37 protein-coding genes are annotated in these 45633 nt (G+C 70.3%); 24 read left to right on the top strand and 13 right to left on the bottom strand.

What is annotated here, in order from left to right; all coding sequences use genetic code 11:
• Positions 1-59: 59 nt before the first annotated feature.
• Entirely contained in the window at positions 60-815 is a 756-nt protein-coding gene (locus ACTB72_RS07540) for an IclR family transcriptional regulator (RefSeq protein ID WP_463036368.1), read from the bottom strand.
• A 279-nt stretch (positions 816-1094) separates the two neighbouring features.
• Between ACTB72_RS07540 and ACTB72_RS07535 the strand changes: the two genes are divergently transcribed.
• Positions 1095-4376, top strand: a complete 3282-nt coding sequence (locus tag ACTB72_RS07535) for a carboxyl transferase domain-containing protein (protein ID WP_463036367.1) — start codon at positions 1095-1097, stop codon at positions 4374-4376.
• A gap of 116 nt (positions 4377-4492) precedes the next feature.
• Here the strand turns inward: ACTB72_RS07535 and ACTB72_RS07530 are convergent, their stop codons facing one another.
• The gene (locus tag ACTB72_RS07530; RefSeq protein ID WP_463036366.1) at positions 4493-5236 is read right to left on the bottom strand and encodes a tyrosine-protein phosphatase; all 744 of its coding nucleotides are present in this window, start codon (positions 5234-5236) and stop codon (positions 4493-4495) included.
• A 307-nt stretch (positions 5237-5543) separates the two neighbouring features.
• Between ACTB72_RS07530 and ACTB72_RS07525 the strand changes: the two genes are divergently transcribed.
• The 3 genes from ACTB72_RS07525 (at position 5544) to ACTB72_RS07515 (ending at position 8029) form a co-directional block, all read left to right on the top strand.
• Positions 5544-6338, top strand: a complete 795-nt coding sequence (locus tag ACTB72_RS07525; protein ID WP_463036365.1) for a GntR family transcriptional regulator — start codon at positions 5544-5546, stop codon at positions 6336-6338.
• 221 nt (positions 6339-6559) lie between these two features.
• Complete coding sequence (locus ACTB72_RS07520; protein ID WP_463036364.1) at positions 6560-7261, top strand: fumarylacetoacetate hydrolase family protein; 702 nt, start codon at positions 6560-6562, stop codon at positions 7259-7261.
• A gap of 231 nt (positions 7262-7492) precedes the next feature.
• Positions 7493-8029, top strand: coding sequence for a MarR family winged helix-turn-helix transcriptional regulator (locus ACTB72_RS07515; protein WP_463036363.1), 537 nt, complete (start codon positions 7493-7495; stop codon positions 8027-8029).
• Between the two features lie 30 nt (positions 8030-8059).
• Here the strand turns inward: ACTB72_RS07515 and ACTB72_RS07510 are convergent, their stop codons facing one another.
• Complete coding sequence (locus ACTB72_RS07510; protein ID WP_463036362.1) at positions 8060-9028, bottom strand: LysR family transcriptional regulator; 969 nt, start codon at positions 9026-9028, stop codon at positions 8060-8062.
• Positions 9029-9181: 153 nt separating this feature from the next.
• On the opposite strand from ACTB72_RS07510, the gene ACTB72_RS07505 reads away from it, so the two are divergent.
• From ACTB72_RS07505 to ACTB72_RS07485, 5 genes are all read left to right on the top strand, one after another.
• Positions 9182-10798, top strand: coding sequence for an ABC transporter substrate-binding protein (locus tag ACTB72_RS07505; RefSeq protein WP_463036361.1), 1617 nt, complete (start codon positions 9182-9184; stop codon positions 10796-10798).
• Positions 10799-10802: 4 nt separating this feature from the next.
• On the top strand, positions 10803-11828 hold the full coding sequence (locus ACTB72_RS07500) for an ABC transporter permease (RefSeq protein ID WP_463036360.1): 1026 nt from the start codon (positions 10803-10805) through the stop codon (positions 11826-11828).
• Positions 11825-12712 carry an ABC transporter permease gene (locus ACTB72_RS07495; protein WP_463036359.1) on the top strand — a complete coding sequence of 296 codons (888 nt, stop codon included), beginning with the start codon at positions 11825-11827 and terminating at the stop codon, positions 12710-12712. The genes ACTB72_RS07500 and ACTB72_RS07495 overlap by 4 nt, the downstream gene beginning before the upstream one ends.
• Positions 12712-14259, top strand: a complete 1548-nt coding sequence (locus ACTB72_RS07490) for a dipeptide ABC transporter ATP-binding protein (protein ID WP_463036358.1) — start codon at positions 12712-12714, stop codon at positions 14257-14259. The genes ACTB72_RS07495 and ACTB72_RS07490 overlap by 1 nt, the downstream gene beginning before the upstream one ends.
• 208 nt (positions 14260-14467) lie before the next feature.
• A complete protein-coding gene (locus ACTB72_RS07485; RefSeq protein WP_463036357.1) occupies positions 14468-14773 on the top strand; it encodes a hypothetical protein in 306 nt (101 codons plus the stop codon).
• Positions 14774-14779: 6 nt separating this feature from the next.
• On the opposite strand, the gene ACTB72_RS07480 is transcribed toward ACTB72_RS07485, so the two are convergent.
• The gene (locus ACTB72_RS07480) at positions 14780-16012 is read right to left on the bottom strand and encodes a CaiB/BaiF CoA transferase family protein (RefSeq protein ID WP_463036356.1); all 1233 of its coding nucleotides are present in this window, start codon (positions 16010-16012) and stop codon (positions 14780-14782) included.
• A 283-nt stretch (positions 16013-16295) separates the two neighbouring features.
• Between ACTB72_RS07480 and ACTB72_RS07475 the strand changes: the two genes are divergently transcribed.
• The 10 genes from ACTB72_RS07475 (at position 16296) to ACTB72_RS07430 (ending at position 26559) form a co-directional block, all read left to right on the top strand.
• Entirely contained in the window at positions 16296-16811 is a 516-nt protein-coding gene (locus ACTB72_RS07475; protein WP_463036355.1) for a MarR family winged helix-turn-helix transcriptional regulator, read from the top strand.
• A gap of 105 nt (positions 16812-16916) precedes the next feature.
• Entirely contained in the window at positions 16917-17519 is a 603-nt protein-coding gene (locus ACTB72_RS07470) for a carbonic anhydrase (RefSeq protein WP_463036354.1), read from the top strand.
• Between the two features lie 258 nt (positions 17520-17777).
• The gene (locus ACTB72_RS07465; protein WP_463036353.1) at positions 17778-19163 is read left to right on the top strand and encodes an aminotransferase; all 1386 of its coding nucleotides are present in this window, start codon (positions 17778-17780) and stop codon (positions 19161-19163) included.
• A gap of 346 nt (positions 19164-19509) precedes the next feature.
• Entirely contained in the window at positions 19510-21072 is a 1563-nt protein-coding gene (locus ACTB72_RS07460; RefSeq protein WP_463036352.1) for an ABC transporter substrate-binding protein, read from the top strand.
• A gap of 164 nt (positions 21073-21236) precedes the next feature.
• Positions 21237-22190 (top strand): ABC transporter permease, encoded by a 954-nt coding sequence (locus ACTB72_RS07455; protein ID WP_463036351.1) that lies wholly within the window; start codon positions 21237-21239, stop codon positions 22188-22190.
• Positions 22183-23094, top strand: coding sequence for an ABC transporter permease (locus ACTB72_RS07450; RefSeq protein ID WP_463036350.1), 912 nt, complete (start codon positions 22183-22185; stop codon positions 23092-23094). The genes ACTB72_RS07455 and ACTB72_RS07450 overlap by 8 nt, the downstream gene beginning before the upstream one ends.
• A 14-nt stretch (positions 23095-23108) precedes the next feature.
• Positions 23109-24092 carry an ABC transporter ATP-binding protein gene (locus ACTB72_RS07445; RefSeq protein ID WP_463036349.1) on the top strand — a complete coding sequence of 328 codons (984 nt, stop codon included), beginning with the start codon at positions 23109-23111 and terminating at the stop codon, positions 24090-24092.
• Positions 24089-25090 carry an ABC transporter ATP-binding protein gene (locus ACTB72_RS07440; RefSeq protein ID WP_463036348.1) on the top strand — a complete coding sequence of 334 codons (1002 nt, stop codon included), beginning with the start codon at positions 24089-24091 and terminating at the stop codon, positions 25088-25090. The genes ACTB72_RS07445 and ACTB72_RS07440 overlap by 4 nt, the downstream gene beginning before the upstream one ends.
• Before the next feature lie 103 nt (positions 25091-25193).
• Positions 25194-25823, top strand: coding sequence for an exopolysaccharide biosynthesis protein (locus tag ACTB72_RS07435; protein WP_463036347.1), 630 nt, complete (start codon positions 25194-25196; stop codon positions 25821-25823).
• 100 nt (positions 25824-25923) lie between these two features.
• A complete protein-coding gene (locus tag ACTB72_RS07430; RefSeq protein WP_463036346.1) occupies positions 25924-26559 on the top strand; it encodes an exopolysaccharide biosynthesis protein in 636 nt (211 codons plus the stop codon).
• On the opposite strand, the gene ACTB72_RS07425 is transcribed toward ACTB72_RS07430, so the two are convergent.
• Positions 26556-28205 (bottom strand): flavin-containing monooxygenase, encoded by a 1650-nt coding sequence (locus ACTB72_RS07425; protein WP_463036345.1) that lies wholly within the window; start codon positions 28203-28205, stop codon positions 26556-26558. The genes ACTB72_RS07430 and ACTB72_RS07425 overlap by 4 nt on opposite strands.
• Before the next feature lie 252 nt (positions 28206-28457).
• Here ACTB72_RS07425 and ACTB72_RS07420 point away from each other — a divergent pair, with 252 nt between their 5' ends.
• Entirely contained in the window at positions 28458-29381 is a 924-nt protein-coding gene (locus ACTB72_RS07420; protein WP_463036344.1) for an alpha/beta hydrolase, read from the top strand.
• A gap of 74 nt (positions 29382-29455) precedes the next feature.
• Here the strand turns inward: ACTB72_RS07420 and ACTB72_RS07415 are convergent, their stop codons facing one another.
• The 3 genes from ACTB72_RS07415 to ACTB72_RS07405 are packed head-to-tail and all read right to left on the bottom strand — an operon-like array spanning position 29456 to position 32687.
• Positions 29456-30334: an SDR family oxidoreductase gene (locus ACTB72_RS07415; RefSeq protein WP_463036343.1), complete on the bottom strand. Its 879-nt coding sequence runs from the start codon at positions 30332-30334 to the stop codon at positions 29456-29458.
• Between the two features lie 8 nt (positions 30335-30342).
• On the bottom strand, positions 30343-31137 hold the full coding sequence (locus ACTB72_RS07410) for an SDR family NAD(P)-dependent oxidoreductase (protein WP_463036342.1): 795 nt from the start codon (positions 31135-31137) through the stop codon (positions 30343-30345).
• The gene (locus ACTB72_RS07405) at positions 31134-32687 is read right to left on the bottom strand and encodes an acyl-CoA synthetase (protein ID WP_463036341.1); all 1554 of its coding nucleotides are present in this window, start codon (positions 32685-32687) and stop codon (positions 31134-31136) included. Before ACTB72_RS07405 ends, ACTB72_RS07410 begins: the two co-directional genes overlap by 4 nt.
• Before the next feature lie 515 nt (positions 32688-33202).
• Between ACTB72_RS07405 and ACTB72_RS07400 the strand changes: the two genes are divergently transcribed.
• The 4 genes from ACTB72_RS07400 to ACTB72_RS07385 all read left to right on the top strand — a co-directional run bounded on the left by ACTB72_RS07400 (position 33203) and on the right by ACTB72_RS07385 (position 38941).
• On the top strand, positions 33203-34411 hold the full coding sequence (locus ACTB72_RS07400) for an acetyl-CoA C-acetyltransferase (protein WP_463036340.1): 1209 nt from the start codon (positions 33203-33205) through the stop codon (positions 34409-34411).
• Between the two features lie 3 nt (positions 34412-34414).
• Entirely contained in the window at positions 34415-36559 is a 2145-nt protein-coding gene (locus tag ACTB72_RS07395) for a 3-hydroxyacyl-CoA dehydrogenase NAD-binding domain-containing protein (RefSeq protein ID WP_463036339.1), read from the top strand.
• A gap of 97 nt (positions 36560-36656) precedes the next feature.
• Positions 36657-37814: an acyl-CoA dehydrogenase family protein gene (locus ACTB72_RS07390; protein ID WP_463036338.1), complete on the top strand. Its 1158-nt coding sequence runs from the start codon at positions 36657-36659 to the stop codon at positions 37812-37814.
• A complete protein-coding gene (locus ACTB72_RS07385; RefSeq protein WP_463036337.1) occupies positions 37814-38941 on the top strand; it encodes a CaiB/BaiF CoA transferase family protein in 1128 nt (375 codons plus the stop codon). Before ACTB72_RS07390 ends, ACTB72_RS07385 begins: the two co-directional genes overlap by 1 nt.
• A gap of 78 nt (positions 38942-39019) precedes the next feature.
• Here the strand turns inward: ACTB72_RS07385 and ACTB72_RS07380 are convergent, their stop codons facing one another.
• From ACTB72_RS07380 to ACTB72_RS07360, 5 genes are all read right to left on the bottom strand, one after another.
• On the bottom strand, positions 39020-39910 hold the full coding sequence (locus ACTB72_RS07380; protein WP_463036336.1) for an MBL fold metallo-hydrolase: 891 nt from the start codon (positions 39908-39910) through the stop codon (positions 39020-39022).
• 64 nt (positions 39911-39974) lie between these two features.
• Complete coding sequence (locus tag ACTB72_RS07375) at positions 39975-40787, bottom strand: enoyl-CoA hydratase/isomerase family protein (RefSeq protein WP_463036335.1); 813 nt, start codon at positions 40785-40787, stop codon at positions 39975-39977.
• Between the two features lie 27 nt (positions 40788-40814).
• Positions 40815-42953, bottom strand: coding sequence for an acetate--CoA ligase family protein (locus ACTB72_RS07370; protein ID WP_463036334.1), 2139 nt, complete (start codon positions 42951-42953; stop codon positions 40815-40817).
• A 56-nt stretch (positions 42954-43009) separates the two neighbouring features.
• Entirely contained in the window at positions 43010-44179 is a 1170-nt protein-coding gene (locus ACTB72_RS07365; protein ID WP_463036333.1) for an acyl-CoA dehydrogenase family protein, read from the bottom strand.
• Between the two features lie 14 nt (positions 44180-44193).
• Positions 44194-45285, bottom strand: a complete 1092-nt coding sequence (locus tag ACTB72_RS07360) for an acyl-CoA dehydrogenase family protein (RefSeq protein ID WP_463036332.1) — start codon at positions 45283-45285, stop codon at positions 44194-44196.
• Positions 45286-45633 lie beyond the last annotated feature (348 nt).

The raw sequence follows: 45633 nt of genomic DNA, 5'->3' as shown, positions 1-45633 counted from the left end.
CCGCGCGGCGGGGGAACGGGGCCGCCGGGTCGGGCGGTCTCGGGGCGGCGGGCGGCCAGTCAGCCGCCCAGCGCCGCGGAAAGCCCGGCCGCGGCGGCGACCAGACGGGCGCGCATCGCCTCGACATTCGCCACCGAAAACCGCTCCCGCGGGCCCGACAGCGACAGCGCCCCGATCAGGCGGCGATGCGGACCGAAAACCGGAGCGGCGAGGCCGGCGCAGTCGGGATCGCGCTCGCCCAGCGACAGGGCGTGGCCCTCGGCGCGCACCGCCTCGAAGGCCGGGCCCGACGCCCCCCCGGCCACACCGTCGAAGGCGAGGATCACCCGCCCCGCCGCCCCGCGCTCCAGCGGCAGCAGGTCGCCGGCATGGACCCGGTCGAGGGTCGCGTGGTTGGATTCCCGCCGAAACAGGCAGAGCCGCAGCCTGGCATCCTGGCGGACATGAAAGCTCGGGCTCTCGCACCCCGCCTCGACCAGCGCCGCCATCACCGGCTCCACCAGCTCGGCCAGCGGGTTGCGCCGCTCATAGGCCATGCCCAGCCGCCGCACCGCAGGGCCCAGCGCATAGCGCGCGTCCTGCATCCGCGAGACGTAGCCGTGGCCCTGCAGCGACTCCATCAGACGCAGGATCGTGGATTTGTAGAGGCCGGTGGCGCGGGCGAGGTCGGAGAGGGTCGGCGGCTCCTCGGCCTGCTCGATGGCGGCGAGCACCGACAGCGCCCGGTCGACCGCGGCGACGCCCCTGCCCGCACCATCGCGCTCCGGCGCGGCCGGGCCGTCCGGAGCGGGGGCGGAGGCGGCGTCTGACGGCATGGCTCTATCCTTGGTGCGGGCCTTGTTGCGGGCCTTGTTGCGGGTCCGGTCGACGGGGCGGTCATCCTGCACGTTTCGCGCGGCGATGCATCCCCGCCGCAGCGCCCCCTTGCATGACGAAAGCGACCTTCATGGCGAGAGAGGCCCGGCATTGCGCGAGGGGCGACGCTCGGTTAGCTAAAATAGAACGATCGTTCCGACAAGGAGAATGACGATGGGGATGGAAATGTCCGCGACGACCGGCCGCGCCAACCTGCGCCGGGTCGGGAGGGCCGGCCGATGAGCCGCCCGAGCCGCATCCTGATCGCCAACCGGGGCGAGGTGGCGCTGCGCATCCAGCGCGCGGCGGCGGGATTGGGGATCGCGTCCGCCGCGATATACGCCCCCGACGACGCGGGCGCGCTGCATGTGCGGCTCGCCGACCGCGCCGCCGCCCTGCCCGGGCGGGGGGCTGCGGCCTATCTCGACATCGCCGCCGTGATCGCGGCGGCGCACGAGACCGGCTGCGACGCGGTGCATCCCGGCTACGGGTTCCTCTCCGAAAACCCCGCCTTCGCTTCGGCCTGCGAAGCGGCGGGGCTCGCCTTCATCGGGCCGACGCCCGCCTCGCTGGCGCTTCTCGGCGACAAGGCCCGCGCCCGCGCGCTGGCCGTCGAACACGGCGTGCCGGTGATCCCCGGATCGGGCGTCGCCGACCTCGCCGGGGCCGCCGCTTTCCTCGCCGATCTCGGCCCGGGCGGGGCGGTGATGGTCAAGGCGGTGGCGGGGGGCGGCGGGCGCGGCATGCGCCCGGTGACCCACCCCGCCGCCCTGGCGGGCGCCTTCGCCACCTGCGCGGCCGAGGCCGAGCGCGCCTTCGGCGACGGCCGCCTCTATGTCGAACGCCTGCTGCGCCGCGCCCGCCATATCGAGGCGCAGGTGATCGGCGACGGGACCGGCGCCGCGATCCATCTGGGCGAGCGCGAATGCTCCCTCCAGCGCCGCCGCCAGAAACTGTTGGAGATCGCGCCCTCCCCCTCCATCTCCCCCGCCCAGCGCGCGGAAATCCTCGCCCACGCCCTGACCCTGGCGCGCGCCGCCGCCTATCGGGGCCTCGGCACCTTCGAGTTTCTGGTGGACGAGACCGACGGCGCCGTCTTCTTCATCGAGGCCAATCCCCGCCTGCAGGTCGAGCACACGGTGACCGAGGCGGTGACCGGCCTCGACCTCGTCGAAGCCCAGATCCGGGTGACCGCGGGGGGCGAAAGCCTCGCCGACATCGGCCTGGCCCAGGGCGCCCCCGCCCCCATCGGCTACGCGGTGCAGGTGCGGGTGAACCTCGAGACCATGCAGCCCGACGGGACCGCCCGCCCTTCCTCAGGCCGCCTGACCGCCTATGAGCCGCCGTCGGGCCCCGGCGTGCGGGTCGACGGCGCGGGGTTCGGCGGCTACGCGCCGAGCCCGCATTACGACAGCCTGCTCGCCAAGGTGATCGTGCACGGGCGCGGGGATTTCGCGTCGGTCATCGACCGCGCCTACCGCGCGCTCGGCCAGTTCCGCATCGAGGGCGCGGCGAGCAACATTCCCTTCCTGATGAACCTTCTGCGTCGGCCGGAGGTGCGCGCCAACGCGGTCGACACCGGCTTCGTCGACGCCCATGCCGAGGCCCTGGCGGCGCCCGGAGAAGGCCACCCGATGCTCTTCGCCGACGCCGGGACGGCCGAACCCGACGCTCAATGCCTCGAAGGCCCGCCGGGCACTCGCGCCGTCCCCGCGCCGATGACCGGCGTTCTGGCCGAACTTCCCGTCGCCCCCGGCGCACCCGTCCGCGAAGGCGCGCCGGTGGCGGTGCTGGAGGCGATGAAGATGCAGCATGTCATCCTCGCCCCCTTCTCCGGCGTGCTGCGCGCCGCCGCCGCGCTGGGGGAGACGGTGGCCGAGGGCGCGCCCCTCGCCTTCCTCGAACCCGCCGAAATCGCCGGCGACGGCCCGGCGGCCGAGGCCGAGGCCGATCCCGACCACATCCGCCCCGACCTCGCCGAGGCCAACGCGCGCCGCCGCCAGACCCTGGACGAAGGCCGCCCCGACGCGGTCGCGCGGCGCCACGCCAAGGGCAAGCGCACGGCGCGGGAGAATGTGGCGGATCTGCTCGATCCCGGCAGCTTCGTGGAATACGGCGCGCTGGCAGTGGCGGCGCAGCGCTCGCGTCATCCGGAAGAGAAACTGCGCGAGATCTCGCCGGCCGACGGGCTGGTGGCGGGGGTGGGCGCGGTGAACGGCGCGCTCTTCGACGCCGAAAAGGCGCGCTGCGCGGTGATGGCTTACGACTACACGGTGATGGCGGGCACCCAAGGCAATATCGGGCACCGCAAGACCGACCGGCTGCTGAAGGTGGCGGAGCGGACCAAGCTGCCGGTGGTGGTTTATGCCGAGGGGGGCGGAGGGCGGCCGGGAGATACCGACAACCGGCCGGGGGTGAACCTCGCCAACCCGACCTTCTGGCAGTTCGCGCGGCTCTCGGCTGTGGCGCCGCTGGTCGGCGTGGTCTCGGGGCGGTGCTTCGCAGGGAACGCCGCGGTGCTGGGCTGCTGCGACGTGGTGATCGCCACCAAAGACGCCTCCATCGGCATGGGGGGGCCCGCGATGATCGAAGCCGCCGGCCTCGGCGTGGTGACGCCGGAGGCGGTCGGCCCCCTCTCCGTCCAGTCGCCCAACGGGGTGGTCGACGTGGTGGCGGAGGATGAGGCGGAGGCGACCGCGCTCGCCAAACGCTACCTCGCCTATTTCCAGGGGAATCTGGCGGGGTGGGAGGCGCCGGACGCGCGCCGCCTGCGCCACGTGATCCCCGAGAACCGCCTGCGCGCCTATGATGTGCGCGCGGTGATCGCGGGGATCGCCGACATCGGCTCGGTCATGGAGCTGCGCGAGGGGTTCGGGCGCCAGCTGGCGACGGCGATGATCCGGATCGAGGGCAAGCCCTGGGGCGTGCTCGCCAACGTCCCTGCGCAGGGCGGCGGCGCGGTGGATGCGGAGGAGGCGGACAAGGCCGCGCGATTCCTCCAGCTATGCGACGCGTTCCACGTGCCGATCCTGTCGCTGGTCGACACGCCGGGCTTCATGGTCGGCCCGGCCTCGGAGACGCGGGCGACCGTGCGCCGCTTCTCGCGCATGTTCCTGGTGGGGGCGAGCCTGCAGACCCCGATGTTCACCGTGATCCTGCGCAAGGCCTACGGGCTGGGCGCGATGGCGATGGCGGGGGGGAGTTTTCACGAGAGCAGCCAGATGACGCTGAGCTGGCCCACCGGCGAATTCGGCGCGATGGGGCTGGAGGGCGCGGCGCGGCTGGGGTTCCGCAAGGAGCTCGACGCGATCCCGGATCCCGAGGCGCGCCAGGCCCGCTACGCCGAGATCGTGGGGGCCATGTATGAGGTGGGCAAGGCGGTGAACATCGCGCCCTATCTCTCGGTCGACGACGTGATCGACCCGGCGGATACGCGGGCGCGGCTGGTCTCGGCGCTGCGCGCGATGCCGCGGGCGACCCTGCCGAAGGAGAGCCGGCGGCCGATGATCGACTCGTGGTGAGGGCGGGGTGAGGGCGGGGCGGGGGGGCCGCCCGGCCCGCGCCCCGCTCGTCCGTCGCCCCGGCCCACCCTCGCGTCGCGCCGGCCAGGCGGCGCGCGGGCCGGGTTTGGGAAACCTCAGGCGGCTTCGGTCTTGGCGGCGACGAAAGCGATCATCCCCGCCTCGCCGCCGAGCGCGGTCGAAACGAAGGCCTGGGGCGAGCCATGCTCGGCCGCCAGCGCCTCCCAGGCCGCGTCGAGATAGGCGCCCTCGACCTTGGCCAGCGCGTCGCGAGCGATCTGCGGCAGGGTCGAGACAGAGGCCCCCGCATGCGGCTTCCACAGATCGTTGGACACCAGGTAGTCGGCGACGATGGCCTCGCGCGACGCCTCGAGCGCGGTGAGGATCATCGCCGCGGCGAAGCCGGTGCGGTCCTTGCCGGCCGCGCAGTGCCACACGATCGGGCGGTCGCCGGCCTCGGCGGCGAGCGACAGGAACTCCGCGAAGACATGTCCGTTGTCACGCACGTAATAACGGTAGGTCTCGCGCATCGCCTCGCGCGCGCTCTCCTCGGTCAGCTTGCCGGCGTCGTGCAGGGCGCGGACCCGGTCGCCGGTCTTGGGCTCCACCGGCATCGCCACGCGGCGGCCCTTGATGGCGCCGGGCAGCGTGTAGGGGGCCGCCGCGGCCTCGTCCACGCCGCGGAAGTCGACGACCGCATAGGGGTCGAGCGCCTCCATCGCGGCCAGCGCCGCGGCGGAGTAGTTATGCGGGCTGGCGCAGCGGTAGAACCGCCCTTCGCGCACCCGGCGCCCGCCGGCCAGCGGCAGGAAGCAGAGCGAGCGGAAATTGGGGGCGTCGGGGTGCAGCTGACGGGTCATCGCGGATCCTCCCGGGCGCGGCCTGCGCGCCCTCCCTGTTCTTGCCGATCGGTCAGGTTGCCTTAGCGCAGATCCGCCCTATCTCCCCCGGCGACAGGGCGACGCGGGGGCGCATTTCCGGGAGGGGCGAACGGGGACGCGACGAGGCGGGGGACGGCAGGCGGGGCCACGGCCGGCAGGCCGAGCGCCCGACCCGCCGGCCCCGCCCCGATTCGTCAACAAATGGCGACCACCCTTCCAAGACCCCGCCCCGCGCGCTAGGCTTACGTTCACGTCCGAAACTTTCGCAACCCGACGCCGGAGAGACATGACCGAACCTATCGCGCCCCGTCTCGTCGCCGCCGGCCTCGCCGCTCCCGACGACATGATCCGCGCGTTCTACTGGACCCGCCGCCCCCGGACCCTGCCCGAGCAGATCGCCGACGACGTCTCGCGCCGCATCCTCGCAGGCGAGTTCAAGCCCGGCGCCCGCGTCGGCGAGGTCGAGCTGGCCGACCGTTTCGGCGTTTCCCGCGGGCCGGTGCGCGAGGCGATCCGCGAGCTTGAAAAACGCGGCCTGGTGCAGATCTTCCCCCGTCGCGGCGCCTTCGTCGCCGCCATCGACAACGACATGGTGGCCGATACCTTCAACGTGCGCGCAGCTCTTCTGGGCCTCGCCGCGCGCTATGCGGCGGCGCTGGGCGAGCCCGCCGATTTCGACCAGATCGAAGACCGGGTCATCCGGCTCGAGGCGCTGGCCTGCGACCCCGCCGCCGACCCGCTGACCTGCGCGCTGGCCTCGGCCCGCGTCGGCGCGGCGATCGGGCGGGCGAGCCGCTCGGCGCTGATGAAAACCATGCTGGTCAGCTTCGCGGAGGGCACGCTCTGGGGTCTGATCTGGCGCGAACATCAGGTGGACTACCAGACCTCCGAGCGCCGGCGCGAGGCCGCCGCCGGCTGGCGCCGCGCGCTGGCGCTGATCCGCGCCCGCGACGGCTCTGGCGCCGAGGCCGCGGTGCGCGACCTGCTGCACGACAATCGCGACCAGACCCTGAAGATCTTCGCCATTCCCGACTCCCCCCCCGCCGACCCGCGCCGCCAGGTGCGCTGCATCGAGCGCTGAGGGGCGCGGGGCCCGCCGTTGCGGCCGGCCCCGGCGAGGCGCCGTCGAAGTCGCCGCGCTCATCCGGCAGCGTGGCCCGGCCCCTGTCTGCGGCGAAGCGCACGCTGCGGCAGGGGAGGACAGGCCGTCCGAAAACGGATACACATGCAGCCAATACGTTTCGACCACTCGCCCCCTCGCCCGCCGAAGCGCGCCGCGCAGTTCTCAAGAACAGAGCCCCTATGACCGAATTCGTCCTGCCCCCGGCGCCCCATGCCTCGGTGGCCGTCGCCGGAACCGAGGCCCGCTTCGCGGTGCGCCGCGTGTTCTGCGTCGGGCGCAACTACGCCGCCCATGCGCGCGAAATGGGCAAGGATCCCGACCGCGAACCGCCGTTCTTCTTCACCAAACCGGCCGACGCGGTGTTCGACTCAGGGCTGACCATCCCCTACCCGCCCGCCACCGCCGACCTGCACCATGAGGGCGAGCTGGTCGCGGCGCTGGGGCTGGGGGGCGTGAACATCGCCGAGGACGCGGCGCTCTCCCATGTCTGGGGCTACGCCGCGGGCAACGACCTGACCCGGCGCGACCTGCAGGCCGAGGCCAAGGCCATGGGCCGGCCCTGGGACCTCGCCAAGGGCTTCGACCGCTCCGCGCTCTGCGGCGCGCTGCATCCGGTGTCCGAAGTCGGGCACCCGGAGGCCGGGGCGATCACGCTGTCGGTCAACGGCAGGCTGCGCCAGTCCGGCGACCTGAACGAGATGATCTGGTCGCTGCCCGAAGTGATCTCGATCCTGTCGCGCTCCGTCACGCTGGCGCCGGGCGACCTGATCTACACCGGCACGCCCGCCGGCGTCGGCGCGCTGGTCGCGGGCGACCATTGCGTCACAGAAGTGGTCGGGCTCAGCCCGGCCACCCTGACCTTCGGACCGCCCGCGTCCTGACCAGGCGCCCTGAAAATCCGGTCGCGCCCCCTTTCCGGACCTTCCCGGCGCAGGGCGCGACCGCACGACCCCCAAGCTGATAGTTCGCCAGGGGGTTGATCCCGGCGCTCAGGCGCCGTTACGTCATTATTGTTTCATTCGCGTCGAAGTTGCAGATCCGCGCCCACGGTCGCCCGAAGACCCGGACTTAGAACCGAGAGGCGCGCTTCAGGACACCAGGAGAGCCGACCCATGATGGTTAACGACGATCAGAGCGCGGCCATAGCGAGTTTCGGCGGATCCATTTCCGCCACCGCCATCGGCGCCGAACCGCCCCCCATGTCGATCCCGGACCTGCCGGGCCACCTGCTGCGGCGCTGCCACCAGATCGTGGTGGCGCTGTTTCTCGACGAATGCGCCCAGCATGACCTGACGCCGCTGCAATTCGCGGTGCTGGGGGTGCTGCGCCAGTTCGGGCCGCTCGACCAGGTGTCGCTGGGCGGGCTGGCGGCGCTCGACCGGACCACGGTGGCGGTGGTGCTGCGCAATCTTGAAGAACGGGGCCTCGTGGTCCGCGTCCAGTCGCGCCGCGACCGCCGCGCCAAGATCGTGACCATCACCGAACGCGGGGCCGAACTCGCGGTCCATGCCGAACCCGCCGCGATGCGGGCGCAGCAGAGGGCGCTGGCCCCGCTGGCGCCGGAAGAGGCCGAGGAGTTCGTGCGGATGCTGCGCAAGCTCGCCGAGGGCAACAACGACCACAGCCGGGCGCCGCAGAAACGGCGCTGAGGCGGGGCGGGGAGGCGCCAGAGGGAGGGATCAGCGCGGCGCCTGGCCCGGCGCCTCGCCGATCCCGGCCGGGCCGGGGGCGTCCGCGGGCTCCCCCGTGGCCCCGCCCAGCGCCGCCAGCGCGCCCGCGAGCTGATTCGCGAAGCGGGCCGAAGCCACCGGCAATGACCGCCCGCGCATCTGCCCCAGCAGCAGATGCCCGGCCGGGACGTCGCGCACCGACACCTCGCGCGCCACCACCCCGCCGCCGTCCGTCAGCCTCAGCCCGATCGGGATCTGGAAGGCCACCGCCTGCTCGTGCAGCACGTAGTGGCGCAGGAACTCGAAGGATTCCGACTCGACCGTGGGGTTGAGCGTCAGCGACCGCCCCCGCACCGCCATCTCCAGCAGGTTGCGCACCCCATAGGGCTGCGTCGGCATCGCCTGCGGCCAGGCGAGGCAGTCGCGCAGCCGCAGCTCCTCCTTCGCGGCCAGCGGGTGATCCGCGGCCACCACCGCGTAGACCGGCTGGCGCATGGCGAAGAGCACCTCGAAATCCGCCAGATAGACCGGCTCGAACACCAGCGCGAGGTCGGAGCGGAAGGCGGACAGGTCATGCTCCGCCGCCACCCGGTCGCGCACCCGCACCGAGAACGACACGCCGGGATGGGCGCGGCGGTAGATCGCGATCTGTTCGGGCAGGAAATAGGGCAGCAGGGCCTGCGAACAGGCGATGGAGACATGTCCCCGCCGCGCCCCCGACAGATCCGCCACCTGGCTCTGCACCCGCGCGAGGTCGGAGACCTGGGCGCGGATATGCTGCACCAGCAGCTCGCCGGCCGGGTTGAGGCGCACGCCGCGGGGCAGACGTTCGAAGATCGGGTAGCCGAATTCCTCCTCGAACCCGGTGATCCGCCGGTTAAGGGCGGACGAGGTGATCGCCATATCCTCGGCCGCCTTGCGGATGGAGCCGGCGCGGGCCACCGCCTCGATCAGGCGCAGGGTCTGCAAGTGTCTCATCGGGCGGCCCTTTCACAGAGTGCTGCAAATACCGAACCACGTCTCTGCGAAATGAGCAATTGTCCGACGCACCGCGCCGCCGCACGATCTTCGCAACTGCGGCGCGTCCGACCCGCGCGCCCGAAAGCGATCAGCGGACATGAGGAGCGGACCATGAACATCATTCCCAGCCGACGCGGATTCCTGAAACTGGGCGCCAGCGGCGCGGTGCTCGCCGCCTCGCAGCTGCCGTTTCTGAAATACGCGCAGGCGGCCGGCGAGGAGACGGTGGTGGTGGTGATGGGCCAGACCATCAACTCGCTCGACCTGCACCGCACCGGCACCAACCGCCCCTCCTACCAGGTGGCGGTGAACTGCTACGACCGGCTGGTCAGCTTCGGCACCAAGACCATGCCCGACGGCTCGCTCTCCTACGACTATTCCAGGATCGAGTCGGAGCTGGCCGAGAGCTGGACGGTGTCCGAAGACGGGAAGGTCTACACCTTCAAGATCAAGCCCGAGGCGAAGTTCCAGGACGGCTCCAAGGTCACCGCCCATGACGTGAAATGGTCCTTCGACCGCGCGGTGTCGGTCGGCGGCTTCCCCACCACCCAGATGCAGGCCGGCGGGCTGAAGCGGCCCGACCAGTTCGCCGCGGTGGATGACGCGACCTTCACGGTGACGCTGGACGAGGCCTCGAAGCTCGCTCTGCCCGACCTCGCGGTGCCGGTGCCCTTCGTGCTGAACTCCGCCGTCGCCAAGAGCCACGCCACCAAGGACGACCCCTGGGCGATGGAGTTCGTGCACAAGAACACCATCGGCTCCGGCGCCTTCAAGGTGATCCGCTGGGACCCGGGCCAGCAGCTGGTCTATGAGCGCAACGACGCCTGGACCGGCGGCCCCCTGCCCGGCGCGAAACGGATCGTGCTGCGCGAAGTGCCCTCCCAGTCCACCCGCCGCGCGCTGATCGAGCGGGGCGACGTGCAACTCAGCTACAACATCCCCAACAAGGACGCGGCCGAGCTGGACGCGATGAAGGACGTCGAAGTCTATTCGACCCCCATCGAAAACGCGCTCTACGTCGTGTCGCTGAACTACGATTTCGAGCCGTTCCAGGACCCCGACGTGCGCAAGGCGGTGGCCTACGCCATCCCCTACGAGGAGATCTTCAAGACCGCCGCCTATGGCCGCGGCGTGCCGATGTGGGGCGGCGACGGCGTCGACGGGCCGGCCTGGCCGCAGCCCTCGCCCTATGGATACGACCTCGCCAAGGCCAAGGCGCATATGGAGAAGTCGGGCTATCCCGACGGCTTCGACGTCCCCTTCTCCATCGACCTCAGCCAGTCGGACTGGATGGAGCCGACGGCCCTGCTGATCCAGGAGAACCTGAAGAAGATCGGCATCACCTCGGAAATCGACAAGATCCCCGGCGCCAACTGGCGCACCGCGAGCCTCGTGGAAAAGCGCCTGCCGCTGGCGCTGGAGACCTTCGGCGGCTGGCTGAACTATCCCTGCTATTACTTCTTCTGGGCCTATCTCGACGGGCACCTGTTCAACTCATCGAACTACAAGAACCCGGAGATCGAGCAGCTGGTGGCCGAGACCCTCGACATGCCCACCGACAACCCCGAATACGCCCCGAAGGTCCAGCGGATGTTCGAGATCGCTTTCGAGGACCTGCCCCGCATCCCGCTGTGGCAGCCCGCGCTCAACGTCGCCGCCAACGGGGCCGCGGGCTACGAGTACTGGTTCCACCGCGAGCTCGACGCCCGCAAGCTGAAGAAGGTCTGAGCCGATGGCGAGCCGCATCAGAGCCGTGTCGATGCGGCTCGCGCAGGCGATCCCGGTGATTCTCGGCGTGGTGCTGGTCAGCTTCATCCTGACCCGCGCCCTGCCCGGGGACCCGGCCGCCTATTTCGCCGGCGACGCCGCCACGCCCGAGTCCATCGAGGCGACGCGGGCGAAGCTCGGCCTCGACAAGTCGATGCCCGAGCAGTTCGCGCTCTATCTCTGGGACCTGGCGCGCGGCGACCTCGGCCAGTCGCTCTCCACCGGCCAGCCGGTGCTGGCGGAGCTGGCGAAACGCCTGCCCGCCTCGCTCGAACTCACGCTCTTCGCGCTGGTGATCTCCTGCGGGGTGGCCGTGCCGCTCGGCGTGCTGGCCGCAACCCGTCCGGGGTCGTGGATCGACCATCTCTGCCGGGTGCTGGTGACGGCGGGGGTGAGCCTGCCGACCTTCTTCACAGGGGTCGTGCTGATCTACGTGTTCTATTATCTGACCGGCATCGCGCCCTCGCCGCTCGGCCGGCTGGATTTCATCTATATCGAGCCGCCGCAGGTCACCGGCTTCTACCTGATCGACGCGGCGCTGGATGGCGACTGGGAGACGTGGGCGGCCGCGCTCCGCCAGCTGATCCTGCCCGCGGTCACGCTCGCGCTGTTCACCATGGCCCCGATCGCGCGGATGACGCGGGCGGCGATGCTGTCGGCGCTGTCGTCGGACTTCATCCGCACCGCCCGGGCCTCCGGCCTGACCCGGTCGAAAGTGCTGTTCGCCTATGCGCTGCGCAACGCGCTGCTGCCGGTGGTGACCACGCTCGGCATGGTGTTCTCCTTCACGCTCGGCGCGAACGTGCTGGTGGAGAAGGTGTTCGCCTGGCCCGGCATCGGGTCCTTCGCGGTGGAGGCGCTCGTCGCCTCCGACTACGCGGCCGTCCAGGGCTTCGTTCTGTGCATGGCGCTGCTCTTCGTGGCGCTTAATCTGGTGATCGACATGGCCTATGCGATGATCGATCCGCGCATCGGGTTCGACGCCAAATGACCGACGCCGCCGCCTCCGCCAAGCCCGCCGCCCCCCGCAAGCAGGGCGCGCTCGACCACGTCGTCTATGTCCTCAAGGACAACCCGGTCACGCTGCTGGCCTTCGCCATGTTCGCCCTGCTGCTGTTCGCGGCGATCTTCGGCCCGTTGCTCGCCCCCTACGACCCGCTGGCGACCGACGCCGCCGTCGCGCTGCAAGGCCCGTCCGCCGCCCACTGGTTCGGCACCGACGCGCTGGGGCGGGACGTGTTCTCCCGCACGCTGGTCGCGACCCGGCTCGACCTGCTGATCTCCGTCGCCGCGGTGGCGATCAGTTTCGTCATCGGCTCGGCGCTCGGCGCGGTGGCGGGGTATTGGGGCGGGTGGCTCGACATCGCGCTCTCGCGCGTGCTCGACACCATCATGGCCTTCCCGCTGTTCGTGCTGGCGATGGGCATCGTCGCGGCGCTGGGCAACACGGTGGAGAACATCGTCTACGCCACCGCCATCATCAACGTGCCGTTCTACGCCCGCCTGGTGCGGGCCGAGGTCAATATCCGGCGCGAGGCCGGGTTCGCATTGGCCGCGAAACTGGCGGGCAATTCCGACGTCCGGGTGCTCGCCCTGCACATCTTCCCCAACGCCCTGCCGCCGATGATGGTGCAGGTGTCGCTCAACCTCGGCTGGGCGATCCTCAACGCCGCCGGCCTCTCCTTCATCGGGCTGGGCGTGCGCCCCCCGACGGCGGAATGGGGGATCATGGTGGCCGAGGGCGCGAACTTCATCGTCTCGGGCGAATGGTGGCTCGCCATCTTCCCCGGCCTTTGCCTGATGTTCGCGGTGTTCACCTTCAACCTGCTGGGCGACGGGCTGCGCGACATGGTCGATCCGCGGAGGAGAACGTGATGCTCACCATCAAGGACCTGGCCGTCGCCTTCCGCGGCTCCGGCAAATCCGTCACCTCCTACGCGCTGATGCGGATCCTCGACGCCGGAGGCCGGATCAAGGCGGGCGAGGCGACCTATGGCGGCGTCGACCTGCGCCGCGCCTCCGAGCGGGACATGCAGGCCATCCGCGGCCGCGAGATCTCGATGATCTTCCAGAACCCGCGCTCCGCCCTCAACCCGATCCGCAAGGTCGGCGCCCAGATCGAGGACGTGCTGCGCCGCCATGCCCGCGCCGACCGCCAGAACGGCCGCGCCAAGGCGATCGAGGCGATGGAGGCGGTCAAGATCAACGACGCCGCCGCCCGCTACGATGCCTATCCGTTCGAGCTTTCGGGCGGCATGTGCCAGCGGATCGTCTGCGCCATCGCGCTCGCCTGCGACCCGCGCCTGCTGGTGATGGACGAGCCGACCACCGGCCTCGACATCACCACCCAGAAGGCGGTGATGGAACTTGTCACGGACCTGATCCGCGAACGCGCCATGTCCGCGATCCTGATCACCCATGATCTTGGGTTGGCCGCGCAATACTGCGACCGGATCGTGGTGATGAAGGACGGGCTGATCGTCGAGGCCGGCGACCCGGTCAACCTTTTCGCGCGCCCCTCGCACCCCTACACCCGCAAACTGGTGGATGCGACGCCGCGCGAGGGGGCCTCGATCCGCTCGCTCCTCCCCGCCGAGGCGCGCACGCCCGAGCCGCCCCGCGCCATCGCCTCCGAACCGCTGCTGGAGGTGCGCGACCTTGTCAAGACCTATCCCGGCAAGTCCGGGCAGGTGCAGGCGGTGAAAGGGGTCAGCTTCGACGTGATGAAAGGCCAGTCGGTGGGCCTGGTGGGCGAGTCCGGTTGCGGGAAATCCACCACGTCGTCGATGATCGTGCGGCTGCTCGACCCGACGTCGGGCGAAATCCGGTTCGAAGGCGAGGATCTCGCGAAACGCCCTGCCGCCGGCTTCGCGCGCGACCCGATGCGGTCGCGCATCCAGATGGTGTTCCAGGACGCCACCGACAGCCTCAACCCCCGCCACACCTCCCGCCAGACCATCGCCGAGCCGTTGCGGGCCATGGCGGGCCTGCGAGGGCGCGCGCAGGCCGTGCGGATCGAGGAGCTGGCCGATCTGGTGGGCCTCCCCCGCCCCCTGCTCGACCGCTTCCCCCACCAGCTTTCCGGCGGGCAGAAGGCGCGGGTCGGCATCGCGCGGGCCATCGCGGTCAACCCGTCCTTCCTGATCCTCGACGAGCCGACGGCGGCGCTCGACGTCTCGATCCAGGCCATCGTGCTGAACCTGCTGGCGGATCTGCGGGCGCGGCTGGGGATGAGCTATCTTTTCGTCAGCCATGACCTGCATGTGGTCCGGCTGCTCTGCGACCATGTGGTGGTGATGAAGGCCGGCGAGATCGTGGAGCAGGGCCCGACCGAACGGGTGATGACCGCCCCCGCCTCCGCCTACACCGCCGAGCTGCTCAGCGCCGCGCCGAAACCCCCGGCCCCGCGCGAAGCCGCCTGACCGGGGCGCGGACGGCCCGCCGGCCCGCGCGTCGCCCCACAACGGGCGGGGACGCGGTCCGTCCCGAACCGCCTGGCGCCGGAGCCGTCTCCGGCGCCAGGCGGTTCGGGAGGCCGCTCGCGTTGAAATGATGCGCGGGGGAATGGCGCTGCGGCCGGTCGCCCCTATCTGTTCCTCAACCGGAACCAAGCCGGGGAAAGGACGATCCATGAGCCGCCCGCGCAAAACCCTCCGCCTGATGACCCTCGCCGCCCTGCTGCTGGCGGCGCCGGCGGCGGGGTTCGCCGCCTCCGACGATCCCGGGTCCGCCGCCGAGGCCCAGGCCCGCGCAGAGGCTCGCGCGAGGGCCGAGCGCATCGACGCCCAGACCCGACAGCGCAACGACCTCGACGCCGCGGTTCAGCGCCAGCGCCAGTCGCTGTCCGACCAGCAGCGGACCAACGACCGCATCGGCGGCAGCCTCGACCGGCTCGGCGCCGACACCGACGCCAGGATGCGGTCGCTGCGGCCCTGAGCCCCGCTACTCGGCGACAGGCGCGGCCTTTTCAAAACTTTTCAGCACGCCGCGGGCGGCCATCGCGGCGATCTGCGCCTCGCCGACCCCAAGTTCGCGCAGCACTTCCAGCGTATGCTCGCCCAACTCGGGCGGATGCCGGTCGGGGCCGGTCGCCACGTCGCGGCTCTCCAGCGGCAGGCGCATATCGCGGGCCGGGCCCTGGCTCGGATGCTCGTAGTCGCGGAACATCGCCACCGCCTTGAGATGCGGATCCTGCGCCAGATCCTCCAGCCCCAACACCGGCGCGCAGGGGATGTCGAGCCGGCCCAGCAGCTCCAGCCACTCGGCCGTGGTGCGGGTCGGCAGGATCTCTTCGGCGAGGATCCGGTAAAGCGTCTGGACGTTGGCGGCGGCGGCGTAACGGTCGGCCATCATCGGCGAGGCCAGCAGATCTTCGCGCCCGATCTCGGCGAAGAACGTGGTCCAGTGCTTGAAGTTGTAGAGCGTGTGGATCATGTGCCCGTCCGCCGTCGCCACCGGTTTTCTGTGGGGCGAGGTCATGCGGGCGTAGCCCAGCCCCGCCGCGTCGCCTTCCTCATTCCGAAAGGTGCGGCCGTTGAGATGCTGGTTCATCACCGCCGCGGCGACGGTTTCGAACATCGGGGTCTCGATGAAGCAGCCCTCGCCGGTGGCGCGCGCCCGGAGCAGCCCCGCCAGAACCGTCTGGCCCATGGTCAGGCCGCAGAGGATGTCGTTCACCGCCATCGGGATCATCGCCGGCTCGTCCCTGTGCATCGACACCAGCGCCGACACCCCCGCCCAGCCCTGCACGATGTCGTCCACCGCCGGGCGGCCGGCATAGGGGCCGGAGGACCCGAAGCCGGTGGCCTGCGCATAGACCAGCGACGGCTTGATCGCCTTCAGCGCATCATAATCGAGCCCGAGCCGCGCCAGCGCCGCGGGGCGCATGTTGTGCACGAAGGCGTCGGCGTCCTTGATCAGCTCCAGCACCGCGGCCTTGGCCTCCGGGTCCTTCAGGTTGACCGAGACCGAGCGCTTGTTGCGGTTCACCGCCATCCATTGCGCGGTCATGCCCCCGCGGGTGCGGGCATGGCCGAGCCCGCGATAGGTGTCGCCGTCGAGCGACTCGATCTTGATCACGTCGGCGCCGAGATCGCCCAGCATCTGCGTCGCCAGCGGCCCGAGCAGGATATGCCCCGCCTCGATGATCCGAACGCCTTCGAGCAGTTTGAGCATGGCCGCGTCTCCTCCGGTTTCGCGCCGGCTTGGCGCCGGCATCGGGGCGCATAGGGACCTTGTCGGCGGGCCGGACGCAAGTCGGGCGCGGGGACCACGGGTTAACCTTGCGATGAAGGCGGTCGCGCGCGGGCCTTGGTTCGGCCCAAGGGATTGCGTAATGATCCGCGAAACCCGTCCGTCCGGCAACCTTATCATTCCGGCCGGGCGCCCCCGCCGCGACCGACGGCGAAAACAATGACGGCCCGCCCCGACGGGTCCGCAAGGGAGGCGACGCCAGACCATGAAGGAGGTCGACACCACGCTCGAGGCCGCGGCCGCGGCGGAGCCCGGCGACGCGACGCTCGAGGAGACGCGGATCGGGTTCTTCGCCCATGACGTCTCGCGCCTTCGGCGCACGCTCTTCGACCAGCGCATGAAGCCGCTCGGCATCACCCGCTCGCAATGGTGGGCCCTGGCGCAGCTGGCGGCGGGCCAGGACGCGGCCGAGGGCGAGGGGCTCTTGCAGACCGAGCTCGCGCGCCGGCTCGACGTGGGCAAGGTGACGGTGGGCGGGCTGATCGACCGGCTGGAGCTGGCGGGCTTCGTGCAGCGCCGCCCCGACCGCGCCGACCGGCGGGCCAAGCGCATCGTGATCACGCCGCGCGGGCGCGCCGTGCTCGACGAGATGCGGGTGATCGCACGCGGACTGAACGCCGAGGTGCTGGGCGGCGTCGCGCCGGAGGAGACGCGCGCCGCGCTCGCCGTGCTCGACCGGATGAAGCGCAACCTGCGCAAGATGCTGGATGATGAGAAATAGGTCGCGCAAGCGCGGACGGTTGCCCGATGCTGCGCCGCATCGTAACACGAGACGCCCCCTGCCCCCGCCCGATGCGGCGGCGGCGGCGCCGGACCGGAGACCCCGATGATCGAAGACATCCTCAAGCGCAACGAAGCCTGGTCCGCGCGGATCCGCACCAAGTCCCCGGACTTCTTCCCGCGGCTGGCCTCGCAGCAGTCGCCGGATTTCTTCTGGATCGGCTGCTCCGACAGCCGGGTGCCGGCGAATGTGGTGGCGGGGCTCGACCCCGGCGAGGTGTTCGTGCACCGCAATGTCGCCAACGTGGTCCACAGCTCGGACATGAACCTGCTGTCGACGCTGGAATTCGCGGTCAACGTGCTGAAGGTGCGCGAGATCATGATCACCGGCCATTACGGCTGCGGCGGCGTGATCGCGGCGATGGACGGGGTGGCCGAAGGGCTGACCGAGCATTGGCTGGAGCCGATCCGCCGCCTCGCGCGCAAGCATGAGCAGGAGCTGGCGGAGATCAACGACCGTCACGCGCGGATCGACCGGCTTTGCGAGCTGAACGTGCTGGAGGGCGTCGCCCGGATCGCCGAGACCCCGATCATCCGCCAGGCCTGGGCGCGGGGGCAGGAGGTGAACCTGCACGGCCTCTGCTACGGGCTGAAGGACGGGCTCCTGCGCGACCTCGGTTGTTCGTTGTCGGCGAAGGACGCGCGCTAGGACGAAGGCCGGCGCCGGGTCGGGGCGGAGGCGCCGCGACGGTCGGAGCGCCCGGAGGCGCCGGTCCGCCCGCGGCGCGCCGGACCGGAGATGCGGGCGGGACCGTCTCCGGCGGGTCAGGCCGGGCGGGACCGGAACGGAGCCGCGGACGGGACGGGGCGGGGCGGGGGGTTGGATCGCAGGTCCATCCCTCGTAGGACTCGGCCTCCCGCCCACGCCCCACGCCCCACGCCCTGCCCCGATCCGGAGGACCGCCCGATGCTGACCAATGACCGCCTCGCCGCCTGGGACCGCGACACCTTCCTGCATCCCTCGACCGCGGCCGGCGCCCATGCCCGCGGCGAGAGCCCCCAGCGGATCATCACCGGCGGCGAGGGCGTCTACATCACCGACCGCGAAGGCAAGCGCTCCCTCGACGGGTTCGCCGGGCTCTATTGCGTGAATGTCGGCTACGGGCGCACCGAAATCGCCGAGGCGATTTCCGAGCAGGCCCACAAGCTCGCCTATTACCACGCCTATGCCGGCCACGGTTCCGAACCCGCGATCGAGCTCGCCCGGATGGTGCTCGACCGCGCCCCCGACCACATGTCGAAAGTCTATTTCGGCCTGTCCGGCTCGGACGCCAACGAGACCAACATCAAGCTGATCTGGTATGCCAACAACGTCGCCGGCCGCCCCGAGAAGAAGAAGATCATCTCGCGCTGGCGCGGCTATCACGGCTCGGGCCTGATGACCGGCTCGCTGACCGGATTGCACCTGTTCCACAACGCCTTCGATCTGCCGCTGTCGCCGATCCTGCACACCGAAGCGCCCTATTACCACCGCCGCGCCGACGCCAACCAGACCGAGGCCGAGTTCTCCGCGCACTGCGCCGCGAAGCTGGAGGAGATGATCCTCGCCGAAGGTCCGGACACCGTCGCCGCCTTCATTGGCGAGCCGGCGCTGGGCACCGGCGGGCTGGTGCCGCCGCCCGAAGGCTACTGGGCCGCGATCCAGGCGGTTCTCGAAAAATACGACGTGATGCTGATCGCCGACGAGGTGGTCACCGGCTTCGGGCGGCTCGGGACCATGTTCGGGTCCGAGCACTATGGGATGAAGCCCGACATCATCACCATCGCCAAGGGGCTGACCTCGGCCTATGCGCCGCTGTCGGGCTCGATCCTGTCGCAGCGGCTGTTCGAGATCATCGCCAGGGGCACCGACGACCTCGGGCCGCTCGGGCATGGCTGGACCTACTCGGCGCATCCGCTCTGCGCCGCCGCGGGGGTGGCGAACCTGAAGCTGATCGATTCGCTGGGTCTGGTGGACAACGCCCGGATCACCGGGGCGAAATTCCAGGAGATGCTGAAAACCGCCTTCGACGGCCACCCCATCGTGGGCGACGTGCGCGGCGAGGGGCTGATGGCCGCGGTGGAATTCGACGCCGACCCCGCCTCGCGCACCCCCTTCGACCCCGCCGAAAAGGTCGGGGCAAGGGTGGCGGCGGCGGCGCTGGAGCGGGGTCTGATCGTGCGGGCCATGCCGCAGGGCGACATCCTCGGCATGGCGCCGCCGCTCTGCCTGACCGCTGTTGAAGCGGAAGAGATCGTGGGCATCGCCAAGGTCGCGGCCGACGCGGTGGCCGGAGAGCTGGGCCGGCTCTGACGCGCGCGTCGAGCGATTCCAGACACATGACGGGAACGGCGCGCGCCGCAAGGCGCGCGCCGTTTTGCGTTCGCTCCGCTTCGAGGCTCCGGTGAGAGGCGGAAGCGGGCGCCTGCGTGCAGTTATAATTTAAACGATAAGTCAGTTTAATTCCCGATTATTGCCGCGCCGCAACAAGCTAACACTTGTCAGGCGTCCGAACCGGCTGACGTCGCTACACATTCCACTTACTCTTCAGACATATCAGGCATTGGCAAACGGCAAGTTTTTATCGATAATTGCGCATAAGCAGCCGCAGCGATCTTAACGCGAAAAAGCGGCGCGATCCGATGCACGGGAGGAAGCAATGCATCTCATCCGGGCTTTTTCAGCCGAACGTAAAGGCTTCGACCTGGCCGGCGTCGCCATGGCGACCACGGCGATGGCCCTGACGCTGGCGGCCGGGGTCGGCGCGGCCACGGCGACGGCTCAGGTCAAGGGCGGCGAACTCACCGTCGCGATCGAGACCGATGTCCGCGGCTTCGACACCGTCGAAGGCGGCGTCTTCGGCCAGACCGGCGAGATCGTGGCCCGCGCCATCGAGGAGCCGCTGCTGGGCTGGGACAAGGACGCCAACGAACCCAGGCCCCTGCTCGCCCTCTCGTGGGAGGCGAGCGAGGACCAGAAGACCTGGACCTTCAAGCTGCGCCCCGGGGTGAAATACCATGACGGCTCGGACTTCGACGCAGGCGACGTCGCGGCGCATTACAACCGCATCCTCGACCCGGAGATGAAGTCCCGCTCGCGCACCTTCATCGACGTCATCACCGACGTCGAGGTGATCGACCCGCTGACCGTCGCCTTCCACCTCAAGCATCCCTGGCAGGCGCTGCTGCCCTATCTCGCCACCACCACCATGTCCGGCCCGATCCCGGCCAGGGAGGCGGTCGAGGCCCGCACGCAGAACCGCCATCCCATCGGCACCGGGCCGTTCAGGTTCGTGGAATGGTCGTCCGGCGACCGCATCGTGGTGGAGCGGTTCGACGATTACTGGGCCAAGGACGAGATCCACCTCGACAAGGTCACCTTCCGGGTGCTGCCGGACACCCAGACCCGCTACGCCTCGCTGCAATCGGGCGAGGTCGACGTGATGTGGACCGACCGCGGGCCGACCATCGTCGACGCGCAGAAGAACGACAAGCTGGTCACCCTGACCACCATCGGCGCCGGGGCCGCGACCACCCTGCTCAACACCCGCAACGCGCCGCTGGATGACGAGCGGGTGCGCCAGGCCATCGCGCATGCCTGGAACCAGGACGCGCTGGTCAAGATCTCCTGGCAGAACACGCGGCCCTCGGTCACCCATCCGCTCGGGCCGGACCATGACTGCGGGCAGGCGGGGTATCTCAACTACGATCCCAAGAAGGCCAAGGCGCTGGTCGCGGCCTACGGCAAGCCCGTCGAGATCTCGATGATCCACACCGCCACCCCGCGCGGGCGGGAGCTGGGCGAGCTGATGCAGCAGATGCTCAAGCAGGTCGGCATCACGCTGAACCTGGAGCCGGTGGACCAGTCGACCCTGGTCGCGCGCACCTTCAAGCGCGATTTCGACCTCACCGGCTGGCGGATCGCGGACGGGGCCGAGATGGGGCCGCAGCTCTTCGCCAACGCCCGCTCGGACTCGGCCTACAACCTCACCGGCTGGTCGACGCCCGAGCTGGACGAGATCGCGATGAACATGCGCATCGCGACCGACCGGGACCAGCGGCTCGATCTGCAGTGCAAGATCGTGGAGATGATCAACCGGTCGGGCTCGATGCTCTATCGCGGCGGCGGCAGCTACTACGCCTTCACTCTGCCCCATGTGAAGGGCGTGCCGGCGCCCTATCGCGGCGTGGTCGACGTGACCCGCGCCTGGGTCGAGGAGTGACCCCCGACAGGCGCTGAGCCGGCCCGCCCCGGCCAAGCGCCTCAGCCCGGCCTGCGCGCCCCCGCGCGCCGGCCGGGCGACCCTGCCCCAACCCCTCGACGAACCGGCCCCGCCGCCGGTCCGCGCGCGCCCCTCGCCCCCTCCAACCGGAGCCCCGAGCGCCCGTGAGATATCTCTTCCGCCGCTTCCAGCGCCTGATCGTGGTGATGCTGTCGGTCACCTTCCTGACCTTCCTGCTGGTCAACGTCCTGCCCGGCGACGTCGCCTACGAGATGGCCGGCATGGACAGCTCCGAAGAGGAGGTCCAGGCGATCCGCGACGAGCTGGGCCTGAACCGCGCCCTGCCGATCCGCTACGCCGAATGGGCGGGGGGGATCTTCACCGGCGACTGGGGCGCGTCCTTCATCAACAAGGAGCAGGTCTGGGACGCGCTCGCCGACCGCTTTCCGGTGTCGCTGGAACTGATGCTGCTGGCGCAGCTGATCGCGCTGGGGCTGGCGGTGCCGATGGGGCTGATCTCGGCCTACCGGCCCGGCGGGCGGGCGGACCGGATCATCGGGACGCTCGCCTTCGCGTCCGTGTCGATGCCGAGCTTCATGACCGCGATCCTGATGATCTTCTTCTTCTCGCTGCATCTGGGCTGGCTGCCCGCCACCGGCTACGAGCCGCTGTCCGAGGGCCTCTGGGCCAATCTGCGCCCGATGATCCTGCCGGCGCTGGCGCTCGGCTTCGTCGAATGGACCGTGCTGATGCGCACGCTGCGCGCCGAGATGATCGGGGTGCTGCAGGAGAACTACATCGCCCTCGCCCGCGCCAAGGGCATGTCGGACATGCGGATCCTGCTGGTGCACGCGCTCAGGCCCTCGTCCTTCTCCATGGTCACGCTGCTGGGCCTGCAGGTCGGGCGGCTGATGGGCGGCGCGATCATCATCGAGCAGATCTTCGGCATTCCCGGCGTCGGGCGGCTGCTGGTTCATGCGGTCTACACCCGCGACTTCATGATGATCCAGGGCTGCGTGACGCTCTTCGCCATCGCCTTCGTGACCGCCAATTTCCTCGTGGACATCGCCTACGCCTGGCTCGATCCGCGGGTCAGACTGGAGCGCGCCCGTGGCTGACCTCACCTCCTCCGCCGCCCCCGCCTCCGCTGAGCAGACCGCGCGCGAGACCGGCAACGCCGAGGCCATCGCCTCCCACCGCCGCAAGAACCGGCTGGGGCTGAACTTCTGGATCCCGATGGTGTGGCTGGCCATCGTGCTGGCGCTGGCGGTCTTCGCGGATTTCCTCGGCCTGCCCCCGGCCGACGAGATCGACTGGATGTACATCAACGAGGGCCCGAACGCGGCGCATTGGCTCGGCACCGACCATCTGGGCCGGGACATGATCAGCCGCATCGTCTACGGCGCGCGGGTGTCGCTGACGGTGGGCTTCGCGGCGCCGCTGATCGGGGTGGGCCTCGGCTTGGTGCTCGGCATCCTCGCCGGCTACTACAAGGGCTGGGTGGACGAGATCATCGGCATCGCCATCGACACCTGGCTGGCGATCCCGGGCCTGGTGATCCTGCTGCTGTTCTCGGTGATCTTCGGCGGCTCGCTCGGCATGGTGTGCCTGTCGCTCGGCCTGCTCTTCATCCCCAGCGCCGCGCGGATCACGCGGGCCGCGACGCTGAACCATTCCAACCGCGAATTCGTGCTGGCGGCGCGCGCCATGGGCGCCTCGGATCTGCGGATCCTGACGGTGGAGATCCTGCCCAACATCATCTGGCCGCTGATCGCCTTCGTGCTGATCGACATCCCCATCGCCATCGTGGTCGAGGGCTCGCTGTCGTTCCTGGGCCTCTCGGTGAAGGCCCCCACCCCCTCCTGGGGCGGGATCATCGCCGAGGGACGGGAGCATCTGGAGGGCTCGCCCCACATCTCGCTGATCCCGACCGCGGTGATGTTCCTGACGGTGCTGAGCTTCAACCTGGTCGGCGACGCCATCCGCAAGCGTCTCGCCGATGTGCGCGACGGCGCGATCTGAGGGAAGGGGAGACCATGAGCGAACCGCTTCTGATCGTCGAGGACCAGCGCACCGCCTTCGCCACCGGCCGTGGCCTGGTGCGCGCGGTGGACGGGGTGAGTTTCACGCTGGAACGCGGCCGGACGCTGGGCGTGGTGGGGGAGAGCGGGTCGGGGAAATCCGTCCTCTCACGCTCCATCATGCGGCTGCTGCCGCCGAATGCGCGATCCTCTGGGTCGGTTCGCCTCGGCGGGCGGGACCTGACCGCGATGTCGGAAACCGCGCTGCGCAAGCTGCGCGGGCCGGAAATCGCCATCGTGTTCCAGGACCCGATGACCTCGCTGAACCCGGTGATGACGATCGGGGCGCAGATCGGGGAGGTGCTGACCCACCATCTCGGCCTGTCGCGCAAGGCGGCGAGGGCCCGGTCGGTGGAACTGCTCGCCTCCGTCGGCCTGCCGCAACCCGACGTGCGGGTCGGCCAGCATCCCCATCAGCTCTCGGGCGGCATGCGCCAGCGCGTCGCCATCGCCATCGCCATCGCCTGCGAGCCGGCGCTGCTGATCGCCGACGAACCCACCACCGCGCTCGACGTCACCGTGCAGGCCGAGATCCTCGACCTGCTCGCCCGCCAGCAGGCGGAGCGGAACATGGCCATGATCCTGATCACCCACGATATGGGCGTGGTCGCCGGGCGCTGCGACGACGTGGCGGTGATGTATGCCGGCCGGATCGTCGAGCAGGCGACGACCGAGGACCTCTTCCGCGACACCCGCATGCCCTATACCGCGGCGCTCCTCGCCTCGATCCCGCGGCTCGACGATCCGCCCCATCGGCGGCTGGAGGCGATCGCGGGCCGTCCGCCCGACCTGATCAATCCGCCCGCCGGCTGCGCCTTCTCCCCCCGCTGCCGCTTCGCGACCGAGCTCTGCCGCGCGCACCCCCCGGCGCTGGAGGAGGCGGGCCGCGGCCACCGCTTCGCCTGCTGGCGCCCCATGGCCCTGGAGGCCGCAGAATGACCGTGCAGGAACGGATCCGCGAAGACGTCGCCCGCCCGGCCCCCGAGGCTTTCCTCGACGTGCGCGACATGGTGGTGGAATATCCGCTGTCGGGCGGCGCCAAGGTCCATGCCGTCTCCGGCGTCTCTTTCCAGGTGGCGAAGGGCGAGACTTTGGGATTGGTCGGGGAAAGCGGCTGCGGAAAATCCTCCGCCGCCCGCGCGGTGCTGCAGCTGCCCCGGCCGACGTCGGGCGCCGTGCGCTTGGGCGAGGACGAACTGACCGGCCTGCGCGGCGCGGCCCTGCAGCATGCCCGGCGCCGGTTCCAGATGATCTTCCAGGACCCCATCGCGTCGCTCAACCCGCGCCGGCGGATCCGGGACATCGTGGCGGCGCCGCTCGAGATCGCCGGCGAAGGCGGCCGCGAAAGCCGCACCGCCCGCGTGGCGGAGATGCTGGACCTCGTCGGCCTCGACGCCGAGCAGTCGATGGACCGCCGCCCGCACGAATTCTCCGGCGGGCAATGCCAGCGCATCTCCATCGCCCGCGCGTTGATCCTGCGGCCCGAGCTGCTGGTCTGCGACGAGCCCGTCTCCGCGCTCGACGTGTCCGTTCAGGCGCAGATCCTCAACCTGCTGGAGGATCTGAAACATCGCTTCGGGCTGACCCTGCTTTTCATCTCCCACGACCTCGCGGTGGTGAAGCATGTCTCGGACCGGGTGGCGGTGATGTATCTGGGCAGGATGTGCGAGACGGCGGACGCGCAGACCATCTATCGCCGCCCCGCGCATCCCTACACCCGCACCCTGCTCAGCGCCGCGCCCGAGCCCGATCCGGGCAAGCGCCCCGTGCCGCTCGACATGGTGGCGGGGGAGCTGCCGAGCCCGGTCGACCCGCCGTCCGGCTGCCGGTTCCGCACCCGCTGCCCGATGGCGCAGGCCCGCTGCGCGGCCGAGGTTCCGCAGATGCGCGCCCTCGCCCCCGGTCACGCCGTCGCCTGCCATTTCCCGCTGCACTGACGCCTAGCCGCCCCCCCTTGCGTGGGGGTTGGCGCTGGATCGGCGGCGGAACGGCCCTAGCTGTTGACCGGGGCGCAGGCCTTTCCGGTCAACAGGAGGCGACATGAAAGACGGCGCAGGCACGACCGAGGACGGCGACAGTTCGCTCGCGAGCGTCGTCGACAGCATCGGCGAGGCCGGGCATGACGGCGAGGTCACGGTCAACGAAGTGCTGGAGGCGTTCGCCGACCGCTCGCTCGGCGTGCTGCTGGCGGCCCTCGGCTTCATCGCGGCCCTGCCCATCGTCGGCGGCATTCCGGGCATCACCATCCTCCTCGGGGCGCTGATCCTGCTGGCGCTGGCGAGCGACGTGATCTCGGGCGCGAACATGCGCCTGCCGGACGTGGTGGGGAAGCGCGCGACCTCCGAGGCCACCATGGGCAAGGCGCTCGAAAAGGCCCGCCCCTGGGCCGAGCGGATCGACCGGCTGCTCAAGCCCCGGCTCACCCAGCTCACCAACGGGACCGCCGCGCGCTACGCTTTCCTGGGCACGACCGCGCTGATGGCGGCCACCTTCTTTCCGCTCGCCGTGGTCCCCTATGGCGTGATGCCCGCGTCGCTGTCGGTGCTGGCGCTCGGCCTCGCGCGCATGACCCGCGACGGCTACGCCGCCGCGCTCGGCTATGTGCTGGCGGTGGCGACGCTGGGGGTGCTCTGGGCCTCGATGGGGCTGATCGGCTCGACGCTGGGATAGGCCGGGGCGACCCGGGTTTCCGGCGGACGACCGGACCTCGGCCCAGAAGCGACCAGCACTTCCCTCAAGGGCGCCCTGCCCCCAACACCACGGAAGCGACATGCGCGACGGCGTCGACCACACGAACCTGCACGACGGGGAGACCTCGCTGGTCGAGGTCGTCGACCGCATCGGCGCGGCCGGGCGCGACGGCCAGGTCACGGTCAACGAGGTGCTGAAGGCGTTCTCCGACCGCTCGACCGGCGTGCTGCTGACCGCGCTCGGCTTCATCGCGGCGCTGCCGGTGATCGGCGACATCCCGGGCATGTCGATGCTGACCGGCGCGCTGATCCTGCTGGCGCTTGGCCAACAGGCTTTGTCGGGGGGGGCGCTGCGCCTGCCGGGCAAGCTCGGCCGCCGCGCGGTGTCGCAAAGCCGGATGAACGCGGCGCTCGACCGCACGCGCCCCTGGGCCGCGAAGGTCGACGGATTTCTCAAACCCCGGCTGACCTGGCTGACCGTCGGGCGCGGGCCCCGGCTGGCGCTGGCCGTCACCTCGGGCGTGCTGGCGCTGACCTTCTTCCCGCTGGCCTTCGTGCCCTTCGGCGTCAACGCCCCGGCGACCGCGGTGCTTGCGCTCGGCCTCGCGCGCATGACCCGCGACGGCTATGCCGCCGCCTTCGGCTACGCGATGGCGGCGGTCACGGTCGTCGTGCTCTGGACCGGCTACGGGCTGATCGCGGCGGCGCTGGCTTAGGCCGAGGCGGTCTCCGTCTGGCCCGCCGGCGCGAACTCGAAGCCGCGCCAGTCGTCCTTCGCCGCCGCCTCGACCTTTCGGCGATAGGCGTCGACGCCGAGATAGGGCATGAACACCCGCGGCTTGCCCGGCACGTTGGCCCCCATGTACCAGGACGCCGCCCGTGGATAGAGGGTCTGCGCCGCGATCTCCCCGCAATGCGCGACCCAGGCGTCCTCCGCCCCCCGGTCCGCCGCCACCACCGCGCCCTGCCGCGCGCGGGCGGCCTCGATCAGGCGGCCGATCAGCTCCACATGATATTCGATGGAGACGATCATGTTCGACAGGACCGAGGGGCTGCCCGGCCCGGTGATGGTGAACATGTTCGGGAACCCGGCCAGCGCGAGGCCGAGATAGGCCCGCGGCCCCTCCGCCCATTTGTCGGCGACCCGCGCCCCGCCCTCGCCCCTGATGTCGATGGCGAGGATCGCGCCGGTCATCGCGTCGAAGCCGGTGGCGTAGACGATGGCGTCGAAGGCCCGTTCCTGGTCGGAGGTGCGCACCCCGCGCGGCGTGATCGCCTCGATGGGCGTGCGGCGCAGGTTGACCAGGGAGACCGTCGGGCGATTGAAGGTCTCGAAATAGCCGGTGTCGACGCAGATCCGCTTGGTGAAGATCGGGTAGTCGGTGGGGCACAGATCCTCGGCCGTGATCGGGTCGTCGACGATGGCCCGCACCCGGTCGCGCACATAATCGGCGACGCGGGCGTTGGCGGCCTCGTTGACCAGCACGTCGGAGAAGGCGGCGCGGAAATTCGGGCCGCCGACGATCCAGCGCCGGTCCATCTCGGCCTGGAAGACGTCTTCGGGGACGCTCAGCGCCTCGCCGATCGGGGGCTCGTAGAGGATGCCGCCCGGCGCATGTTCGCGCGCGAACTTGCGGCGCTCGGAATAATGCGCCTGCCAGTCGGCGAAATCCGCGTCCGCCAGCGGGCGGTTGGAGGCGGGGACGGAATAGTTGGGCGTGCGCTGGAACACCGTGAGCGACGCCGCCTGCCGCGCGATCTCCGGGATCGCCTGGATGCCCGAGGACCCGGTGCCGATCACCGCGACCCGCTTGCCGGTGAAATCCACGCCCTCATGCGGCCAGTCGCCGGTGTGATAGGAAGGGCCTTCGAACGTCTCGATCCCCGGGATCTCCGGCTTTTTGGCGGCCGAGAGGCAGCCGGTCGCCAGGATCAGCCAGGTCGCCTCGACCTCGTCCCCGGCGGAGGTGCGCACCCGCCAGACCGCCCGGCCCTCGTCCCATTCCGCCGCCGCCACTCGGGTTTCGAACCGGATGTCGCGCTTCAGGTCGAAGCGGTCGGCCACGTGATTCGCATAGGCCAGGATCTCGGGCTGGGAGGCGTAGCGCTCGGTCCAGCGCCACTCGGCCTGCAGCTCGGCGTCCCAGGAATAAGAATACTGCATGGATTCGACGTCGCAGCGCGCGCCCGGATAGCGGTTCCAGAACCAGGTGCCGCCGACGCCGGTCCCGGCCTCGAACGCCACCGCGTCGAGGCCCATGCCGCGCAGGCTGTGGAGCATGTGGAGCCCGCCGAACCCGGCGCCGACGACGATGGCGTCGCGCGTTTCGGGCGGGCGCGGGGATGTGGTGGACGGGGTCATGACGTTCCTCCCTGGGTCGACCGGCCGCGGCCGGTCTCGCGTCTGGCGCGCGTGCGGGCCCATGGTGGGCGCAATTCACCGGGCGATCAATGCCGTTCGGCCGCCTTATGTTCATCGCGCGCATAAACCGCTTGGCCGGAGCGCGGAGGCGGGGGCATCATGGGTCGACGTTCGTGTCAGGCCCCCGCCCGCACGGACCCGAGACAAGCGGCGCCGCCCCCCACGCGCGCCCGGCTCCTGGGAGGAACGACCATGCCGCTGGATCCCTTCATCGAGATCGTGCTGGAGCGCACGCGCGCGCTGCCGGCGCTGTCGGACGGCAGCCCCGAGGACGCCCGCGCCCTGATCGCGGCGGGGCGCGAGGGCGTGGGCCTCGGCCCCGACATGGCCGAGACGCGGGACTTCGACCTGCCGACCCGCGCGGGCGCGATCCCGGCCCGCCTGCACATCCCGCATGGCGAGATCGCGGGCCTGCTGGTCTATCTGCATGGCGGCGGCTGGGTGATCGGGAACATCGACGATTTCGACACGCTGGGCCGGGCGCTGGCGGCGCGGTCCGGCTGCGCGGTGCTGCTGCCCGACTACCGCCTCGCGCCCGAGACCCCGTTCCCCGGCCCGCTGGAGGATTGCGAGGACGCGGTGCTCTGGGCCTGCGACGCGGCGGGCGAGGAGTTCGGCGGCGCGCCCGTCGCGGTGGCGGGCGACAGCGCGGGCGCGAACCTCGCCACCGTGGTCGCGCGCCGGCTGCGCGGCCAGACGCCCATCGTCTTCCAGGGGCTGGTCTACCCGGTCGTCGACTGCGACTTCACCCGCCCCTCCTATGCCGAGCATGCCGAGGGTTTTCCCCTGCTCGCCCGCGACATGTGGTGGTTCTTCAACCATTACGCCCCGGACGTGGCGCGCGAGGATGCGGACGTGAGCCCGATCCGCGGCGACCTCGCCGGCCTGCCCCCGGCGCTGCTGATCACCGCCGGCTACGACGTGCTGCTGGACGAGGGGCTGGCCTATGCCGACGCGCTGGAGGCCGCCGGCGTCCCCGTCGCGCGCCGCCATGCGCCGGGGATGATCCACGGCTTCATCCGCCTGCACAACCTCTGCGAGCCCGCCCGGGCCGAGGTCGAGGCGCTGGCCGACGCCGTCCGCGACGCCTGCGAAGCCGCCCGCGCGCCGGCCTGAACGCGAAGGGGCGGAGTCTGACGCTCCGCCCCCATCAGCCCGCCCAGGCGAGGGTCGCCCGCCCGACAGGGCCCTTACTGTTTCGCCTTGTCCTCGGCGTTCTTCGACTTGGCGACGCCGCGCGCCTTTTCCCAGTCCGCGTCGCCCCATTCGCGCAGCTTGTAGGACGAGACGCCGGCCGCGTTGGCCAGGCCGCCGTCCATCACGATGGTCTCGCCGTTGATCCAGGCCGACCCCGGCCCCAGCAGGAAGGCGGCGAGCGCGCCGATGTCGTCCAGCGTCCCGGCCCGGCCCAGCGGGTTGACCGCCGCCGTCTCGGCGCCGGGCTTTTCGCCGGGGCGCAGGCGGGCGAGCATGCCCTCGGTCGGGATCTCTCCCGGCGCGATGGCGTTGAGCCGGATGCCGTGCGGACCCCATTCGGAGGCGAGCGAACGGGTCATGCTCTCGATCGCCGCCTTCCCCATGGTGGAGGGCGTCGAGAACGGCGCCCCGGTCCGCAGCCGGGTCGAGAGGATCGAGATCACCGCCCCCCCCGTCCCCGCCTTGATCCAGCGCCGCCCGACCGCGTGGGTGACGAGGAACGTGCCGCGCATGGTGATGCCGGTGACCGCATCCACGGCGCGGATCGACAGATCCTCGGTCCGCGAGATGAAGTTGGCGCCGGCGTTGTTGATCAGCCCGGTCAGGGGCCCGCCGGCGAAGGCCGCGTCCATCGCCGCCTCCACCGCGTCCGGATCGCGGATGTCGAGCGGCAGGGCCATGGCCTTGCCGCCCGCCTCGGCGATCGCCCCGGCGGCGTCGTCGAGCATGCCCGCCCGACGCCCGCAGAGGATGACCTCGGCGCCGAGCCCCGCCAGCCGGGACGCCATGCCCCGGCCGAGGCCGGAGCCGCCGCCCGTCACCAGGATGCGGGCTCCGTCGAACAGGCCCGCTCGGAAAATCGCGTCGGTCATGAGACCCCTCAGAAGATGGTGTAGCCGCCGTCGATCGTGAAGGTCTGGCCGGTGTGGTAGCTGCTCAGATCCGACAGGAGGTAGGCCGCGAGCCCGCCGAAATCCTCCGGCTGGCCGAAGCGGCGGGCGGGGATGCGCTTGCCGACATTGGTCAGGAACTTGTCGTTGGCCATGGCCTTGGCGGTCATGTCGGTGACGATGTAGCCCGGCAGGATGTTGTTGGCGGTGATGCCGTGGCGCGCGAGCTCGACCGCGATGGCACGCATCATGCCGTTCAGCGCGGCCTTGGAGGCGCCGTAATGCTCGTTGAACGCCGCCCCATCGACCGAGGCGACGGAGGAGGTGGCCACCAGCCGCCCGCCCGGATCGCCGGCCTTGGCGCGCTCGACCATATGGTCGCCCGCCAGCCGGAACGATTTCACGACGCCGTCGAGGTTCACCGCGAACAGGTCATGCCATTCCTGGTCCGAACGCTCCAGAAATCCCTTGCGGCCGCCGGAGCCGGAGACGCCGGAATTGGCGTAAAGCCCGTCCACCCGGCCGAATTTCTTCAGCGTATCGGCCATCGCCTTGTCCTGGGTGGCGGGGTCGAGCACGTCGCAGGGGAAGGCGACCACTTCGCCGCCGCCCAGCGCCATGGCCTCGGCCACCGCCTTCTCGTTCTTCTCCGCATTGCGGCCCCAGATGGCGACGGAGGCGCCAGCCTGCGCCATGCACTTGACCATGCCAAGCCCGATGCCGCCGTTGCCGCCGGTGACGACGGCGACCTTGCCGGTGAGGTCGAAGGGGTTCTTTGCGGTCATGCGTTCTCTCCCTGTTTCTTCCGGGCTTCGGCCCAGTATTCGTCTTTCAGAAGCCGTTTCATCAGCTTGCCCGTCGCGGTGCGCGGCAGGTCATCGCGGAAGTCGATGCTCCGGGGGGTCTTGATATGCGACAGGCGCGCGCGAAGCCAGCCGATCAGTTCGGCCGCCTTATCGTCGGAGGCGGCGGAAGTGTCCGACAACATCACCACGGCCTTCACCGCCTCGCCCATCTCCTCGTCCGGCACGCCGAAGACGGCGCAGTCGGCGACCTCGGGATGGCAGACCAGCAGGTCCTCGGCCTCCTGCGGGTAGATGTTCACCCCGCCGGAGATGATGGTGTAGGCGGCGCGGTCGGTCAGGAACAGGAAGCCGCGCGCATTCAGATACCCCACGTCGCCCAGCGTGCCGCAACCGGGGCGCAGGAACGACTTCTTCGACTTCTCGGGGTCGCCGAAATATTCGAAGTCGATGCCGGTGTCGAAATAGACGTCGCCGATCTCGCCCGCAGGCAGTTCGTTGCCGTCGGGGTCGGCGATTACGATGCGCCCGGTGATGGCGGCGCCGACGGTGCCGGGGTTCTCCAGCCACTGCGCGGCCGTCGCAACGGTGCCGCCATTGGCCTCGGTCCCCGCGTAATATTCCAGCAGCACCGGACCCCACCAGTCGATCATGCGCTGCTTGATTTCGCGCGGGCAAGGGGCGGCGGCGTGGACGGCCATCCGGATGGAGGACACGTCGTATTGCGCGCGGACCTCATCGGGCAGCTTCAGCATGCGCACGAACATGGTGGGCACCAGCTGCGAATGGGTGACGCCCCATGTCTCGACCGCGGCCAGATACGCCTCGGGCTCGAACCTCTCCATGATCACGCAGGTCGCGCCGAGATTGGCCATGGTCAGGCAGAAGCGCAGGGGGGCCGCGTGATAGAGCGGCGCAGGGGACAGATACACGCTGTCGGCGTCGGCCTTCGAGTGATGCTCGATCAGCAGCGACAGCATCGGGTGGATCCAGTCGACCGGATTCGCCTCGAACGCCTTGGTGATGCCCTTGGGCCGGCCGGTGGTGCCCGACGAATAGAGCATGTCGACGCCGGCCACCGCATCGTCCACCGGCTCGGCCGGCTGGGCGGCGGTCAGCTCGTCCCAGCTGACATAGCCCGGCGCCACGTCGCCGACCATCAGGCAGCGCGCGTCGCCGGCCTGGGCCAGGAAATCGGCGCCGCGGTCGCGATAGGCGTCGGACGCGATGAACACCTTGGCCCCGCAGTCGCGGATGATGTAGCCGGCCTCGTCGGGGCCCAGATAGCGGCTGACGGCGGTGTAGATCACGCCCGAGCGATGCGCCGCCCAGAGGATCTCCATGAATTCCAGCCGATTCTCCATCAGGATCGCGATATGGTCGCCGCGCTTCACGCCCAGCGTGCGCAGCGCCTGCGCGCCCCGATTCGACCGGGCGTCGAGCTCGGCATAGGTCAGGCTCTCGCCCGATCCCGCCATGACATAGGCGATCTTGTCCGGCGTCCGGCGCGCATGGAACGAGGGGTGCTTCATCCTCTTCCTCCCTGGTATCGTTGACGGGTCGAGGACAGTCCTCGCCCGGACCGGGTTTGCGACGGGCAATCCGGCCGAAAACGGGGCGCGCCTCTGCGGGCGTCCCTCGTCTCTGATTTAACCAAGCCATTAAATTCGGCGGAGGTCCATGCAAAACCGCGGTTGCTTCAAGGGGCTGCGACGAATAGGTTGAACCCGTCGACCCGAGCGGCCGCCAGGCAGCCTTGGTCGATCCAAAAAGATCGAATGCCATGCATGTTCGGTCGGGAGGAAACGCCTGTCCGCCGGTTCTGAGCCGGTGGCGTGTTCCCGCAGGCGAAGTCGCCGCCACAAACGGCTTCGCCTGCGATCACGCCCCGAGGATGACCGGTATTTTTTTGACAATTCCGCAATGCGGTATTCATCGGTCAATTAACGACTTGAAACCGCCCGCGCCCGGCGGCACTCTCCGCGCCGATCCCGGCGGCCGCCGCCCTGCGCGCGGCCCCGAAGGCGAATTCCCGGAGGGAGCCCCCATGGCCGAAGCCGCCTATATCTTCGACGCGATCCGCACGCCCCGCTCCAAGGGCAAGCCGGACGGCGCGCTGAACGAGGTCAAGCCCATCGACCTCGTCACCACCTTGCTGACCGAGATGCAGAGCCGCCACGACCTCGACACCGCCCGCGTCGACGATGTCATGCTGGGCTGCGTGATGCCGGTTGGCGAACAGGGCTCGGTCCTGCCCAAGATCGCGCTGCAGAAGGCCGGCTGGGACGAGAGCGTTCCGGGCGCCCAGCTGAACCGCTTCTGCGCGTCCGGCCTCGACACCTTCAACACCGCCGCCGCCAAGGTCGCGAGCGGGTGGGAGGATCTGGTCTGCGCCGGCGGTTACGAATCCATGTCCCGCGTCCCCATGGGCACCGATGGCGGGCCGATGTCCCAGGACCCCGCGACCAACATCGCCACCGGCTTCGTCCCCCAGGGCATCGGCGCCGACTTGATCGCGACGATGGAGGGGTGGACCCGCGACGACGTCGACGCCTTCGCGGTCCGCTCCCAGAAATACGCCGCCCACGCGCGGGATGCGGGCTGGTTCGACCGCTCGGTCGTGCCGGTGAAGGACCTGAACGGGTTCACGATACTGGAGCGGGACGACTTCATCCGCCCCGACGCCGACATGCAGTCGCTGGGGGCGCTGAAGGCGTCCTTCGCGGGCATGGGCGGCATGGGCTACGACGCCATCGCGCTTTCAAAGTATCCGCAGGTCGAGCGGATCGACCACGTCCACACCGCCGGAAATTCGTCCGGCATCGTCGACGGGGCGTCGCTGGTCATGGTGGGCAATGCGCGCGTCGGCAAGGATCTGGGCCTGACCCCGCGCGGCCGCGTCGTCTCCATCGCGCTGACCGCCACCGACCCGACCATCATGCTGGTGGGCCCCGGCCCGGCGGCGAAGAAGGCGCTGGCGAAAGCGGGGCTGACCCTCGACGACATCGACCTCGTCGAGATCAACGAGGCCTTCGCCTCCGTCGCGTTGCGCCTTCAGCGCGACCTGAACGTGCCGGACGAGAAACTGAACGTGGTCGGCGGCGCCATCGCCATGGGCCATCCGCTGGGCGCGACGGGGGGTTGTCTGGTGTCGACCATGCTCGACGAGCTGGAGCGCCGGAACCTCAAGCGCGCCCTGATCTGCATGTGCGTGGCCGGCGGCATGGGCATCGCCTCCATCATCGAGAGGGTCTGAGCCATGGGTTTCGACTGGGACAAGGATGCCGATGGCATCGTGACGATCACCATGGATATGGACGGCCAGTCGGCCAACACCATGTCCGAGCAGTATAATATCCTCATGAAGGCGACGGTCGCCCGGCTGGAGGCCGAAGACGGTCTGACCGGCGTGGTCATCGCCTCGGCCAAGAAGACCTTCTTCGCGGGCGGCGACCTCAACGGGCTGCTGGCGCAGGAGGCCGCGGACCTCGCCTATTTCGAGGGGCTGGAAGACAAGAAATCCCTGCTGCGGCGCATCGAAAAGCTGCCGGTTCCGGTCGTCGCCGCCATCAACGGCGCGGCGCTGGGGGGCGGGTATGAGATCTGCCTCGCCTGCAATCGCCGGGTCATCCTCGACAGCCCCGGCGCGATCACCGGCCTGCCCGAGGTGACGCTCGGCCTGCTGCCCGGCGCCGGCGGCGTGGTGCGGCTGACCGCGCTTCTGGGTCTCGAAAAAGCGCTGCCCCTGCTGATGGAGGGCAAGCCGCAGTCGCCCGCCAAGGCCCTCGCGCTCGGCATGGTCGACGAGATGGTGGCGTCGCGGGAAGACCTGGTTCCGGCCGCGAAGGCCTGGATCAAGGCCAATCCCGGGGCCGCGCAGCAGCCCTGGGACCGGAAGGGCTTCCGCCATCCCGGCGGCGACGCCTCCTCCCCCAGGATCCGCCAGATCATCGCCGCCGCCCCCACGATGCTCATCAAGAAGACCCGCGGGCTGATGCCGGCGCCGGAGCGGATCCTGGACATCGCCGTCAACTCGATGCGGATGGGCTTCGACAGCGCGTTGCGCGACGAGAGCCGGCAGTTCTGCTCCCTGATCGGCTCGGCGGAGGCCAAGGCCCAGATCACCACCATGTTCTTCGGAATGCAGGCGATCCGGGGGAACAAGTTCCGCCCGGCGGGCGACGCGTGGAAGGCGAATGTCTCGGTCGTGCTCGGCGCAGGCATGATGGGGGCGGGCATCGCCTGGGCCCATGCCTCGCGCGGGCTGCCCGTGATCCTGAAGGACACCGACATGGCCGGCGCCCGGAAGGGGAAAGCCTATTCCGAGGCGCTGGCGGCGAAACAGGCCGAGCAGGGCCGGATGGACGCGGCCAAGGGCGCCTCGCTGCTCGGTCTCATAAAACCGACCGACGCGGACGATTACGAAGGCGCCGACATCATCATCGAGGCGGTGTTCGAGGACATCGCGCTGAAGGAGAAGGTGATCCCCGCGACCTTCGCCAGGCTGTCCCCGACCGGCATCTACGGCACCAACACCTCGACCCTGCCGATCTCCATCCTGGCCGAATCCTGCCCGGAGCCGGAGCGCTTCATCGGCATCCACTTCTTCTCTCCGGTCGACCGGATGCAGGTGGTGGAGCTGATCCTGGGCGAGCTGACCTCCGAGGACACGCTGCGCAGGGCGTATGACTACGTGAAGCAGATCGGCAAGCTGCCCATCGTGGTCAACGACAGCCGCGGCTTCTTCACCTCCCGCGTGTTCGGAACCTACCTCAACGAGGGTATGGAGCTGATCCGCGACGGCATGCCCCCCGCGATGATCGAGCGGGCGGCCTGGAAGATCGGCATGCCGGTCGGCCCGCTGCAGGTGCAGGACGAAGTCTCCATGGTGCTGTCGGAGCGGGTGCGCGAGACGCATCGGGCCTTGGACAAGCGCCTCGGCGTGACCGATGGCTTCCCGGTGAAGAACGAGGGCTCCGCCGCCATCGCCCCGAAAATGGTGGAGATGGGCCGCGGCGGGCGCCATTACGGCGGCGGCTTCTACGACTACGCGCCGGACGGGACGCGGTCCCTGTGGGAGGGCATCGGCCAGTTCGCCGAGCGCAACCGCCCGGTGACGATGGAGGAGGCGCAGGACCGCATGCTCTACCGCCAGGCCATCGAGACCCTGCGTTGCCTCGACGAAGGCGTGCTCCGCTCCGAACCCGAGGCCAATATCGGCTCGATCATGGCCATCGGCTTCCCGGCCCATACCGGCGGCGCCATCCAGTTCATCCGCGGCGTCGGGCTCGACGCTTTCGCGAAGCGCGCGGCCGAACTGGCGGCGCTTTGCGGGGACCGGTTCGCGGTTTCGCCCGCAGCGCTCGACCGGCTGCGCGAGGGCGCGGCGGCGAAGGCCGCCTGAACCCCGGTGAAAATTCACGCCTCCCGGCCACGCGGCCGGGAGTCCACGCATGTGCGCCGCGCGCGCTTCAACGACAATCGTCCCGGGAGGACGCCGCATGATCACGCGAAGCCTGTATGAACCCGACCACGAGATGTTCCGCGACTCGGTCAAGAAATGGATCGCAGCCGAAGTCACCCCCCACGCCATGCGCTGGCGCGAAGAGGGGATCGTGGACCGCGAGGTGTGGAAATCGGCCGGCGCGCAGGGGTTTCTCTGCATGTATGCCGACGAGAAGCATGGCGGCGTCGAGCTCGACGATTTCCGCTATGACATGGTGCTGATCGAGGAGCTGGGGCCGACCGGCTCCGGCCTCGCGGTGTCGCTGCACAACCGGGTCGTGGGCCCCTACATCCACAAGTTCGGCACGCCGGCGCAGCGCGACAAGTACATGCCCGGCTGCGTGTCGGGCGAGACCATCCTCGCCATCGCCATGACCGAACCCGGCGCGGGGTCGGACGTCGCCGGCATCCAGACCCGGGCCGAGGACAAGGGCGATCACTGGCTGATCAACGGCTCGAAGACCTACATCTCCAACGGTCAGCTCGCCGACCTGGTGATCGTGGCCGCCAAGACCGACCCGACCAAGTCCCACGCGGTCGGCCTCTTCATCGTCGAGCGCGGGACCCCGGGCTTCGAGCGCGGCGCCAATCTCAAGAAGCTCGGCCAGCCGGCGCAGGACACCTCCGAGCTGTTCTTCCAGGACGTGAAGATCCCCAAGGAGAACGTGCTCGGCGCCCCCGAGGGCGGCTTCAAGGTGATGATGAGCAACCTCGCCGAGGAGCGGATCGTGAATTCGGTCGGCAACCTCTCGATGGCCGAGCGCGCCTTCGAGGTGACGCTCGATTTCATCAAGGAGCGGCGGGCGTTCGGGCGCCCCATCGGCACCTTCCAGAACTCGCGCTTCGTGATGGCCGCGCTGCGCGCCAAGCTCGACGCGGCCTGGGCGCTGCTCGACCATTGCGCGCAGGCGCATCTGAAGGGAGAGCTGACCGGAGAGCTCGCCGCCTCGATCAAGCTGATCTCCTCCGAACTGGTCTGCGAAGTCGCCGACAGCGGCCTGCAGCTGCATGGCGGCGCCGGCTACATGGACGAATACGAGATCTCGCGGATCTATCGCGACACCCGCGTCGCCCGGATCTACGCCGGATCGTCTGAAATCATGAAGGAGATCATCGGCCGCGGCCTTGGTCTCGACGACAGGAAGCGCAACTGATGGCCGGACCGCTCGAAGGACTGAAACTGATCGAAATGGCCGGCATCGGGCCCTGCCCGCTCGCCGGCCAGCTGATGGCGGATCTGGGCGCGGAGGTGATCGTCATCGACCGCGCCTCGGGCAAGGACCGGCCGAACGACGTCGCCAATCGCGGCAAGCGCTCGGTCGCGCTGAACCTCAAGACCCCGGGCGGGGTCGAGGCGGCGCTGCGGCTCATCGACGGCGCCGACGCGCTGATCGAGGGGTTCCGCCCCGGCGTGATGGAGCGGATGGGCCTGGGCCCCGAGGTCTGCCACGCCCGCAATCCGGGCCTCGTCTTCGGCCGCATGACCGGCTGGGGGCAGGAAGGGCCGTGGAGCCAGATGGCGGGCCATGACCTCAACTACCTGTCGCTGACCGGCGCGCTCGGCATGATGGGCCGCAAGGACCAGCCGCCGACGCCCCCGCTGAACCTGGTGGCCGACTATGGCGGCGGCACCATGTTCCTGATCTTCGGCGTGCTCTCCGCGCTCTGGGAGCGCAACCGGTCGGGCAAGGGCCAGGTGATCGACAGCGCCATGATCGACGGCGTGTCGGCGATGACCGGGATCTTCCGCAACCTGATGAACGCGGGCGCCTGGGTGGAGAGCCGCGAGAGCAACATGCTCGACGGCGGCGCCTCCTATTACCGCTGCTACGAGACGTCGGACGGCAAATACGTGTCGGTCGGCTGCCTCGAGCCGCAGTTCTTCGCGATCATGGTGGAGAAATGCGGGTTCCCGGAGGAGCATCGCCAGGACCAGACCTCCAAGGCCACCTGGGCCGGGCGGGCCGAAGAATACGCGGCGGTGTTCAAGTCCAAGACCCGCGACCAGTGGATGGCGATCTTCGAGGGGACCGACGCCTGCATCGCGCCGGTGCTGACGCCCTCGGAGGCCGAGGTTCATCCGCATAACCTCGCCCGCGGCGCCTATCTCGACATCGCCGGCAAGGCCCAGCCGGCTCCCGCGCCGCGCTTCGACCGCACGCCCTGGGCCGCGCCCCGTCCCGCCACCCCGATGGGGGCCGACACCGACGCGGCTTTGGCCGAGGCCGGGCTTTCGACGGACGAGATCGCGTCCCTGCGCGCGGCCGGCGCCCTGAACTGACGCGACCCGCACGAAACGGGCCGGGCGCGTCGCGCCCGGCCCGATGCGTTCGCCCCCGCGACGGGGGCGCGCGACCGCTCAGAACGCCTTGTAGCGGAACCCGAACGCATCGCCCTCGGCCGTCACCCAGCCGACGGTGGGCGGCGGGAAATGGGCGGGCAGGACGAGGCGGCCGCTCTCGGCGAGGCTCTCGAAGAGGGCGCGGCGGGTCCGCGCCGCCTGCGTGGGGTCGTCGTCCGAAAAGAAGCGCCAGTCGGGGAACCGGCATTGCAGGGGCGAGTGGAAGGCGTCGCCGGTCAGCATCGCCTCTTCGCCGTTGGAGCGCAGGCGCACCGCGACATGGCCCGGCGTGTGGCCCGGCGTCGGCTCCAGCCAGATCTCGTCGTCCAGCGCGAAATCCGTGGCGACCAGCTGCGCCTGTCCCGCCTCGATCACCGGCGACACGCTCTCGGCCCAGGTGGCGGGGCGCGCGGCCTGGATGAAGCCCTCGTCGACCGAGGTCATCAGGTAGGTAGCGTTCGGAAAGGTCGGAACCCAGCGGCCATCCAGAAGCTGCGTGTTCCACCCCACGTGATCGCCGTGGAGATGAGTGCAGAGCACATAGTCCACGCTTTCGGGCGCCACCCCCGCCGCCGCCATGCGCGCAAGCCAGGAGCGGTTGGTGCGCATGTGCCATCCGGGGACGGTCGGATAGGTCTTGTCGCAGCCCACGCAGGTGTCGACCACGATGGTGCGTCTGGCGGTGCGCAGCACATAGGTCTGGATGGCGAGCATCACCATGCCGGTCTCGGGGTCGATCAGACCGGGGGGGAGCGCGTCGCCCAGCTCGGCCAGCGTCTCGCGCACCTCCGCCACATCCTCGGGCCAGGTGTCCTCGGGCAGCCGGAACGGCGCGAGGATCTCGATCACGCGGATCACCTCGACATTCCCCACGCGGAACACCGGCGGCAGCAGCGGGTCGGCGGTCATCGGATGCGCTCCCATCAGGGGGGGAGGAGACGGCGCGGACGCCGCCCCCGGTCGCGTGGCCGCCTCAGGCGCCGATGAAGTTGGGGATCTCGCGCGCGGTGGTGGCGCGCACGCCTTCCTTGAAGTCGGCGGTCTTGCGCAGGCGCACCTGCTCGGCGAGCTCATGGTCGGTGGCGGCCTTCACCGCCTCGGCCAGGCCCTGGCGCAGCGTGGCGCGGGTGGACACGGTGCCCAGCGGCGAGTTGATGGCGATCTCGCGCGCCAGATCCCAGGCGGCCTGACGGACCTCCCCGGCCGGGGCCAGCACGTCGGCCAGACCCATCTCCTTCGCCTCTTCGCCGGTGAAGCGGCGCGAGGTCATGAAGATCAGCTTGGCGTTCTGCAGGCCCACGATCAGCGGCAGCGTGTGGGTCAGCCCGAAGCCCGGATGAAACCCCAGCCGGGTGAAGTTGGCCGCGAAGCGCGCCTCGGGCGAGGCGACGCGGAAGTCGGCGGAAATCGCCAGACCGAGCCCCCCGCCGATCGCCGCGCCATGGACGCAGGCCACCACCGGCTTCTTGCAGTGGAAGATGCGCGTCGCCTCGACATAGAGGTGCTGCACGCCCTCGTCGTCGACCTTGGATTTCTCGGCGTTGTCGTCCTGAAGCTGCGCATCCGAGCGGGACGAGAAATCGGCCCCCGCGCAGAACGCCTTGCCGTCGGCGCAGAGCATGATCGAACGCACGTCGTCGCGCTCATCCAGCGCTTCGTAGACGTCGGCGATCTCGCGGATCAGCTCGAAGTCGAAGAAGTTCAGCGGCGGGCGGCGGATTTCGACGGTGGCGACGTAGTCCTTGATGTCGACGCCGAGCTCCGAGGCGGAAAAGTCCTTGGCCATGGTGGTTCCTCCCATTTGGGTTTGTCGTCAGCCGGCCCGGCGCAGGACGAGCGCATCGAGGACCGAAACCCCCTGCCCCATCTCATGCGCCATGACCGGATTGAGATCGATCTCTTCTATGCGCGCGGCATTGTCGGACACAAAGCGGCAAAGCGCCAGCATCAGCGCGACGAGCGCGGGCACGTCGGCCTTGGCCTGACCGCGCGCGCCATCAAGCAGCGGCCAGGTCTTGAGGGTTTGCAACAGCCGCAGCGCGCCGGCCTCGTCGTCGAGCAAGGGGGAGAGCGCGACGTCGTCCAGCACCTCGGCATAGATCCCGCCGGCGCCGACCAGCAGCATCGGGCCGAAAAGCGGATCGCGCGAAATCCCCATCAGCATCTGCACGCCGGCGGGGGCCATCGGTTCGACCAGCACGCCCTCGATTTTCGCGTTCGGCGCGTGGGTTCTGACGCGGGCGAGGAGGGCCGCGTATTCGGCCTCGGCGGCGTCGGGCGAAACGCCCAGCGACACGCCCCCGGCCTCGGTCTTGTGGGGAATGTCGGGGGACTGGATTTTCAGCGCCGCCGGCCGGCCCAGCGCTACGGCGAGCTCCGCCGCCTGAGCGCCGGAGGTCGCCAGCCCGCCGGGCGCCCCGCCGACGCCCGCCCCGTGCAGCCAGGCCTTGGCGTCGCGCTCGGTCATCGTCTCGATCTCGCCGGCGCCCGCCGCATCGGCGACCAGAGGCGGGCGGAACCGGGCCTTGGCTTCGGCGAAGGCGCACATCGCGGCCATGGCGCGGGTGGAATGGCGCAGGTTGGTCGAAAGCGCATAGCCGGATTTGGCGAAGAGCGCGTAGACCTCGCGCGAGGGCCGCGTGTAGCTCCAGAAACAGATCGGCTTTTCGAGGCTGAGGCCGACCTTCGGGAAATTCTCGCCCTCCTTGAGAAACCCCGCCGCCTGGATGGCGGTGGTGACGCCGACGATGCCATGGACGCGGTCGGACAGGGCGGTGAGGCGGGTGAGCTCGGAATAGCCGATCAGTCCGATGGCCTGCGCGGTGCCGTCGACGGGGTTGATGGAAGATCCGTAGGGCGGCAGGAATGCGTCGATGCGGGCGCGCGCCTCGGGTTCCAGTTCCGGCACCTCCAGCCCCGCCGCCGCGCAACCGTCGGCGGTCCAGCCCCCGGCGCCGCCGGAAGATGTCGGGATGCCCACGCCGCGGCCTTTCGGCAGGCGGTGGCGGTTGATCATGAAGGCGGCGGCGATGTCGATCAGCTCTTCATGGCTTTCGACCAGGGTCACGCCATAGGCGTCGAACATCGCCTTGTTGGCCCGCCACGAGCCCGCCAGCGCGCCGGTATGCGAAGCGGCGGAGCGCTCGGCCGCCGCCGACATCCCGACCTTGGCGACGACCAGCGGCTTGCCCTCGCGCAGCGCCCGTTCGGCCACCTGCCGGAAGCGGGCGGCGTCGCGGATCCCCTCCAGGAACATGACGAAGACCTGGGTGCCGCCCTCGTCCAGCAGATGGTCCACCACGTCGAAAGCCGAGACCCCGGCCTCGTTTCCCGTCGTCACCACGAAGCGGTACGGCAGCTCCTTCAGCCGCCCGGTGTCGTAGAGCGAAAAGCCCAGCGCGCCGGACTGGGCGACGACCGAGATCCGCCCCCCGTCCGTGCACCAGTCCGGGATCAGGCTGTCGGTGGCGAGCCGGACCGCGGGGGAGAAGGTGCAGCAGAGCGAGCGGGCGAAATTGGCATAGCCCTGCGCATTCGGCCCCAGCACGGCGAGCCCATAGCGCCCGATGATCTCCGTCAGCCGGGCCTGAAGGGCGGCGCCTTCCTCCCCCTGCTCCTCGGCGAAGCCGGAGGTGATGATGATCGCCGCCTTCGCGCCCGCCCTGGCGCAGGTCTCCAGCATGTCCGGCACCGCCTTGGCGGGGATCACGATGATGACGAGTTCGGGAACCTCGCCGATGGCCTCCACGGTCGGATAAGCCTTCAGCCCCTGCACGTCGTCCAGCCGCGGATGCACCGGCCAGACCGGCACGTCGACGCCATGCTTGAGCAGGCTCTGCAGGGTCATGCCCGGGATCTTGGTCAGGTCGTTCGACGCGCCGATCACCGCGATGGATCTGGGGTCGAACAGCGCCCGGAGGTCGGGCTTGGGCGCGGGGGTCATCTGGTTCATCTCATCCGGGGGGTTGTGCAGGCGAGACGCCCGGGGCCAGGCCCCGGGCGGAAGTGTCAGCGCAGGCCGAGGCCGCGGGCGATGATGCCGCGCAGGATCTCGGTGGTGCCGCCCTGGATGGTCAGCTTGGGGGCGACGAGGGTGGCGTAGTCGAGCACATCCTCGAAGCTCGGGGCGTTGGCGCCCAGCGGGGCGGCGCCGTCATGGAAAGCGGCGATGTCGCGCGCCTTCCCGGGCAGCGCCTGCTCCCACACCGTGCCGAGGTCCTTGACGATGGACGCCTCCAGCACCGGCTCGCGCCCCTGCTCCAGCATCCCCGCGACCGAGACCGACATCCGCCGCATGATATGCAGCTGCGCCACCAGCCGGCCGAGGCTTTCGGCGGCGCGCGGCTCCGGGCTCTCGCCGATCACCTTCATCAGCGCGGTCAGCACGAAATAGGTGTCGAGGAACCGCTCCGGCCCCGACCGCTCATAGGCGAGCTCGGCCGTCGCCTGCTTCCACGCCCCGTCGACCTCGCCCAGCACGGCGTTGTCGGGCAGGACCATGTCGGTGAAGTGGACCTCGTTGAACTCGCGCCCGCCGGCCATGTTCTCGATGGGGCTGGTCTTGATGCCGGGGGTCTTCATGTCGACGAGGAACTGGGTCAGGCCGTGGCGACGGTTCTCCTTGATGGGCGGAGAGGTGCGGAAGAGGCCGATCATGTAATCGGCGTTCTGCGCGTTGGAGGTCCAGATCTTGGTCCCGTTGACCTTCCAGCCGCCGGGAACCTTCTCAGCCTTGGTCTGCGCGGCGAAGAGGTCGGAGCCGGAGCCGGGCTCGGACATCCCGATGCAGAAGCAGGCCTCGCCGGCGATGATCTTGGGCAGGACCTCGGCTTTCACCTCCTCCGCGGCGTAGCGGATGATGACCGGGCCCGACTGGCGGTCGGCGACGAAATGGCAGCCGACGGGGGCGCCGGCGGCGGTGAATTCCTCGGACACCACGTAGCGGTCGAGGAAGCTGCGCTCCTGCCCGCCGTATTTCTTGGGCCAGGTGAGCCCGATCCAGCCCTTGGCGGCGACTCGGCGGGAAAAGCCCCGGTCGAAGCCGCGGGCCTTGTAGGAGCGCGCGGGGTCGAAGGTCCCGGCGGCGGCCTCCTCGCGCAGGAATGCGCGGACCTCTTCGCGCAACTCGCGGGTGCGGGGGGGGAGGCGTTCGGGGTCGAAACGGATGGCGGTCTGCATGATGCGATCCTCCCTCAGCGACGGGTCAGCGCGGGCCAGAGCGCATCGGCCCCCCGCGCGGCCATGGCGGTCCCGAGCGCCAACGCCCAGCGCGCCTCGCCCCCGAAATCGTCGCGCCACCCGAAGAGCGTCCGGGTGAAGCGCTGCAGCACGTATTCGTTGGTGAAGCCGATGGCCCCATGCGCCTGATGGGCGATGGCGGCGCCTTCGCTCGCGGCCTCGCCCGCGCGGATCTTGGCGGCGGCGCATTCGAGGAACAGGTCCTCGGGCGTGATGTCCGCGTCCCCCGCCTCGTACTTCTCCACCGTGTCGGCGGAGGTCGAGGCGGCGGTCAGGGCGGCCGCGACTTCGCCGGCCAGCCTCGCGAGATTCTGCTGCACGGCCTGGAACTTGCCGATGGGTTTGCCGAAGGCCACCCGTTCCTGCACGTAGCGGGTGCAGAGGTCGAGCGCGGTTTCCAGCGCGCCCGCCATCTGCTGCACCCGGATCACCGCGCCGAGGCGCTGGAAATCGGCCGGGCCGAAGTTTTCGGGCGCGGGCGCCAGCGCGGCGGGGGTCACGCCATCGAAGGTCAGGTCGGCGCGCTCGGCCCCGAGATTCGCGGCCCGGTCGGCGGCGGAGGCGTCGCCCAGGCTCAGCAGCGCCACATGGGCCGCGCCGTCCTCGTCCGTCACCATCGCCACCATGTGCCGCGCATCGCGGGCGAAGGGCACGGCCCGGGCGCGGCCGGAGACGCGGCCATCGGCCAGGGTCAGCGCGTCGCCGTCGCGGATCGGGCCGACGGTCATCGCGCCCTCGGGAAGCCGGATCCCGGCGCGGGCGAGGGCGAGGCCGGCCAGCAACGTCTCGGCGATGGGGGCGGGGGCGGCGTACTGGCCGGAGATGCGCAGAATGTCGAAACCGTCCGACATCTCGGCCCCGGCGCCGCCGACCTCTTCCGGCGCCCAGGCGAGGGTCAGCCCGGCCGCCTCAAGCGCCGACCAGAGCCCGGCCTTCCAGGCGTCGGTCTTGGCGGAGGTCAGGGTCTGCGGGTCGGCCAGATCGGCGAAGATCCGGCGGGTGGTTTCCACAACGATGCTGTCGTCGGACATGGTGTTGTCGGACACGGGGCTACGGTCTCCTCCCGGGGCGCGCGGTCCCGCCTTGGCGGCGGTTGTCAGGCGACCTTACGGAGGGGCGGAGGCCCGCGCCAGATCACGGGCGGGGGCGGGCGCGAAAATCGCAGATGCGATGGCGCGGGGAGACCGGGGCCAAAAGCGCCGCGCCTCGGGCGCGCCGGGGGAGAGCCCGGGCCCGCGGCGCGCCCTGCGGGAGGCGCTTTTGGCCGGCGGCCGCCTGGCCCGAGGGTCGGGATGGGGCGGAGGGGTCGCCCCCGCCCCGCCGCCCCCGCCCCGTCCCCTCAGTCGTCCATCGCCCGCGCCGCGTCCCCGCGCAGGGTCCGCAGCCGGCCGACC

It is taken from the genome of Albimonas sp., assembly GCF_055129145.1.
Note: the sequence above shows the minus strand (reverse complement) of the source record. Positions and strands in the feature narration are given on the sequence as shown.

What these genes read in the sequence shown, in the direction of transcription:
- ACTB72_RS07385 (WP_463036337.1), top strand. Translation starts at nt 37,814, where the DNA reads ATGGCCGGACCGCTCGAAGGACTGAAACTGATCGAAATGGCCGGCATC.
- ACTB72_RS07510 (WP_463036362.1), bottom strand. Translation starts at nt 9,028, where the DNA reads ATGAGACACTTGCAGACCCTGCGCCTGATCGAGGCGGTGGCCCGCGCC.
- ACTB72_RS07525 (WP_463036365.1), top strand. Translation starts at nt 5,544, where the DNA reads ATGACCGAACCTATCGCGCCCCGTCTCGTCGCCGCCGGCCTCGCCGCT.
- ACTB72_RS07490 (WP_463036358.1), top strand. Translation starts at nt 12,712, where the DNA reads ATGCTCACCATCAAGGACCTGGCCGTCGCCTTCCGCGGCTCCGGCAAA.
- ACTB72_RS07445 (WP_463036349.1), top strand. Translation starts at nt 23,109, where the DNA reads ATGAGCGAACCGCTTCTGATCGTCGAGGACCAGCGCACCGCCTTCGCC.
- ACTB72_RS07465 (WP_463036353.1), top strand. Translation starts at nt 17,778, where the DNA reads ATGCTGACCAATGACCGCCTCGCCGCCTGGGACCGCGACACCTTCCTG.
- ACTB72_RS07390 (WP_463036338.1), top strand. Translation starts at nt 36,657, where the DNA reads ATGATCACGCGAAGCCTGTATGAACCCGACCACGAGATGTTCCGCGAC.
- ACTB72_RS07370 (WP_463036334.1), bottom strand. Translation starts at nt 42,953, where the DNA reads ATGAACCAGATGACCCCCGCGCCCAAGCCCGACCTCCGGGCGCTGTTC.
- ACTB72_RS07540 (WP_463036368.1), bottom strand. Translation starts at nt 815, where the DNA reads ATGCCGTCAGACGCCGCCTCCGCCCCCGCTCCGGACGGCCCGGCCGCG.
- ACTB72_RS07395 (WP_463036339.1), top strand. Translation starts at nt 34,415, where the DNA reads ATGGGTTTCGACTGGGACAAGGATGCCGATGGCATCGTGACGATCACC.
- ACTB72_RS07425 (WP_463036345.1), bottom strand. Translation starts at nt 28,205, where the DNA reads ATGACCCCGTCCACCACATCCCCGCGCCCGCCCGAAACGCGCGACGCC.
- ACTB72_RS07460 (WP_463036352.1), top strand. Translation starts at nt 19,510, where the DNA reads ATGCATCTCATCCGGGCTTTTTCAGCCGAACGTAAAGGCTTCGACCTG.
- ACTB72_RS07535 (WP_463036367.1), top strand. Translation starts at nt 1,095, where the DNA reads ATGAGCCGCCCGAGCCGCATCCTGATCGCCAACCGGGGCGAGGTGGCG.
- ACTB72_RS07375 (WP_463036335.1), bottom strand. Translation starts at nt 40,787, where the DNA reads ATGGCCAAGGACTTTTCCGCCTCGGAGCTCGGCGTCGACATCAAGGAC.
- ACTB72_RS07480 (WP_463036356.1), bottom strand. Translation starts at nt 16,012, where the DNA reads ATGCTCAAACTGCTCGAAGGCGTTCGGATCATCGAGGCGGGGCATATC.
- ACTB72_RS07380 (WP_463036336.1), bottom strand. Translation starts at nt 39,910, where the DNA reads ATGACCGCCGACCCGCTGCTGCCGCCGGTGTTCCGCGTGGGGAATGTC.
- ACTB72_RS07365 (WP_463036333.1), bottom strand. Translation starts at nt 44,179, where the DNA reads ATGCAGACCGCCATCCGTTTCGACCCCGAACGCCTCCCCCCCCGCACC.
- ACTB72_RS07415 (WP_463036343.1), bottom strand. Translation starts at nt 30,334, where the DNA reads ATGACCGACGCGATTTTCCGAGCGGGCCTGTTCGACGGAGCCCGCATC.
- ACTB72_RS07495 (WP_463036359.1), top strand. Translation starts at nt 11,825, where the DNA reads ATGACCGACGCCGCCGCCTCCGCCAAGCCCGCCGCCCCCCGCAAGCAG.
- ACTB72_RS07400 (WP_463036340.1), top strand. Translation starts at nt 33,203, where the DNA reads ATGGCCGAAGCCGCCTATATCTTCGACGCGATCCGCACGCCCCGCTCC.
- ACTB72_RS07430 (WP_463036346.1), top strand. Translation starts at nt 25,924, where the DNA reads ATGCGCGACGGCGTCGACCACACGAACCTGCACGACGGGGAGACCTCG.
- ACTB72_RS07500 (WP_463036360.1), top strand. Translation starts at nt 10,803, where the DNA reads ATGGCGAGCCGCATCAGAGCCGTGTCGATGCGGCTCGCGCAGGCGATC.
- ACTB72_RS07475 (WP_463036355.1), top strand. Translation starts at nt 16,296, where the DNA reads ATGAAGGAGGTCGACACCACGCTCGAGGCCGCGGCCGCGGCGGAGCCC.
- ACTB72_RS07420 (WP_463036344.1), top strand. Translation starts at nt 28,458, where the DNA reads ATGCCGCTGGATCCCTTCATCGAGATCGTGCTGGAGCGCACGCGCGCG.
- ACTB72_RS07435 (WP_463036347.1), top strand. Translation starts at nt 25,194, where the DNA reads ATGAAAGACGGCGCAGGCACGACCGAGGACGGCGACAGTTCGCTCGCG.
- ACTB72_RS07530 (WP_463036366.1), bottom strand. Translation starts at nt 5,236, where the DNA reads ATGACCCGTCAGCTGCACCCCGACGCCCCCAATTTCCGCTCGCTCTGC.
- ACTB72_RS07485 (WP_463036357.1), top strand. Translation starts at nt 14,468, where the DNA reads ATGAGCCGCCCGCGCAAAACCCTCCGCCTGATGACCCTCGCCGCCCTG.
- ACTB72_RS07470 (WP_463036354.1), top strand. Translation starts at nt 16,917, where the DNA reads ATGATCGAAGACATCCTCAAGCGCAACGAAGCCTGGTCCGCGCGGATC.
- ACTB72_RS07505 (WP_463036361.1), top strand. Translation starts at nt 9,182, where the DNA reads ATGAACATCATTCCCAGCCGACGCGGATTCCTGAAACTGGGCGCCAGC.
- ACTB72_RS07520 (WP_463036364.1), top strand. Translation starts at nt 6,560, where the DNA reads ATGACCGAATTCGTCCTGCCCCCGGCGCCCCATGCCTCGGTGGCCGTC.
- ACTB72_RS07440 (WP_463036348.1), top strand. Translation starts at nt 24,089, where the DNA reads ATGACCGTGCAGGAACGGATCCGCGAAGACGTCGCCCGCCCGGCCCCC.
- ACTB72_RS07515 (WP_463036363.1), top strand. Translation starts at nt 7,493, where the DNA reads ATGATGGTTAACGACGATCAGAGCGCGGCCATAGCGAGTTTCGGCGGA.
- ACTB72_RS07405 (WP_463036341.1), bottom strand. Translation starts at nt 32,687, where the DNA reads ATGAAGCACCCCTCGTTCCATGCGCGCCGGACGCCGGACAAGATCGCC.
- ACTB72_RS07410 (WP_463036342.1), bottom strand. Translation starts at nt 31,137, where the DNA reads ATGACCGCAAAGAACCCCTTCGACCTCACCGGCAAGGTCGCCGTCGTC.